The following is a 50688-nucleotide window of genomic DNA, read 5'->3' as shown; positions in this document are numbered from 1 at the left end:
GTGCCGGGCGGTAGCGTGACCAGAGTAAAAGCACGGTAAAACGCGCTCGTCAAGCGGCTGCCCGGACCGTCTGGGCGATCCTTTTCGGACTTTCCCGCCCACCGGCCCTCCATGGCTCCGGAAGCCCCGTGACCGGCCCTATGCTCTACACGTCTGTAGAGCACGGGAGCCTCCCTCGGCGTTCCCGCGCTCCCCCGTACCCCTCGTACGCATGTAAGGGAGTGGACGCCGCCATGGTGTTCAAACGACTGCTCGGCTCGCTCGGCGTGGGCGGCCCAACCGTCGACACCGTCCTCACCACCGGGGCGACCGCTCCCGGCGGCCCCCTGTCCGGCCAGGTCCATCTCAAGGGCGGCAGCGCCGACTTCGACATCGACCACATCACGCTGGAACTCGTCGCGCAGGTGGAGGCCGAGCACGAGGACGGCGAGGAGGAGCGCGTCGTGGCCTTCGAGCGCTTCACCGTCGGCGGTGGCTTCCGGCTGGCCGAAGGCGAACAGCTCAGCGTGCCGTTCACGGTCACGCTGCCGTGGGAGACGCCGATCACCGAGCTGTACGGGCAGAGCCTGGGCATCGTGCTCGGCGTGCACACGGAGTTGTCGGTCGCCGGAGCCAAGGACAAGGGGGATCTCGACCGGCTCCTGGTGAGCCCGCTGCCGGTGCAGGAGGCGATCCTCGAAGCGTTCGGACAGCTCGGCTTCGGCTTCCGGTCCGCGGATCTGGAGTACGGCCGTATCGGCGGCACCGGCCAGCAACTCCCCTTCTACCAGGAGATCGAGCTGACCCCGCCGCCGCAGTACGCGCACGCGGTCAACGAGATCGAGGTGACCTTCCTCGCCACCGCGGGCGGCATGGAGGTGGTCCTGGAGGCCGACAGGCGCGGCGGGCTGTTCTCCGACGGGCACGACGCACTCAACCGGTTCATGGTCGCGCACGACGGAATCCACCACCAGGACTGGCGGGCGCTCGTCGAGGGCTGGCTCCAGCAGTTGATCGAGCACCGGTCGGCCTACGCGGCGGGCTCCTCGTACGGGCACGGCGATCCGTACGCCGGACAGCACGGGCACGGGCACGGCCACCACGATGACCAGCATCACGGCGGCGGTCACCGCTCCGGACCGGGCCTGGGAACAGCGGTCGCGGTGGGCGCGGCCGGGCTCGCGGTCGGCGTCGTCGGGGGCATGGTCGCCGCCGAAGTCGTGGACGAGGCAGGGGACTTCTTCGAGGGCGACAACGACGAGGACGGCGATGACGAGGGTGGTGACGACTGATGTTCGGGATCAGCGAGATCGCGATCCTTCTGATCGTGGTGATAGTTCTCCTGGGTGCCAAGCGCCTCCCCGATCTGGCCCGTTCCGCCGGGAAGTCGGCCCGCATCCTCAAGGCCGAGGCGAAGGCGATGAAGGAGACGAAGGAGAACGAGGGTGAGGCGGGGGCGCCCCGGGTCGTCCGCGGCGAGACCGTCGGCCGGCAGGACGCCGTGGACCCGAGGCCGGACGCGGGGCAGCAGCCCCAGGGCCGCGCATAGGACGCAGCCCGACCGGAGCCCGATCCGCGCTCCCTCTCCCGAGTGCGGATCGGGCTCCGGGCTCCGCCGGGGCCCGTGCGCCTTCGGACCCGCACGCCTCCCCGGACCACGTAAGCCTGCGAACCCGTTCCGGTGAGCGCTGTTCAGCGGTCAGGGCCCCCAGCCGAGCTGCCACAGGCGCAGGGTGCCGTCCGAGCTCCCCGACAGGAGGAACCGGTCGTCGGGGGTCAGCGCGATGCCCCGGGCGTCCTCGGTGTGACCGTCCAGGGTCCGTACACAACGCCCCGTCGACGTCTCCCGGATCCGGATGCGGCCGTCGTCCTCGCCCGAGACGGCGAACCGCCCGTCCGAGGTCAGCCGGACCGCCAGGACCTCGCCGGACCGGTCCTCCGGGTCCTCCAGCGACGCGGGATCCCGTACGTCCTCGAAACCCCGGACGAACTCGCCCGTGACGGCGTCGATCAGCCACAGCGTGTGACCCCGGTGGTCGCCGCCCACGAGCACGCGACGGCCGTCCGCGCTCAGGCACACGGAGTCCACCCACGAGTCCGGGTGCGGGAAGACGGCACACGTGCCGCCGTCCAGGTCCCAGACCCGGATCTCCCCGTCCGCCCCGGCCGACACGGCCCGCCGCGCATCCGGGGCGAGCCACACCGCGTTCGGCCAGACCGCGTGCCCCCGCAATGTCCGTACGCATGCTCCGTCGGTGAGGTCCCACATCCGCAGGGCACGGTCCATGCAGATGCCCAGCGCGAATCGGCCGTCGGCGCCGACGACGACCGCTCCCCGGTCGCTGCTCGCGCCGGTGCTCCGATCGTGGTGCGGGCCCCTGCTCAAGGGGTGCAGGTTCTGCGGGTTACGGGTGTCGAACCGGCTCACCCAGCCCGTCATGGTGGCTCGGAGGATCTTGCCGCCGCCGCTCGCCACCACTTTCCGCCCATCGGTCCAGAGGCCCGAGCAGCCCGCGCCGTCGACTCCCAACTCCCGCAGGAGGGTGCCGGTGGTGAGGTCCCACAGCCGTGCCGGACCCGATCCCCCGCCGGACAGGCCGAACCGTGCGTCGGGAGAGATCGCGACCAGGCCTGCGGGGAGGACCTCCGGCAATGTCCGCAGCAGCGTCGCTTCGCACGGTCCGTCCGGTCCCGGTGCGCGCGCCGCCCGTGACGCCGATTGCTGTCCGTCCACGATCCCCACCCCGTCACGTCCGGCCGAACGGTCGCGGCCAAGTGTGCCCGAAGCGGCCGGCACACGGGGTCCGGCGGGGTCTACGCCCAGGGGCGGTGGACTGCGGCGGACCGCCTATGCCTTGAGGTCGGCGGCGATCGGCCGGTGGTCGCTGGCGGTGGCGGGGAGGGTCCAGGCATCGGTGGGGGTGACGCCCCGGGTGAGGATGTGGTCGATCCGGGCGATCGGGAAGGCCGCGGGCCAGCTGAATCCGAAGCCGGTCCCGGTCTCGTCCGCGACCGACGTCAGCCGGGACGTCAGCGGCGCGAGGGCGCGGTCGGTGGTGGCTCCGTTGAGGTCGCCCAGCAGGAGGACCTTCTTCTGCCGCTCCTGGTCGACCGCCCGGTCGAGAGCGGCGAGCGTCTCGTCGCGGCGCGCGACGGCGAAGCCGGACGCGCCGACCCGGACCGAGGGCAGATGGACCACGTATACGGCGAGGGGACCGTTCGGCCCCCGGACCTGGGCGCGCAGCGAGCGGCTCCAGCCGGGATCGATGGTGACGCGCCGGGACTCGGTGATGGGGTAGCGGCTCCACAGGGCGACGGTCCCGATGTGCACGCGGTGGGTGAGCCGACGGTCCAGCACCTTCCGGTAGGCGGGCAGGGCCTCGTCGGTCACTTCTTCCAGGGCCACGAGGTCGGGGTCGGCGGCCAGCAGCGTACGGGCGGTGGCGGCGGGGTCGGAGTTGGCGGCGTTGACGTTGTGGGTGACCACGGTCAGGTTCGGCTCGGTATCGCTCCGTCCGCCGACGTACAGGGACGCGAACATGGCGGACCAGACGGCGCCGAGCAGCAGGGTGGCGACGACGGCCGGCACCGACCTGCGCAACAGTGCGGCCAGGAGCAGCGCGGGTACGGCCAGGCCGGTCCAGGGCAGCACGGTTTCGAGCAGGCTGCCGAGGTTGCCCGGCGAGTTGGGCACGAGCGAGTGACAGACCATCACCAGCCCGGTCACCACGGCGACGGCGCTCAGGATCCGGTCCCGGCCCCACCCCTGGCCGAATCTGCCGAACCGGCTGATCGGGCCGGACAGACGGCCCAGCCGACCGGGCGGCCGTCCACCCGGGGCCGGTACTCCCACCACAGGAACGGAATCGGACGAAGCAGGACAGGCGGGAGAGGGATCGGAGGAGACAGGGTCGAAGGAGTCAGGGGCGGACGGGAGAGGACCGGACGGGAAAGGATCGGGGGGCGAGGAGGCAGGGTCGGAGAATCCGCCTCCGATGTACACATCCGGGTAGGGGTCCTCGCGCAGATCGGCCATGACATGTCCTTCGGAAGAGGGCTCGGACTCACGGGGGCTGAGCACGGTGCCGGTCAGCCGGCCGCGTTGCTCAGGGGCGCCGGGCAGGTACCACCGGGGCGGGTCAGGAGCTCGAAGTGCCACATCTCGTTGTTGTAGACCTGGCACAGGCCGTAGTCGGAGCCGTTGCGGATGAGCCAGTCGTCGGCATCGGTGGGGCCGATGTCGACCGCCTTCCCGGAGACGTGCGTCGACTTCTGCGGCGTGTTCACGAACTGCCTCGCCTTCTCGGCGCTCCCGTACTTCTCGATGCCCTCGTCCAGCAGGCGCTGCTGGTGTTCCTTGCTGCGCCATCCCGAGGTGACCCGGAATTCGATGCCGTCGTCGCGGGCGTCCCGGGCCGCCTGCTGCACTGCCTTCAGCAATCGTTTGTCCAGCCGGGCGATGGCCGGGTACCGGGTGTCGAAGGGGGTGAACCGACGGCCGTCCGGGGTGCCGCTCTCGTCGGCGCCCTCCGGGGTGGCCTCGGCGGTCGCCGCACCGCCGCCCGGCGGCCGGCCCGCCGTCGCGTCGGCGTGCGCGGCCGGTTCGCTCCGGGTCGTCAGGCCCCATGCCGCCGTCAACGCCACCACCAGGACCGCGCCCACTCCTGCCGCTGTCCGGCCGGGCAGGCGGCGCGCTGCCGTGGCGGACCGGCTCTCGGCGGGGTTGTCGTGCATGGTGGCCTCCGGGCATCTCGTACAGCGCGGCGGGTGCCGCGGACCGATGCCCTCAGTGAACGGTGGGCCGTGTTGCCGGACCGTTTCGATTTCCCGATACGTTTTCGATATGCCCGGACCGCTCAAATGGGGACGGTCATCCCGGACCGCTCGAACAGGGGCGGCCGGACGGACCGGCGACCTGCCGGGTGAGGCACAGAGCAGGAGAGGCCGTATGCGGGTGCTGATTGTCGAGGACGAGCTGTATCTCGCCGAGGCCGTGCAGGCGGGTCTGAGGCTCGAAGCCATCGCCTCCGACATCGCCGGGGACGGCGACACCGCCCTGGAACGCCTCGATGTGAACGAGTACGACGTCGTCGTGCTCGACCGCGACATCCCCGGCACGCACGGCGACGACGTGTGCCGGGCGATCGTCGAGCGGCGGCTCGGCTGCCGTGTGCTCATGCTGACCGCGGCGGGCCTCCTGGACGAGAAGGTCGCGGGGTTCGAGATCGGCGCCGACGACTATCTGACGAAGCCCTTCGACCTGAAGGAGCTGGTCGTACGGCTGCGCTCGCTGGCCCGCCGCCCCAAGGACAGCACGCCTCCGGTCATCGAGTGCGCCGGAATCCGGCTGGACCCGTTCCGGCGTGAGGTCTTCCGCGACGGGAGATACGTGGCGCTCACCAGGAAACAGTTCGCCGTGCTGGAAGTCCTGATGACCGCGCGCGGCGGTGTCGTCAGCGCGGAGACGCTGCTGGAGCGGGCCTGGGACGAGAACGCCGACCCGTTCACCAACGCGGTCCGCATCACCATGTCCACGCTCCGCAAACGCCTCGGTGAACCGTCGGCCATCCACACCGTGCCCGGTGTCGGCTACCGTCTCGGCGAGCCGGCCGGGGACGACCGGTGAACCGCCGGCCTGCACCGTCCGGTCGGCCGCGGCGGCTGACCGCCCGGATGAAGCTCACCCTCACGTACGCCCTGTTCGTCGTCGTCGCCGGGGCGCTCAGCCTGATCGTGGTCTACCTGGCCATGCGCTTCGTGCCGTACTACCCGCTGGCGGACGTGAACCCGCAGGCCGCGGCCATCGCCACCCGCCCGGACATCCTCCGGGCCCTGGCCAAGGCGTCCGGCATCGCTCTGCTGTTCCTGGCGCTGGTCGGGCTCGGCGCCGGCTGGCTCATCGCGGGCCGCGTCCTGCGCCCCCTTCAGGACATCACCCGGGCCGCCCGCCGGGCCGCCCACGGCTCCCTGGACCACCGAATCGGGCTCACCGGTCCGCGCGACGAGTTCACCGAGCTCTCCGACACCTTCGACGACATGCTCGGCCGCCTCCAGCGGTCCTTCGACGCCCAGCAGCGCTTCGCCGCCAACGCCTCGCACGAACTGCGCACACCGCTCGCCGTCAGCCGCACCATGCTCGACGTGGCCGTCGCCGACCCCGACGGCCAGGACTACCGCCGACTCGTCTCCCGGCTCCGCGAGACCAACCAGCGCGGCATCGACATCACCGACGCCCTGCTGCGGCTCTCCGCCCTCGAACACACCCCGCCCGCCATGGAGCACCTGGACCTCGCCGACACCGCCCGAGCAGCCGTCGAGGCCGTCCGCGAGGAAGCCGGGGCACGGGACATCACGCTCTGCGCCGACATCCGTGCGGCCCCGGTCACCGGCAACGGCGTACTGCTGCGCCAGCTGACCCTGAACCTGCTCCACAACGCCGTACGGCACAACCTGCCCACCGGCGGCACGCTCTCCCTGACCACCGGCCCCGACCCTGCCCGGCCCGGCCGCGCCCTCCTGACCGTCACCAACACCGGACCGCGGCTGGACGACACGGTCGACCGCCTCACCGAGCCGTTCCTGCGCGGCAGCGGGCGCCTGGCCGAACAGGACTCCACCCGCCGCGGCCACGGCCTCGGCCTGGCGATCGTCGCCAGCATCGTCCGCGCCCACCACGCGGACCTGACCCTCACCGCCAACCCGGGCGGCGGGCTCACCGTCCGCACGTCCCTGCCCGGCGCCCCGGGAGGCAGCACGGGAACCGACGGAAGCCAAGCGTCCGTCTGAAGAGGCCCGGTGGCCGGCGCCTACGCACACCGTGTCCGGCGTGTCGCCGATGACGAACACCCGGCACCGGTCGGAGCCTGAAGGCATGACCGACCCGACTCAGGACCCCCGCTTCCTGCAGGACCCGTACCCGGCCTATGCGGTCATGCGGTCCAAGTGCCCGGTGCAGGCCGTCCCCACCGGCTCCGGTGGACACACCGGCTACCTCGTCACCGGCTAGGCGGAGGCCAGGGAAGCCCTCGGCGACGCCCGGCTCTCGAAGGACACCGCCGCCTTCTTCGCGGACAAGGGGTCACGACGTCGTCTGCACCCCGCGGTGGCACACACCATGCTGGCCAGCGACCCTCCCCGGCACACCCGGCTGCGCAAGCTGGTGACCAAGGCGTTCACGACAGGAGCCGTCGCGGAGCTCCGTCCGTTCATCACCCGCGTCACCGACGGGCTGCTGGACCGGTGGCCCGTCGGTGAGCGCTTCGACTTCGTGGCCGGCCTGGCGATTCCACTGCCCGTCATCGTGATCTGCGAGCTGCTGGGAGTACCGGAGGACGACCGGCCCGACGTCCGGCGCTGGTCCGGAGAGCTGTTCTCGGCCGGGAGGCCCGACTTCATCGATACGGCCTCGCATGCCATGGCCGACTACATGACGGGCCTCATCGCCGCCAAGCGCCTGCACCCCGGCGGCTCTCTCCTCGACCGGCTCATCGCGGCTCGCGACGGCGACGACGACTGCCTGAGCGAGGACGAACTGGTCTCTCTGGCCGTGCTGTTGCTCGTCGCCGGACACGAGACCACCACCCACTTCCTCTCCAACGCCCTCCTGGCGCTGCTCCGGCACCCCGACGGGCTGAACCGCCTTCGGGAGAACCCGGACGAGATCCCGGCCGCGCTGGACGAACTGCTCCGCTTCGATTCCCCCGTGAGTACGGCCACCTTCCGGTTCACCACGGAGGCCGTCACACTCGGCGGTACCGACATCCCCGCCGGCGTCCCGGTGCTGATCGGCCTCGGAGCCGCCAACCGCGACCCGGAACAATTCCCGTCACCCGACCGACTCGACCTGGACCGGGACACCACCGCCCATCTCGGCTTCGGCCACGGCATCCACCGCTGCGTCGGCGCTCCCCTGGCCAAGGCCGAGGCCGAGATCGCCCTGCGGGCGGTCCTGGACCGGTTTCCCGCGATCCGGCTCGCCGTACCGCCCGGCCAACTGGCATGGCATCGCACGCGACTTGTCCGCGGTCCGGAGTCGCTGCCGCTCTTCACCTAGGCCTCTCGTTTGGATCATGCCGGGCCGGCCCGGCATCGAGGCTGCGTAGCCGCTCATGACAGGCGGGCATTAGGGTGCGATGAGAGGTATGTGCGCGTCCGTCCCATGCCGGAGCGACAGGCTCCGGGTCCGAGCCGCGCACTGGAAGGGAACGAAGCCGTGCATGGCGAGTACAAGGTGCCCGGCGGCAAGCTTGTCGTCGTGGATCTGGATGTCGAACAAGGCGCACTGCGCAACGTGCGCGTCGCCGGGGACTTCTTCCTGGAGCCCGACGAGGCGATCCTCGCGATCAACAGCGCCCTGGAGGGTGCCCCGTCCTCGACGGACACCGCGGGTCTGGCGGCGCGGATCACGGCGGGGCTGCCGGAGTCGACCGTCATGCTCGGGCTGACCGCGGAGGGCGTCGGCATCGCCGTCCGGCGAGCGCTGGCCCGTGCGACCGAGTGGAGCGACTACGACTGGCAGTTGGTGCATACGGAGCCACAGGCCCCGGCACTGCACATGGCACTGGACGAGGTCCTCACCGCCGAGGTGGCCGCCGGGCGGCGGGCGCCCACGTTGCGGGTCTGGGAATGGGCCTCGCCCGCTGTGATCATCGGCAGCTTCCAGTCGCTGCGCAATGAGGTGGATCCCGAAGGGGCGGCGAAGCACGGAGTGTCCGTGGTACGCCGCATTTCCGGTGGTGGGGCCATGTTCGTGGAGCCCCTGAGCACCATCACGTACTCCCTGTCCGTGCCGGAGTCGCTGGTCTCCGGCCTCTCCTTCGCCGACAGCTACGCCTACCTCGACGACTGGGTGCTGGGCGCCCTCGGCGACATGGGCATCAAGGCCTGGTACCAGCCCCTCAACGACATCGCCACCGATGCCGGGAAGATCGCCGGCGCCGCTCAGAAGCGGATCGTCGGCGCCGACGGTGGCCCTGGGGCCGTCCTGCATCACGTGACGATGTCGTACGACATCGACGCGGACAAGATGCTGGAGGTGCTGCGGATCAGCAAGGAGAAGCTCTCCGACAAGGGCACCAAGAGCGCCAAGAAGCGCGTCGACCCGCTCCGTCGCCAGACCGGCCTCGCCCGGGAGCAGGTGATCGAGAACATGATCGCCTCCTTCCGCAACCGCTACGGGCTGACCACCGGCGAAGTCACGGCGCAGGAGATGACCCGGGCCGAGGAACTGGTGCGGACGAAGTTCGGTACGGAGGAATGGACCGCTCGGGTGCCGTGAGGACGGTCGCGGGCGGGTATCAGCTTCCCGTCGCGGGAGGTTCCTGCCGGGGCAGTTCCTGTTCGGTCCAGATGATCTTGCCCTCGGCGGTGTAGCGGGTGCCCCAGCGGCGGGTGAGCTGGGCGACGAGGAAGAGGCCGCGGCCGCCCTCGTCCGTGGTGCGGGCGTGCCTGAGCCGTGGCGAGGTGCTGCTGGTGTCGGAGACCTCGCAGATCAGCACGGACTGGCGCAGCAGCCGGATCCGGATCGGCCCGCTGGCGTAGCGCACCGCGTTGGTGACCAGCTCGCTGACGATCAGCTCGGTCGTCATCTCCAGGTCTTCCAGGCCCCAGGCGCTCAGCTGGCGGGCGGTCCGGGCCCGGACTCCGGCGACGGCGGCCGGGTCGGCGGCCACCTCCCACGAGGCGACGTGGTCGGGGCTCAGCTCATGGGTACGGGCGAGCAGCAGGGCCACGTCGTCGGGCTGGGGCACCGGGACCAGCTGATCCACGACCGTTGCGCACAGGGCGTCGAGCGGGAGGCCGCGCTGTGCCAGGGCGCCGCCGAGGCGGGACATGCCGAGATCGGGGTCCTGGTCACGGCCCTCGATCAGGCCGTTGGTGTAGAGGCCGATCAGGCTCCCCTCGGGCAGTTCGGTCTCCGCCGTCTCGAACGGCAGGCCGCCCAGGCCGAGCGGCGGTCCCGCGGGCAGTTCGAGGAAGGTGACCCGGCCGTCCGGGGCGACGACGACGGGCGGCGGGTGGCCGGCGCGGGCCATGGTGCAGCGCTGGGTGACCGGGTCGTAGACGGCGTACAGGCAGGTGGCGCCGAGTACGGGGGTGCCCTGCTCCCCGCCCTCGGGTTCCTCGTCGCTGAGGCGGAGCACGAGGTCGTCGAGGTGGGCGAGGAGTTCGTCGGGCGGCAGGTCCATGTCGGCGAGGGTGTGCACCGCGGTGCGGAGCCGGCCCATGGTGGCCGCGGCGGCGATGCCGTGGCCGACCACGTCGCCGACGACGAGGGCGACCCGGGCGCCGGACAGCGGGATCACGTCGAACCAGTCGCCGCCGACACCGTCCTTGGCGTCCGCCGGGAGGTAGGAGGAGGCCACGTCCAGCGCCATTCCGCCGGGCAGTGTGTGCGGGAGCAGGCTGCGCTGGAGGGTCAGCGCGGCGGTGTGCTCATGGGTGTAGCGGCGGGCGTTGTCCACGCACACGGCGGCCCGCGCCACCATCTCGCGGGCCGGAAGCACGTCGTCCGGTTCGAACGGGGCGGGGTTCTGCGACCGGATGAAGGTGGTCAGACCGAGCACCGTGTCGCGGGCCCGCATGGGTACGGCGATCAGGGAGTGGAGTCCGTACTCGCGGATGCTCGCCGCCCTGGCGGGCTGTTCGACCGCCCATACGTTGTTGTCGGGGTCGAGGGCCGGGATGAGGAGGGGTTCGCCGTCGATGAGGAACCGCATGTCGTGGGGCGGGGGTACGAAGTCCACCGGTTCCCCGATCCGGCGGACCGCCTCCGGGCAGCCCTCGCGCACCGAACTCATCCCGGCCCGGCGCATCTGCGGCCGGGTGGCGGCGAGGGTGGCGCCGGACCTGGTCAGCTCGGCGCCGGACAGCCCCGTGCCCAGCGGCCACGGACCGGGCGCACCGGCGCTGGCGACCGGTTCCAGCAGGTCGACGATCACGAAGTCGGCGAACCGCGGCACCGCGAAGTCGGCCAGTTCCTGTGCCGTGCGCATCACGTCCAGGGTGGAGCCGATGCTGGCTCCGGCGTCGTTGACCAGGGCCAGGCGCTGCTGGGCGTTCCACCGGTCGGTGACGTCCAGGACCATGTAGCACAGGCCCGTGACGCCGCCGTCACTGTCGGTCAGCGGCAGGTACGAGGTGGAGTAGGCGCGCTTGCGGCGCGGATCGGCCCAGGTCCAGCCCAGGTATTCGTAGTCGATGACGGGAATCCCGGTGTCCAGCACTCCGCGCATCAGCGTCTCGATGGCCTCGGTCTCCAGCCCCGGCAGCACCTCGCTCAGCCGGTGGCCCACCCGATGCTCGCGCGGGACGCCGCCGAAGCGTTCCAGGGTGTCGTTCATCCAGACGTAGCGCAGGTCCGGGCTCATCACCGCCATGCCGATCGGCGACCCGGTCAGGAAGGCGTCCAGCACGGACTGCCCGACCGTCCACTCGGGCCGCCGTTCGCGACCGGATACCAGGAAGCACTCCCGGCCGTCCAGGTGAAAGGAGGCCGAGACCCTCAGGTCCGCCTCGATCCGGCTGCCGTCACGCCGCCGCACGTCCGCGACGCCCCGCCACCCCACCCCCGCCCGGCAGCGCTCGGCGATCGCCGCCACCCGTACCGGGTCCTCGGGCGTGGCGAGCAGGAAGCCCGCCGGCCGCCCGACCACCTCTGCGGCCCGATACCCCAGCAACTCCTGTGCGCTGTGCGTCCAGCCGACGACCGCTCCGCTGCCGGCGACCACCACGGTCGCGTCGTTCGCCGTGTCGTAGGAGTGCCGGGGAGTGCTGGGCCTCGAAGGTTCGGCTCCGGGCGCCGACTGCGGACCTGCACATGCCATACCGGACACCACCTATCCACTCCCTGCCCATGATCCCGCCTCCCGCGCTCGGGTGCGAGCGACAACGGGGCAGGACACGGCCCCGGGCGTGGGGACCGGACGAGGGATCAGCGCCCGGCCCCCGGCACGGACCGGGCGGACGGGGCCGGGGGCCGGTGCTCGTACCAGCGGCGGTCGGCCTCCAGCTGGGCGGCGAGGGAGATCAGCCGTTCCTCGCTGCGGGACGGGCCGAGCAGCTGCGCCCCGACGGGCAGCCCGTCGCCGGTGAACCCGGCCGGTACGTTGATGCCGGGCCAGCCCAGTACGTTCCAGGGCCAGGCGTACGGGCAGGCCTCGGTCATCGCGAGATCGGTGCGCCAGGCGCTCAGTCCGTCGAAGCGGCCGATCGGGGGCGGCGGCAGGGCGGTCGTCGGGGTGAGCAGCACGTCGTACCCGGCGCCGGTCCGGGACGGGCGGAAGAACCCGCCGATCCTGCGGTGCTGACGCACCTCGCGCTCCCTGGCCGCCCGTACCACCCGGCCGCCGAGCCGGGTGCCGGTGCGCAGTGCGCTGCGGGTGCGCGGGTCGAGGAGTGCGGGGTCGGGGTGGCGGGCGGCGAGTTCGGCGATCCCGGCGGTGGCCCGGGGGACGAAGCCGAGGCCGATCAGTCCGTAGTGGGGTCTGGCTTCCTGCACGTCGTGGCCCAGTCGGGCGAGGGCCTCGGCCAGTGCGAGGACGGCCCGTCGCACATCGGGGTGGGGCGCGGAGCCCGTGAGGGTGAGCGGGGGGCGCCAGGCGAGGGCGATGCGCAGCCGGCCCGGGTCGCGGCGGGCGGCGGCCGCGGCGGCGACGGGCGGCGGCCGGTGCTGGTCCTCGGGGTGGGAGCCGGCGACCGCGTCGAGCAGCAGTGCGGCGTCGGCGACGGTCCTGGCGAGCGGTCCGTTGACGGTCAGGCCCTGGAAGGCGTCGGTGTGCGGGTGGCCGGAGATCCGGCCGCGCTGGGGCTTGATGCCGACGAGATGGGTCCAGGCCGCCGGGATGCGTACGGACCCCGCCCCGTCGGAGCCGAGCGCGGCGGGCACCAGACCGGCCGCGACGGCCGCCGCGGAGCCGCCGGAGGAGCCGCCGGGGGTGTGACCGGTGTGCCACGGGTTGCGGGTGGCGCCGAAGGCGGGGCCCTCGGTGAACGGCCACTGGCCCAGTTCGCAGGAGTTGGTCTTCCCTACGATCACGGCCCCGGCCGCCCGCAGCCGGCGGACCGCCTCGCTGTCCGCGGTCGCGGCGGGCAGATCGCCGTCGCAGCCGAAGTAGGTCGGCATCCCGGCGACGTCCGTGTCGTCCTTGACGGCGACCGGTACGCCGAGCAGGGGCAGCCGCTCCCCGGCCGCGAGCCGGCGGTCGGCCTCGGCGGCCTCGGCGAGCGCGGCCTCGGCACGCAGGTGCCGGAAGGCGTTGAGGGTGCTCTGGCTCGCTTCGATGCGGCGCAGTGCGGCGGTCACCTGCCCGACCGAGGTGGTGCGGCCCTCGGCCAGCTCCCGTGCGCTGTCGGCGAGTCCCGTGGGGCCGGCCGGTCCGGTGGTTTCCACCGCTTCCGTTGAGGACATGGGCTGACCGCCTTCCTCGTGTCGGACGACACCGCGCGGAGGCTGTGCGCAGCGCGCCTGTTGCACCCGAACGAACTTACCGGAGGGTAACGACGAATGAGCGGTCCGCTCAACCGTTCGGTGGAAAGTGGCCGAGGTGCGTCCCGGGCGCGTCCGGGAGGGTCTTCGGTCGCCGTCCGGGGACTGTCAGTGCCGCTTGCTACGTTCTGTGACGGAAGCGGACCGTGAAAAGTACTGGTGGAGGGCGCGTGGAAGCGGAGTTCGAGGGCGAGTTCGAGACGCATCTGACGGTGCGCCTCGAACCTCGCGCCGATGGCGGTACGGGCGATGCCCGGGAGGCCGGCCGACTGGGCCGCTGGGCGGAGCGCAGGGGCATGAAGCTCACCCATATCCTCCTGGACCGCGGTGCCACGCCCGACCAGCCCATGCTGACCGAGCGGGGCCGGGGTTCGCTCTCCGGGCAGCGGGCCGCCGCCGTGCTCCGGTCGGCCGAGCTGCGCGCGGCGGGCTTCCCCGTCGTACGCGTGAAGATCGAGGCCGCCCCGTGGAACGAGGACATACCGGGGACGGCCGACGAGGCCGCCGCACTCTCTCCCGGCTGCCACTTCGAGCATCACGTCAAGCTGCTGCTGACCGGTGAGCCGCAGCTCGCCGTCGCACGAGCGGTGGCCGAGCGGCACGGTGCGCGTCTGTCGCGCAATGCCCGCCGCACCACCGGCCCCGGGAGCCACGAACGGTTCGTCACGCAGCGCTGCTACGCGGTGGGCCGTCCGGAGGCGAGGGCCGAGCTCGACGCGCTGCTGGGCGGGCTGGCCACGGCCGGACTCGAAGTGCTGGAGGCCGAGGAGGAGTTCGTGGTGCACGACGACCGTCCGGCGGTGGACGCGGGCTGGCTGGACGAGCCGGCCGGGGTCTCCCGGTGAGCGCGGACGACCGGCCCGTCCCCGGCGAACCGGCGTACGACGACCCCTCGCTCGCGCCGCGGTGGCGGGCCGCCCGGCGTGCCGTCCAGGACCATCTGCTGCACGTGATCGCCGGGTCGGCCTGGGGCGACGGTCTGGTCCTGCGCGGCAGTGTCCCGCTCCAGGCCTGGGTGGGCGCCGCCGCGCGGGAGCCGGGCGATCTGGACTGGATCGTGGTGGAGCCGCCGGCCGACGGCTTCGTCGACGGCCTCGACCCCTACCCGTACGTCGACGGGGCAGCGACCGTGCAGCAGTGGCCGGAGGCCGCGCACGGCGCGGCCGCTCCCGAGCTGCTGACCGACGGCGAGTGCCACGACACCGGCGGCGCCCGGCCGGTGCTCGCCCCGGAGGGGCTGCGCTGGATGGAGGCCGAGGAGATGGATCCGCCGTCCTCCCCCGCCGAGGAGGTCGTGGCCGCCCTGGCGGCCGGTCCGCCGCTGCCCGAGGGCATTCGTATCGATCCGCTCCGGGTGAAGTCGGACGGGACGTGGACGTACCGGGAGTACGAGACCCCCGGGGTGCGTGTCGTCGTCCCCTGGGAGGCCGACGGGCTGCCGCCGGGCGAGGTGCGGATGGACTTCGCCCAGGACGAGCGGCTCCCGCAGGCCCCGGGCTGGACGGCCTGCCCGCGCGGTGACGGCGGGCCCCCGACGCCGGTCCGCACCGCGGGCCCGGGGCTCTCGCTCGCCTGGAAGCTGCTGTGGCTCGCCGAGGACCAGGAGGCGGAGGGCCGGTCGGGGGCCAAGGACCTGTACGACGCGGTGCTGCTCGCGGAGCACCCCGCGACCCGTCTGTCGCCGCGCCTGCTGCGCACCGTGCTGGGCCCGCACGCGCCGGACTTCACGCCCGAGACGGTACTGGACTGGTTGGTGGACTGGTCCGCGTTCCATGCCGCGCACCCGTGGGTGGACGGCGGCCCGGACCGGCTCCGGGAGCGGCTGGCCGCCGCCCTGCCCCCACTGCTGGAACGGAGCGCTCCGTGACCGGCCGGACCGGCCGCCCGTACTGAGCGGCCGGTCCGGCCGACGCGGATACGCTCCGGCCGGCGTGCGGAGACGCTCCGGCCGGCGTGCGGAGACGCTCCGGCCGGCCCGCACGGCACAAGCGGCTACGGCTGGACGGTGATCTCGCCGATCCCGGTGCCGATGCCGGCGCAGTGCGCGGTGGACTGGCCGGACTGCCCGGGGTTGAGGGTGACGTGCTCGCCGTCCACGTCCGGGGACCAGCCGCAGACCAGGTGCACCCAGAAGGTCTGCGTCGTGCTGCCGTCGTTGCGGCACAGCGCGAAGCCCGTGTAGTCGTCGATCTCGTGCTTTCCGGTGTCGCAGGACAGGCCGGGCGGCGTCGCCACGGCCGGCACCGCGGTCGCGGCGGTCGCGGGAACCGCGAGCGCGGTGGCCGCCCCCACCACGACGACGCCCCTGAGCACGGCCCTGGACACACTCCCCATCGACAGCTTCATGTCTCCCTGTTCCTCCTCGTTGATGGCGAACTCGGTGCGCCGACAACCGTCCCCAGCACCCCGTGACCCAAAACGAGGCAAAACATCACACTGTGTATGCACCATGGTGGGCTGCTCCGCCGCGCGACCCCATCCGCCCCGGCGTACGCTCGGAAGAATCGGATGGCACCTGAACAGGCCCTACGGGTACTACCAGGGAGGCGACGTGACCGGTCGACACAGCGGCACACGCCGGGCCGCCTGCGCGGCGGCCGTCGTGCTGGGGGTCACCGGCGGCAGCGTCCTGGGCGGCGGTGCGGCACGGGCGGACGACGGCATCGACAAGCTCTCCGCGCAGCAGATCGCGGACCGCTCCCGGGACGCCCTGCTGAGCGCCCGTTCGCTGCACCTGAGCGCCCGCGGCGAATTCGGCGACAACAGCCCGCCGATGGCTCTGGAGCTCACCCTGGACCGGGACGGCAACTGCACCGGATCGGTGGATCTGGGCAAGAGCCAGGGGTCCGTCCGGATCGTGAAGCGCGGCGACGACATCTGGGTCAAGCCGGATGCGAACTTCTGGAAGAACCAGGTCCCGGGCGGCGGTTCGGCCTTCGCCGCGATCCTGAACGGGCGCTACATGAAGGGCTCGGCCGACGACCCGAGGCTGCGCGCTCTGGCGAACGGCTGCGATCTGGACACGTTCCGCAAGCTGGTCGGCGACAACGCCGACAACGACCGGGGGACGCTGAACAAGGGTCGCAGGACGACGCTCGACGGGGCTCCGGTGGTGCCGCTGACCAGGATGCGGGACGGCCGGACGCTGACGACGGACGTCGCGGCCACCGGCAAGCCGTACCCCCTGAGGATCACGGTCCAGGGCGCCGGGGCGGACGCGGTCGTGGGCTTCTCGGCCTTCGACAAGCCGGTGCCCACGACCACGCCGCCGCCGGACCAGACGTACGACATCAGCGCCCTGCTGGGCCGTACGTCCGCGCCGGTGTGACGCCGGACCGGCCGCTGAGCAGCACGTACAGCACCAGCGACGAGGCGAGCCCGACCGCCCAGCCGTAGTCCGCGAGCGGTTTCAGGAACGGAATCAGCCCGCCGGCCGGGAACGGGCCCGCCCCGGGCGCGGAGTGGGAGCCCCCGATCGCGAGGACGCCGCCGACGGTGAACGCCGCGACCGCCCGCCAGTTCCAGCCGTTCGTGTACCAGTAGCGGCCGCCGGGGCGGTAGAGGTCCGCGAGGTCGAGCACGGTGCGGCGGACGATCCAGTAGTCGGCGATCAGGATGCCCGCGACCGTTCCGAGCAGTCCGCCGACCAGTCCGAGCCAGGTGAAGATGTACAGCTCGGGCGTCTCGGTGAGCTTCCACGGCATGATGACGACGCCGACGACACCCGTGATCAGTGCGCCGGTACGGAAGTTGATGAACCGGGGCGCGAGATTCGCCAGGTCGTACGCGGGTGACACGACGTTGGCCGCGATGTTCACGGAGACCGTCGCGACCAGCACCGTGACCAGGGCGTAGAGCAGTCCGAAGACGTTGTCGGTCCGGGCCACGAGCTGGACCGGATCCCAGATGGCCTCCCCGTACACCGCCTGCGATCCGGAGGTGACCAGGACCGAGAGCAGGGCGAAGAGCGTCATCGTGGTCGGCAGGCCGAGCGACTGGCCCCGGATCTGGGCGCGTTGTCCGGCCCCGAAGCGGGTGAAGTCGGGGATGTTCAGCGAGAGGGTGGCCCAGAAGGCGATCATGCCCATCAGCGAGGGGAAGAAGACCGGCCAGAACTCCTTGCCCCAGCCGAGCTTCGAGGGCTGGTCGAGCAGCGGGCCGAAGCCGCCCGCCTTGACGGCGACCCAGACCAGCAGCACGACGGCGCCGACGATGACGAACGGCGCCGCCCAGTTCTCGAACCGGCGCAGGGCGTCCATACCCCGGTAGATGATGGCAAGTTCGAGCGCCCAGAAGAGGATGAAGCAGAGCCAGAGCGTCCACGGCTGGCCGCCGATCTCGGACGCCTTCGCCCAGCCGCCGAAGATCTTCCCCAGCAGGGTGAAGATGCCGACGCCGCCGATCCAGGTCTGGATGCCGAACCAGGCACAGGCCACCGCGGCCCGGATCAGCGCGGGCAGGTTGGCGCCGCGCAGCCCGAAGGAGGCACGGGCCAGCACCGGGAAGGGGATGCCGTACTTGGGTCCGGCGTGCCCGGTGAGCAGCATGGGTCCGAGCACGATCAGGTTGGCCAGCGCGATGGTGAACACGGCCTGTTTCCAGTCCATGCCGAGGGCCACCAGGCCGGAGGCGAGCAGCCAGGACGGAATGTTGTGGGCCATGCCCACCCAGAGCGCGGTGAAGTTGTACGTCGTCCAGCGGCGGCGTTCCAGGGGAACGGGCAACAGGTCCTCGTTGACGAACCGGTTGTCGGTGGGAACGGCGCCGGGGGCGAGCTCGATGCGGCCCGAGGCGTCGGGTATCGGACCCTGCGGTGGAACGGGTGGGACGGGTGGGACGGTCGATGTCATGGCGGCTGGACCCTTCGCTCGGGAACGGTGCCGTGCGGGGCGGGGCGAACAGCGGGAGCGCGGTGCGGGGACGGGGGTGCGGACAGCCGTGGGGAGATGTGCGGGACAGGGGCGGGTCAGTCGGACAGAGCGGGGATGATCCGCGCACCGTAGGCGTCGATCGTCGCCTCGCGCGCGTCGTGCATGTTGTAGAGCGCGAACTGGTCGACGCCCAGGTCCCGCAGGGTCCGCAGCTTCTCGATGTGCGCCTCGGCGGGGCCCAGCAGGCAGAACCGGTCGACGATCCCGTCCGGCACGAAGGTGGTGTCGGGGTTTCCGGCCCGGCCGTGGTGGCTGTAGTCGTAGCCGGACCGCCCGGCGATGTACTCGGTCAGGGCCTCGGGGACGAGCCCGGAGTGCGCGCCGTACCGGGAGACGAGGTCCGCGACGTGGTTGCCGACCATGCCGCCGAACCAGCGGCACTGCTCGCGGGCGTGGTCGAGATCGTCGCCGACATAGGCGGGAGCGGCGACGCAGATGGTCACGGAGTCGGGGTCGCGGCCCGCCTCGGCCGCCGCGTCCCGTACCGCCCTGATCATCCACTCGGTGAGGAACGGGTCCGCGAGCTGGAGGATGAAGCCGTCGGCCTTCTGTCCGGCCAGCGCGAGCGCCTTCGGGCCGTACGCGCCCATCCAGACGGGCAGCCTGCCGTCCTTCACCCAGGGGATCTGGACCGGCTGCCCGTCGACGGTGGCCTCCCGGCCCTCGGCGAGGTCGCGGATGACATCGATGGCCTCGCCGAGCCGGGCCAGGGTGTTGGGCCTGCGGCCTGCGACGCGCATCGCCGAGTCGCCCCGGCCGATGCCGCAGACGGTGCGGTTGCCGAACATGTCGTTGAGGGTGGCGAAGGTGGAGGCGGTCACCTCCCAGGTGCGAGTGCCGGGATTGGTCACCATGGGGCCGACGACGAGGTGTTCGGTGTGTTCGAGGATCTGGCTGTAGATGACGAACGGTTCCTGCCAGAGCACCGTCGAGTCGAAGGTCCAGCCGTAGCGGAAGCCGTTGCGTTCGGCGCGGCGCATCAGGCCGACGACGGCCGAGGCGGGCGGATCGGTCTGGAGGACGAGTCCGAAGTCCATGACGGGTGCTCCTAGTCCAGGTACTGACAGGTGGCTCGCGGGGTGTACATGCCGTGTCCGGCCCGGCCGGTGTACTTCCTTGCGTCGATGACGACCTCACCGCGCGAGAGGACCGTCTCGACCTGTCCGGTGATCCGCCTCCCCTCGTACGCCGAGTAGTCGACGTTCATGTGGTGGGTCTCGGCGGAGATGGTCTGTTCGGCCGCCGGGTCGTAGATGACGACGTCGGCGTCGGCGCCCGGGGCGATGGTGCCCTTCTTCGGGTAGAGGCCGAACATCCGGGCCGGGGAGGCGCAGGCGATCTCGATCCAGCGGCGGCGCGAGATGTGACCGTCCACGACCGCCTGGTGGAGGAGGTCCATCCGGTTCTCCACGCCGGGCATTCCGTTGGGGATCTTCGAGAAGTCGCCGCGGCCCATCTCCTTCTGGCCCGAGAAGCAGAAGGGGCAGTGGTCGGTGGAGACGACCTGGAGTTCGTTGTTCCTGAGCCCCCGCCAGAGCGCCTCCTGGTGCTCCCTGGGCCGCAGCGGGGTGGAGCAGACGTACTTGGCGCCCTCGAAGTCCGGCTCGGCGAGGTTGTCGGTGGAGAGGAAGAGGTACTGCGGGCAGGTCTCGCCGAAGACCGGAAGTCCCTTGTGGCGGGCGGCGGCGACCTCGGCGACCGCCTCGTCCGCGGAGACGTGCACGATGTACAGCGGGGATCCGGCGACGCGGGCGAGCTGTACGGCGCGGTGGGTGGCCTCGGCCTCCAGCGCCACCTTGCGCACGTCGCCGTGGTAACGCGGGTCGGTGCGGCCCTCGGCGAGGGCCTGTTCGACGAGTACGTCGATGGCGATGCCGTTCTCCGCGTGCATCATGATCAGGCCGCCGTTGTGGGAGGCCCGTTGCATGGCGCGCAGGATCTGGCCGTCGTCGCTGTAGAAGACGCCGGGATAGGCCATGAACAGCTTGAAGGAGGTGACCCCCTCCGACACCAGCAGGTCCATCTCCTTGAGCGAGGACTCGTTCACGTCGGAGAGGATCATGTGGAAGGCGTAGTCGATGGCACAGTTGCCGTCGGCCTTCGCGTACCAGGCGTCGAGACCCTCGCGCACCGCGCGGCCCACGGACTGGATGGCGAAGTCGACGATCGTGGTGGTGCCGCCCCAGGCGGCCGCCCGGGTGCCGGTCTCGAAGGTGTCGGCGGCGTAGGTGCCGCCGAACGGCATCTCCATGTGCGTGTGCGCGTCGACACCGCCCGGGATGACGTATTTGCCGGTGGCGTCGATCCTCCGGTCGGCGCTCCAGCTCTCGGCCGCGTCGCTGTCGTGCGCCGCGAGGGCCACGATGCGGCCGCCCTCGATGAGTACGTCGGCATGCAGTTCGTCGGACGCGGTGATGACGAGACCACCGTGGATGACGGTGCGGCTCATGTACCCCTCCTCACTCGTGGCGGAATGGGTCTACGCACGTAGACAAGGTGCGTGATGAAGAACGTAGAAGTGGGTTACCCACTGTGGCAATACCGCTGCCGCTAACCGCTGAAGACGTTTCTGTTTCACCGGCCCGGCACTCCACCGGCCCACAGCCGCGGCGATGACCATGACCATCATTGGATAACGGAACGATTACAGGTCTGGTCCAAATGTTGAGTGCGGTTCATGCGCCCGTCCCATACGCGGCGTGGTCCGATCACCACCGGCGGCGAACCTCGGACACATCACCGGACACCCCCGTTGCCCGGTGTCCAACGACCGATCCCGGAGGATCACGTGTCCCTGTCGCGCTCCGCGCGTACGGTGCTGGCCGCCGCCACCGTCGCCGCCGTCGCACTGCCGCTCGCCACCACCGCCGCCCACGCCCAGGGGTCCAAGGCCCCGGCCGCCGCCCCGTACGCCGGTCTGCCGTCCGGCACCAAGCAGGCGAAGACCCTGGTCATCGGCGTCGACGGCGCCACCTTCGACGCCTTCTCGCGCGCCGACGTACCGAACCTCAGGCAGCTGATGGCCAAGGGCCTGACCGCCCGGAGCAACCTGTACGCCGACCCGATGGCCCCGACCGTCTCCGGCGCCGGCTGGTCGTCCATCGCCACCGGCGTCTGGCCCGACAAGCACAACGTGAAGGACAACAACTTCACGGCCCCGAACTACGGCGAGTACCCGGACTACGCGACCCGGCTGGAGACCGCCGATCCGGCCACCTCCACGCTGGTCGTCGGCACCTGGAGCCCGATCCCCCAGATCGTCTTCGGCGCGAAGACCGATCTGCGGATCGCGGGCGGCAACGACGAGGGCACCACGGCCAAGGCCGCCGACCTCCTCGCACACGGCAACCCCGACTCCACCTTCGTCCACCTCGACGAGGTCGACGGCGCCGGCCACAGCGGCGGCTCCGCCGGCGACGCCTACCTCAAGGCCCTGAACACCGCCGACGGCCAGATCGGCCGCCTGCTCGACGCGGTGACCTCACGGCCGACGTACGCGAAGGAGGACTGGCTCGTCGTCGTCACCGCCGACCACGGCCACACCCCCACCGGCGGGCACGGCGGCAACTCCCCGCTGGAGCGTGGCACGTTCGTGATCGCCCAGGGCAAGGGCATCCGGCCCGGCTCGGTGCGCGACGACGTCAAGATCACCGACATCGCGCCCACGGTGCTGCGCCACGAGGGCGTCGCCACCGACCCCGCCTGGAACCTCGACGGCACCTCCCTCGCCGAGCCGAAGCCGGACGCCTTCGACGCGCTGCGCCCCTCGCTGCGCACGCCCGTCGACGAGACCCGGCTCCCGGCCGACGCCAAGGGGTGGACGAACACCGCGCCCGATGGCTGGTCGATCGACAACTCGAAGATGCCGGCCGGTGGCGTCACCGAGTGGCGCGGCTGGTCCTTCGCCACGGACGAGTTCTGGACCAACGCCGAACGCGGCCAGGGCCGCGAGACGAACGTCCGCGCCCGCAATGTGTTCGCGGTCGCCGACTCCGACGAGTGGGACGACAAGGCGCACGGTGCCGGACAGTTCGACTCCACCCTGGTCAGCCCCGCGTACGAGCTGAACGGCGCGGCGAAGGCGACCGTCTCGTACGCGACGAACTACCGGGTCGACGGTCCGCAGACCGGCGATGTCCACGTCTCGTACGACGGCGGCGCCCCGCAGCTCGTCAAGTCCTACCGGGCCGACAGCAACACCGTCGAGCATCTTGAGCTGGCCGTTCCGCAGGGTGCCAAGACGGCCCGGCTGAGCTTCCGCTACACCGGTACCAACAGCGCGTTCTGGACCGTCGACCAGGTCGCCTTCGGGCAGCCCACCCCGCCGTCGGAGCTCGCGGTCGCCTCGCTGAAGGCCGGCACCGTGCTCCTGGGCAGGCCCGGCTCCGAGTCCGCCTGGAAGGTCACCGCGACCGGTGTGGTGAGGACCGCGCAGGGCAGGCCGGTGAAGGGCGCGAAGGTCACGGCCGAGCTGACGGCCGGCGGCAAGGTGCACAAGCTGACCGGCACCACGAAGAAGGACGGCTCGGTGCGCCTGCGCACCACGGTGCCCCGGGGCATCGCCGGAGCCACGCTGACCGTCACCGATGTGCGCTACAAGCACCTCGCGTACTACGGCGAGCTCGACCCGGTCCGCTCGCTGGACCTCACCCGCCCCACCGGCCACCGGGGCTGACCGACCGGACGGGCCCCGCAGCCGCCTCGCGGCCGGGGCCCGTCCACCGCTCGACCCGCCGGACCCGGCCCACCGGACCGGGCCCGGCGGACTCAGGCCGCCGGGCTCAGTCCACCGGGCTCAGGCCACCGACCGCAGGGCCTCGGCCAGGATCTCCGCCCCTTCCTCCGCCTCCGGGATGGTCAGCGAGAGCGGTGGTGCGATCCGCAGCACGCTGGTGTTGTGGCCGCCGCCTTTGCCGATGAGCAGACCGCCCTCGCGGGCCGCTTCGAGCACGGCCGCGGCCGCCTCCGGGTTCGCCTCGTCGGTGCCGGGCCTCACCAGCTCGATGCCGATCATCAGGCCCCGGCCGCGCACCTCCCGCACACAACTCGAACCCGCGCCGATCGCCCGCAGCCGCTCGATCAGCAGACCGCCGACGCGCCGGGCGTTGCCCTGCAGATCGTGTTCGAGGAGATAGGAGAGGTTGGCGAGACCGGCGGCCATGGTGACCGGGGAACCGCCGAACGTCGAAATGGAGTTGGCGTCCAGGCAGTTCATGACCTCGGCCCGGGCCACGACACCGCCGATCGACATGCCGTTGCCGATGCCCTTGGCGAAGGTGAGGATGTCCGGCGGGCCGTTCTCGCCGTGCGCCTGCCAGCCCCAGAAGTGCTCACCGGTCCTGCCCCAGCCGGTCTGCACCTCGTCGGAGATCCACAGGACGCCATGCCGGTCCAGGACCCGGCGGAACGCCGCGTACAGCCCGTCGGGCGGCGAGGTGAATCCCCCGACGCCCTGGATGGGTTCGGCGATCAGGGCGGCCGGTGCCCGGGTGTGCCCGAGCAGGTCCTCCAGATCGGCGACGCAGGCCTTGATGAACTCCGCGTCGCCGAGGTGCTCGTACGGTCCCCGGGTGCGGACGCCGCCGTGCACGTACAGCGTCTGCAACGGCGACAGGCTGGTCGGTGACCAGGCGTTGTTGCCGGTGATGCCGACGGCGGAGAACGACCTGCCGTGGTAGCTGTTGCGCATCGCGAGGACCTGGTTGGAGCCTCGGTACGTGGTGGCGAGCAGCAGCGCCGTGTCATTGGCCTCGGTGCCGGAGGTGGTGAAGAAGACCCTGGCGTCCGGGATGCCGGAGAGCGTGGCGACGCGTTCGGCCAGTTCCACCATCGGCCGGTTGAGGTAGAGCGTGGACGAGTGGATGATCCGGCCGGCCTGCTCGGCGACCGCCTTGGTCACCTCGGGCAGGGCGTGGGCGGTCATGGTGGTGAGGATGCCGCCGAAGAAGTCGAGGTAGCGCCTGCCGTCGGCGTCCCAGACATGGCGGCCCTCGCCGTGGGTGATCTCCAGGGGGCGCTTGTAGTAGAGCGCCAGCCAGTCGGGGCTGACGGCGAGATGCCGGTGGTGCAGGCTGCTCACGGCTCCACCAGTCCTTCGTACGCGTCGGGGCGGCGGTCCCGGTAGAACGCCCACTGCTGCCTGACCTCGTCGATGAGGCCGAAGTCGAGGTCGCGGACGACGAGTTCCTCCTCCTTGTCGGAGGCGACCTCACCGACGAACTGGCCGCGCGGGTCGACGAAGTAACTGGTTCCGTAGAAGTCGTTGTCGCCGTACTCCTCCTGGCCGACGCGGTTGATCGCGGCGACGAAGTACTCGTTGGCGACGGCGGAGGCGGGCTGTTCCAGCTGCCAGAGGTAGCTGGAGAGGCCGCGTGAGGTGGCGGACGGGTTGTAGACCAACTGAGCACCGTTGAGGCCGAGTTGACGCCACCCCTCGGGGAAGTGCCGGTCGTAGCAGATGTATACGCCGACCTTGCCGACGGCGGTGTCGAAGACCGGCCAGCCGACGTTCCCCGGCTTGAAGTAGTACTTCTCCCAGAACCCCTTGACCTGCGGGATGTGGTGCTTGCGGTACTTGCCGAGATAGGAGCCGTCGGCATCGATCACGGCGGCGGTGTTGTAGTAGAAGCCGGACTGCTCGACCTCGAAGACCGGCACGACGATCACCATGCCGGCCTCGCGGGCGAGTTCCTGCATCCGGCGGACGGTCGGCCCGTCCGGGACGGGCTCGGCCCAGCGGTAGTGCTCGGGTTCCTGCACCTGACAGAAGTAGGGGGCGTTGAACACCTCCTGGAAGCCGATGATCTTCGCGCCCTGACGGGCGGCCTCGCGGGCATGCTCCTCATGCTTGGCGATCATGGATTCGGTGTCGCCGGTCCAGGTCGCCTGGACGAGTGCGGCGCGTACGACTTGGGACAAGAGCTGCTCCTTCGACGCGGCGTCAGAGAGCCTCAACGCGTTTCTACGCCCGTAGACACGTGCGTAGAGGAGAACGTAAGCCCCGTCACACAGCGGGGCAAGACCATCGCCGTGAACCGGCTGAGTCGATCATGTTTCACACCCGTGCGGTCCACATGCCCGGCCGGTCGGGCGCCCCTGCGACCGGACCGCGGTCAGCCGGTGTGCGAAGCCGGGGCGGGAGGCGTGATCCGTCATGCCGGGGACCAGAACACGCGGCCCCGGCAACCGGTCGGCCCGCCCGGCGCCGACTCCCGGCCCATCGGCCTTCGGCGCCGCTTTGTATTCTCGGCAGAGGCCCCCGATCAGAGCGGCACCTGCGAGAGGAAACACCATGACCACCGAGCTGAGCCCCGACGCCCTGTCCGGGCTCCTCGACCGGGCCCGTCAGGACTACCAGGACCTGGCGGGACTCGGACTCTCGCTCGACCTCACCCGGGGCAAGCCGGCCCCCGAGCAGCTGGACCTCTCCGAGGACCTGCTGAGCCTGCCGGGCGGACGGCACACCTCCGCCGGTGGCGTGGACGTACGCAACTACGGCGGTCTCCAGGGGCTGCCCGAACTCCGGGAGATCTTCGCCGGGGTGCTCCAGGTGCCGGCCGGCCAGCTGCTCGCGGCCGGGAACTCCAGCCTTGAGCTGATGCACGACTGCCTGGTGCACGCCCTGCTCAGCGTGGTGCCGGGCGCCGAGTCGCGCTGGGTGGACCAGGAGCGGATCGCCTTCCTGTGTCCGGTGCCCGGTTACGACCGGCACTTCGCGCTCTGCGAGCGGTTCGGGATCGACATGATCCCGGTGCCGATGACCGCCGACGGCCCGGACATGGAGACCGTGGAGCGGCTCGTCGCCGAGGACCCGGCGATCAAGGGCATCTGGTGCGTCCCGAAGTACAGCAACCCGGACGGCGTCTGCTACAGCGACGCGACCGTGGCCCGGCTCGCCGCGATGAGCACCGCCGCCCCCGACTTCCGGATCTTCTGGGACAACGCCTACGCCGCCCACCACCTCACCGACGAGCCCGTCGAGATCGCCGATCTGCTCGGTGCCTGCGCCGAGGCCGGCAACCCGGACCGGGCGTTCGTGTTCGGCTCCACGTCGAAGATCACCGCGGCGGGTGCGGGCGTCGCGTTCTTCGGCTCCTCGCCCGCGAACCTCCAGTGGCTGCTCGGCAACAACGCCAAGCGTTCGATCGGCCCGGACAAGGTGAACCAGCTGCGGCACGTCATGTTCCTGCGGGACGCCGACGGGGTGCGGGCCCACATGGAGCGCCAGCGCGCCCTGCTCCAGCCCAAGTTCGAGGTGGTGGCCCGGATCCTGGACGCCGAGCTCGGCGGCACCGGTCTCGCGACCTGGACCTCGCCCAAGGGCGGGTACTTCGTCACCCTGGAGGTGCCGGACGGCTGCGCCAAGGAGGTCGTACGCCGGGCCGCCGAGGCGGGCATCGTGCTGACCCCGGCCGGCGCCACCCACCCGTACGGCGACGACCCGCGCGACGCGGTCATCCGGATCGCGCCCAGCTACCCGGGGCTCGCGGAGCTGGAGCAGGCGATCGCGGGGCTCGCCGTCTGCGTCAGGCTCGTGGGGTACGAGCAGCGGGCCCGCTAGTACCGGGAGGAGCGCCGGCCTCCCGTCAACTCCCTTCCGATTCTTTCCCGTTCGAGTGATATGAGGTTTCTGGCGAGGATCCCGGAGCGGCCTGGGCAGTGTCCAGGGGACCGATTCCGGAAGGGGATGTGGTGGGACTGTCACGCGAGTTCGGGCGCGCCATCAGCGAGGGGCCGACACCGGCCGACGTCGCGGGCGCGCCCGCTCTGCCCTGTCCGAGCGGCTGGTCCGCGCTGGCGTTCTCCGAGGAGCTGAGGCCGGGCACCGTCCTCACCCGCCCCCTGGCGGGCGAGGACGTGGTGCTGTACCGGCTCGGGACGGGGGCGGTCCGCGCCATCCGTCCCTACTGCCCGCATCTGGGGGCGCATCTCGGGCTGGCCAAGGTGGAGGGGGACGATCTCGTCTGCCCGTTCCACTTCTTCGCGTTCGGCCCGGACGGCGCGTGTGTCCGTACCGGATACGACACGAAGCCGCCGAGGTCGCCGTTGTCTCAGCTGCCGGTCCTGGAGGTCAACGGCGCGGTGTTCGTGTGGCGGCACCACGACGGCCGGGCTCCGGACTGGACGATCCCGGCCTGGCACGAGATCGGTCACCGGCCCGCCCGCAGCGCCGCCTGGGAGCTGGCGGGCAATGTCCAGGAAGTCATCGAGAACTCGGTGGACCTCGGCCATTTCGCCACCCTGCACGGCTGGGCCAGGGCCGAGATCGGCGGGCCGGTGGTCTACGACGACGCCTCGTTCCATGTCTCCATGCGGGCCCACGAGTCGGCGCCGCTCCTGGGCGACTTCGTCGTCGATGTAGAGGTGGACGGGTACGGGCTCGGCTGCCTGCACGCCGATGTGCACACGGCCCGGCTGGGCCTGCGGATGTGCACGATGGTGATGCCGACGGCGATCGCGCCCAACCGGATGCAGTTCCGGCAGCGCAATCGCATCGCCTTCGCCGAGCCGTCCCGGCTGCCGGGCCCGCTCGCCCGTGCGGTGAGCCGGACCGCGGCCAGGGTGCTGGACCGCGCCGTCTTCCGGTCCAGCTGCGAGTTCACCGCCGCGGACTTCCCGATCTGGAATCACAAGCAGTACCAGCAGCCACCGCGGCTCGCTCCCGGCGACGGCCCGATCGGCCCGTTCCGCCGCTGGGCCCGGCGGTTCTACCCACCGTCCCCGGAGTAGCCGGCCCGGGGGCGCCCGCTCAGGGTGCCCCCGCGATGCCCGCCACCCGCAGGGCGTGGGCGACATCCCGCTCCCTGGCCGGTGAGACGGCGCGGGCCGCGGCCAGCAGTGGTGGTACGAGACGGTGCGGATCGCCCGCCGCGACCTTCGCCGCGTCCTGCGGAGTCCGTACGCGGACGAAGGCGCCCAGCAGCGCCCGCGCCTGCGGCCCCTGGCCGGCCCGGTCCAGGGCCACCACCGCGGCGGCGATCTCCCCGGCGGGCCTGGCCACGCCCTGGCGCAGCAGTTGCCCGCAGTCGTCTGGGCGCCCTGCGGCGTGCAGCGCTCCGGCAGCGGAGGCAAGTCGGGCGGGCGGCAACGAGGACACCTCCCACAGCAGGGTCGCCCAGTCGGCGTCGAGGCCGGCCCGGTGCAGCTCGACGGCGAGCGCCGGCAGCCATTCCGCGGGCCAGCCGGCCGCCTCGCAGAGCACGACGTGCGCCTCACCGCTGCTGCCGACGGCCCGCAGCCGGACCAGCCGCTCGACGGCCCGTACGGCGGCCCGGTGGGCCTCCGGGGCCGGGGCGGCGGCACGGATGGCGGACCCGGCGGAGGTGTCGTCGCCGGGCGGGGCGGCGGCGAAGCGGGCACCGCGCGGTGCGGCGGCAGTGGTGGGCGGAAGGGGCAGGACGGGGGCGGGCAGGACGGCCGCCTCGTCGGCCTCGTCCATGTCGAGGCCCGCGAACCTGGCACCTCGCGGCCTGCGGCGCCCTGGGGCGGGCGGCCCGGAAGCGGAGGGCGGGGCCTGCGGGACACGCTCCGGGCCGGCTTCCACCGCACGCTCCGGGCCGGCTTCCACCGCACGCTCCGGGCCGGCTTCCGCCGCACGCTCCGGGCCTGCTTCCGCCGCACGCTCCGGGCCTGCTTCCGCCGCACGCTCCGGGCCTGCTTTCGCGACGCCCTTCGGGCCTGCTTCCGGTCCGGCCTCCCCGGCCCGATCCGGCACCTCCGCCGCCCACTCCGGCACCCCCGGCGCCTCCAGCGCCCCCGGCACCCCTGGCACCTCCCGCTCCCTCTGCGCCCCCGGCACCACCCGCTCCCCCGGCACCTCCGGCACCTCCGTACGGAACCAGCCGTCCGGCACCGCCGCCGCGGCGAGTCGTTCGCGCAGTTCCGAGCAGCGTGCCGTGGCCCGTACATGGTCGTCCCTGGCCCAGGCGGCCGCCTCCGCGTCCGGGGGCGTCGTGCCGCCCGCACCGGCGGCCCGGAGCCGTCGGGCCGCGCGCGCCTGCTCCCCGCGCATCAGCTCCAGTCGCTCGACGAGCACCTGCCGCCCGCCCGGGCGGCGGTCGTGGGCGGCCACCGAGGAGGAGTACAGCCCGGCGGCCCGTACCGACTCGCGCTGTGCGAACGCCGTACCGCGCAGAGCCGCCAGATCGCCGAGCAGTGACTCCATCACGTCCCAGGGCGGAATCTCGACGCCGTCGAGGCAGGCGCGCATCCCGGCAGGATCACGTCGGAGGAAGAGCCCGTACCAGCCGCTCCCGGGGTCCAGCAGTGTCACGAGATCCCGTATGTACTGCGTGAACTCCCGTACTTCCCAAGCATCTTGACGCTCCGTCATCTCTGCCCTCGCCGACGTCGACCGGAGCCTCCAGTCCGCAGGCATTCGACATCAGCCGTGTTACGGCACGGCTACGCAGGCTTTTCGACCATGCTGCGGCCGAGGCGCGGCCACGCGCACCACAGGGCCCGCCGCTACCCCGCCAGCGGCACCGCGTCCGGTTCCGGGGCCGAGCGGGCGAGGATCTCGTCCATCGACAGTCCCAGCGCCCCGGCCAGCGCGGCGACCGTGAAGAAGGCGGGGGTGGGGGCGCGTCCGGTCTCGATCTTGCGCAGCGTCTCGGCGGAGATTCCGGCGCTCGCCGCGATCTCGACCATGCTGCGTCCGCCGCGCGCCTCACGCAGCAGCGCGCCGAGGCGTTCGCCGCGACGGCGCTCTTCCGGGGTCAGGGGCGTTCGTACCATGCCGTCATTCTAATACCGCTGAGACCGGTATAGTAATTGGCATGGTGAAGCTCAAGACAGACACATCCATCGAAGCCATGCGCGAGACCGGCCGAGTCGTGGCACAGCTCCTGACCGCCGCACGGGAAGCGGCCGCGGTCGGCGTCTCCCTGCGCGAACTGGACGAGGTGGCCCGCGGCGTACTGCGTGACGCGGGCGCCGGGTCGCCGTTCCTGAACTACCGGCCGCATTTCGCACCCACCCCCTTCCCCGCCGCGATCTGCGCGTCGGTCAACGACGCGATCGTGCACGGCATCCCGACCGACCAGCGGCTGCGCGACGGCGATCTGGTCAGCATCGACGCGGGCGCCACACTGGGCGGCTGGGCCGGTGACTCGGCGATCAGCTTCACCGTCGGGCGCGCCCGGCCCGACGACACCCGGCTCGTCGAGACGGCCTTCGCGGCACTGGAGGCGGGCATCGCGGCGGCGGTCGTCGGCAATCGGATCGGCGACATAGCGCATGCGATCGGCACGGTCTGCCGCGGCGCGGGATACGGCATCCCGGAGGGGTTCGGAGGGCACGGCATCGGCCGGTCGATGCACGAGGACCCGGCCGTCCCCAACGAGGGACGACCGGGTCGCGGCATGCTGTTGCGGCACGGGATGGTGCTGGCGATCGAGCCGATGCTGATCGGCGGCGGCAAGGACGACTTCTACCCGGACCAGGACGGCTGGACACTGCGCACGTCCGACGGCAGCCGGGCCGCGCACGCCGAGCACACCGTGGCGATCACCGACGACGGCCCGCGCATCCTGACCGCGTTGTGACCGCCCCCGAACGCGGCAGGGCGGCGGAGCCGCCAACCGCCTCGGGATGACTGCTAGTTGTTCTGGATGAACTGCTTGGCGAGGGCGTCGCCCGCGGTGACGGCGGCACTGTGGCTCTCGATCGGCGACACCTTGGAGTTCTTGAACAGGATGTAGGTGACGCCGGATTCCGCGCCGCCGGTCTCCGGGTCCGGGTCCATGCCGAGGGCCTTGGCGGTGGCGTACGAAGCCTCGCCGATGATCTTGTTGGGGCCGGTGTCACCGACGACCGCGTACTCGACCTTGTTGTCGTAGATGACGGCGACGACGCCACCGCCCTTGATGCCGGCATCGCTGTAGTTCCAGATGCTGCTGGTGCTCGGCACGACGACGTACGGCAGCTTCTCGGCGTTCAGCGGCTTTCCGGCGGAGGTCTCGAAGGCCGTGCCGTTCTGGAACCAGGGGTCGGTGTCCTCGTTGCAGGCGGCGGTGATCTCGCCGTCGCAGTCGACGTCCATGTCGGCCTTCCAGAACACGGCTCCATTCTTGCCGCAGACCGGAACGGTCGCTGAGGTCTCCTCGTCCGTACGGTACTTGCCGTTGGAGATCTGCGAACACGAAGTGACCTTCGCCAGCAGATCGGCCGCGCTGACGGACCCTTCCTTGAGGTTCGCGCCCCGGGCCGGTCCGGCGTGGGCGGCCGGGCTCAGGGTGACGGTCGCGAGCAGGGCGGCGCCGGAGGCGGCAGCGAGGGCGAGCGTTCGGGTACGCACAGTGGGGGTGCCCTTCCAATAGGAAACTTTCCTTACCGACGCGCACAACATGGCCCCGGGCAGATACCTCCGTCAAGACCGCGGGGGCTGGTTCCCGGTGAATTCTCACCAGGAACCAGCCCCGCATGGAACGTTATTGACGCACCGTCACCAGTTGTGGTTGTCGGCCGCCCACCGTCACGGGCGTCCGCTCGGCCGCACGACCATTGCCGAGCCGCCGCCCCGGCGCACCTTCTCCGCTGCTGCCAGCCACCGACCGTCCGGCAGCCGCTGCACACCCGTCGCCGCCCCGATCTCCGGGTTTAGCTTGAAGACGTGCCCCAGCGACTCCAGTTCCGCCCGGACCGGGCTGTTCCACAACCCCGGTTCGATCTCCGTCGTCGCGGAGTTGCGCTGACTGGCGCGCGGTGCCGCGATGGCATCGACCAGCGGAAGCCCCCGGTCGACGGTGCCGATGAGCGACTGGAGCACGGTCGTGATGATCGTGGCACCACCGGGCGACCCCAGCGCCAGCACCGGCTCGCCGTGCTTCAGCACGATCGTCGGCGAGATGGACGAGCGCGGGCGCTTGCCCGGACCGGGCAGATTCGGGTCGTGGACGGCGGGGCTGGCCGGCGCGAACGAGAAGTCCGTCAGCTCGTTGTTGAGCAGGAAGCCACGCCCCGGCACGGTGATCCCACTGCCGCCGGTCTGCTCGATCGTCAGGGTGTACGCGACGACATTGCCCCACTTGTCGGCCGCGGTCAGATGGGTGGTGTTCTCCCCCTCGTACGTCGTCGGGGCAGCCGTTCCACCGCCGCGGCAGTCGGCCGGGTGCCTCGGGTCGCCCGGCGCGAGCGGGCTGGTCAGCACCCCGTCGTCCTTGATCAGGCACTCCCGCGCGTCGGCGAACCGCTGGCTCAGCAGCTCCCGCGTCGGCACGTCCTCGAACGCCGGGTCACCCACCCAGCGTCCGCGGTCCGCGAAGGCGATCCGGCTGGCCTCGATGTAACGGTGCAGATACCGCGCCTCGCTCGCCTTCGAAAGGTCGGTGGACTCAAGGATGTTGAGCGCCTCGCCGATGCTGGTGCCGCCGGACGAGGAGGGGGCCATGCCGTACACGTCGAGGCCTCGGTAGCCGGTCCTCGTCGGTGCCTGCCGCAGCGCCCGGTAGGACCGCAGGTCCTTCGCGGTGAGGTCACCGGGCCGCACCACCCGGGTGGACCCCGGGTCGACGGGCGGGTTGCGGACGGTCCGTACGACGTCTGCGGCCAGTTCGCCCCGGTACAGCTCGTCGACGCCCTTGCGGCCCACCTGTTCGTAGGTGCGCGCCAGGTCGGGGTTCTTGAACACCGAGCCGACGACCGGGAGTTGGCCGCCGGGCAGGAACAGCTTCCGGGTCGCCGGGAAGTCGGCGAACCTGGCCTGGTTGCCCTCGGTCTGCGAACGGAACGTACTGTCGACGACGAAGCCGTCCCTGGCGAGCCGCTCGGCCGGCTTCAGCACCTGCCGCAGCGACTTGCTGCCCCAGGTGTCGAGCGCGGTGTCCCAGGTGGCCGGGGTGCCCGGGGTGCCCACGGCCAGTCCACTGGTGACGGCCTCGTCGAAGGCGAGCGGCTTGCCGTTCTCCAGGAACAGCGAGGAGTCCGCGCTGCGCGGCGCGGTCTCCCGGCCGTCGATCGTCTCCACGGTGTGTCTCTTGGCGTCGTAGTAGACGAAGTAGCCGCCCCCGCCCAGGCCCGCCGAGTAGGGCTCGGTCACACCGAGCGCCGCCGCGGTCGCCACCGCGGCGTCCACCGCGTTGCCGCCCTTGCGGAGCACCTCGATACCGGCGGCCGAGGCGTCCGCGTCGACACTGGCGACCGCCCCTCCGTAGCCCACCGAGACGGGCGACTTGGGCGGTTGCGCCGACGGTGGCGCGGACGAGGACGGGGCCGCTGCCCCGATGGTGACGACAGCGGCAAGAACAGCCGACAACGACACATTCCGCGCGACGGAACGTCTCATGCGCACCTCCAGTGCTGGATCGTCAGCGCAGAGTAACGCCGCGCCGCCCACCCCGTCAGGTCCGTCGTGAAGCCGAGGCCGAAAGCCCGCCGGCATGCCCGCCCACATGCCCGCCGGTGGCTGACGACGCACGCGATGCCGTGCCGGACGTGACAGCCGCCGGTATCAGCCCTTCGGGCCGGATCGCCCGCGCTCAGGGCCTTGCCGTCAGGAGGCGAGCAGGTCGGCGAGCTCTGTTCGTGAGCTGATGCCCAGCTTGGGAAACGCGCGGTAGAGGTGGTGTCCCACGGTGCGCGGGCTCAGGAACAGTCGGGTGGCGATCTCACGGTTGGTGGCACCGGTGGCTGCGATCCGGACGACCTCGCGTTCCTGCGAACTCAGGCGACTGATCGGTGAGTCGACGGCATCGGCCGGGTGGGAGGTCTCGCCGGCGGCCTGTAGTTCCGTGGCCGCCCGGCGGGCCCACGGCTGTGCGCCCAGCCTGTCGAAAAGCTCCCTCGCGGTACGCAGATGGCCGCGGGCGTCGAGCTTGCGGCGGCCCCGGCGCAGCCACTCGCCGTAGAGCAGTTCGGTGCGGGCCCGCTCGAAGTCACCGCCCCCGTTGTGCAGATCGAGGGCCGATGTGTAGTGCTCCTCGGCCGACGTGTCCGGACCGGTCAGGGCGGCGCAGCGGTGGGCCTGTGCCGTGAAGTGGGGTTGCCGGAGGTCGTCCGCCCAGCTCATGAGCTGTTTCGCGGGTTCCCTCGCCCGCTCCGGATGGCCCGCGCGAACGGCGGCCTCGATCAGATCGGGCATCAGGTGCCGGGCCAGGATGGGGTGACCCACTGCGTGCCGGGCCGCCTCCAGGTGTTCCAGCGCGTCCTGAGCACGTCCGAGGCCGAGGTCCAGCAGCCCCAGCGCCCACGACGCGTCCGCGGTGCCCCGTCCGACGTCGCGGGGGCGGGTGTATTCCAGTGCCTGGCCGGCCAGTTCGCGGGTGGGTTCCTCCTCCCCGCGGACGGCCGCGAGCACCGCGAGCAGGGCACGCAGGTGGGCGGCCCGGTGGTCCAGGTCGTAGGCCTCCGCGAGCCGGAGCGCTTCGGCGGCGTGCGCGTGCGCGTCCTCGTGCCGGCCCAGCGCCAGCTCCGCCTGGGCGAGCAGATGCAGTGTGGTGGGCAGCCATCCGCCGATGCCCTGCTCGCGGCAGTGGGTGACCGCCGCGGTGGCCAGCCCGTAGGCGTTCTCGTGGGCGGCGACCAGGTGGCAGTAGATCCCGGCCATCAGCCGGTCCATCAGACCGCTCCCGTCGAGACGGGCGGCCTCGACGTGCTCGTCCAGCGTCCGGAGTGCGCCGGAAATGTCGCCGGCGAGCAGCTTCGCGGGCGTGGCCACCACGGGCAGGCCGGGGGTGCGCACGGCGATCTCCATCATGAGGGCCGCGTCGCCGGCCGAGAAGGCCGCGTGGATGGCGTCGGTCAGCAGGGGGGCGAGTTTGTCGGGGCGGCTGGCGGAAACCGTTTCGGTGCATTCGGCCAGCAGGCGGGCGGCCTGCCCGGGGCTGCCGTAGCCCAGCTCGACCACCGAGCGTGCGCGGGCGAAGTCCGCCGCCATGCCCGGGTCCGGGAGAGGCAGCGGCACCTGGTCGGTGAGGGCACGGCAGCGTTCGTCCTGGCCGGCTTCGCTCGCCTTCTGCGCGGCGTTGATCAGGCGGCGGGCGCGTCTCGAAGTGTCCGCGGTGAGGTGAGCGGCACGCTCGTACGCGGCGGACGCGGATGCCATGGCCTGCCGGCTGCCCGCCCACTCGGCGACCCGCTCCAGCTCACCGGCGACCCGCTCGTCCGGGCCGGTCGCCGCGGCGGCCAGGTGCCAGGCGCGCCGGTGCGCGTGCGCGGGACCGTCCAGGACCGCGACCAGTGCCTGATGAGCCGTCAGCCGCCAGGCCAGTGGGGCGCATTGATAGGCGGCGAACCGAATGAGGGGATGCCGAAAGCGCAGCCTCTGCGCGGAGACGAGGACCAGCTCCGCGCGCTCGGCCGGCTCCAGATCGCCGACCTCCCCGCCGAGCCCGGCCGCGGCGGCCAGCACCGTGGGCAGGTCCCCGGTGTCGTCCGCGGCGGCCACCGTGAGCATGCGCCGAGTGGCGTCGGGGAGGCGGCGGATCTGCTCGGCGAAGGCTTCCTGCAGTCGATTCGGTGGCGCCGACCGCGCGTCCGGCAGGGTCAGCGGTCCGAGCTGCCCGGCCCGTTGAGCCGGGGTCAGGGCGGCTGCCAGTTCCTGCAGCGCCAGTGGGTTGCCCTGGGCCTGATCGATGATCCACTCGGTGACCGGGGGTGCGAGGCCGGGCAGCATCGACGCCGCCGACTGCCGGTCGACGCCAGTGACGGACACATGGGGCAGGGCCTTCGCTCCGCTCACCGAGGAGGTCTCGCGCGTGGCGAGGAGCATGACGACACCTTCGGCCCGCAGCCGCCGGGCGGCGAAGACCAGCGCGTCCACGGAAGGCCGGTCGAGCCACTGCAAGTCGTCGACCACACACAACAGGGGCTGTCCGGCGGCCGCTTCGGAGAGCAGCGACAGCGTCGCGAGCCCGATGGTCAGGCGGTCCCGCACGGACTCGTCGCTCAGGCCGAAGACCGCCCGCAGGGCCCCGGCCTGCGGTGGCGGCAGCAGATCGAGCCGGTCCAGCACCGGCAGAAGCAGCTGATGGAGCCCGCCGAAGGCCAGCTCCATCTCCGACTCGATGCCCTCGACCCGCAGCACACTCACGCCTTCGGCGTGGGCGACCGCGTAGTCGAGGAGGGTGGTCTTGCCGATGCCGGCCTCTCCGTGCAGGAGCAGGCAGTTGCTCTCCCCGCGACGGGCGTCGGCGAGCATCCGACGGATATGACACTGCTCTTTCGCACGTCCCTGCACCACGCGTTCCCCCAGCCCCCGTCCCCGGCCGCGACCGGGTGTCATGATCGTCACTATACGTGGACAAGGTACTGAAAAGGCCTGGTCAGGACAGGCCCGATAGCGTCCCGGTCATGACGTGGATCCTACTGAGTGAACACCCGGAGGAGATATCCCGCGGGGCTGTCCTCCAGCTCCCGGTCCGGTGGCCGTACGAGGAGACCGTCGAGTTCATGCTCGCGGAGCTGTCACCGGGTTCGGACGGCCGGATGGGTCTCATCGTGACCACCGGCTACAAGGCCGGGCTGTGGGTGGTGTCCCTGCCGGACGAGGCGTTCGTGGCGGAGCGGCCATGGGCACTGTCGGCAGCATGGCTGCGCGACAACTGGACGGCCAGGATCTACTCGGAGACGGACCCCGAGAAGATCCTGGTCCGCACCGGCTGCTCCCCGTCACAACAGCACGGCTGATCGCGGACGGCCGGCAGCCCCGGTCGGCAGGACCCGGCCCCCTCCGCTCGGTGGACCGGTGGTGAGCCGGAACAGGTCCCACGGCTCGTCCGGCGCCGGCCGCTCGACGATCCCCACCACGACCGACCGCCCGTCGAGCCGGCCGGGACGACGTCTCAGGCCGATTCGAGCAGCGGCCGGACCTCGACCGTCTCGGAGGTACGGAGGGCCTTGGCCAGTTCCACGGCCTCCTCACGATCGGCGACGTCGATCACGAACCAACCGCCGAGGGTCTCCTCGCCGGGGTGCGCCGGCCCTCCGGTCACGGTGGGCGCCCCGTCGGTGGTCTTGCGCACGGTCACCGCGGCCGCCTGCTCGGTGTCCAGGGCATCGCCACCGACCAGTTTCCCCGCCGCCGCGATCTGCCCGATCCACTCTTCGTATGCCGCTCGGTGGGTGTCCCGGTCGGTCTGGATCCTCTTGCGCGACTCGTCCGTCTCGAAGATCACGAGTGCGTACTTCATGGGGGTTCTCTCCTCGTTCTGTGTGTCGTTCAGAAGTGCTGTCGCCCAGGCCTTCTCGGCGAGGTGCGCCCGGGCGCCCGGACCGGGTCAGCCGCCCGGCCCTCGGGTGATGCGGGTGAGCGCGCCGATCTCCAGTGCCGCCCATACGGCGCCGTCCGGGCCGGCGCAGATGCCGTGAGGTTCCGAGCCGGCGGTCGGCAGGTCGTGCACGGTGATCGCCCCGTCGGGGGTGATGGAGCCGACGCGGTTGGCGGCCCACTCGGTGAACCACAGCGTCCCGGTGCTGTCGGGTGTGATGGCATGCGGCCGGGACGTACGGTCGGGCAGTGGGAACTCGGTGATCCGGCCGTCGGTGGTGATGCGCCCGATCTGCCCGGCGCCGATCTCCACGAACCAGAGCGCCCCGTCGTGGCCGGCCGCGATGCCCACCGGGGCGGCGGAGCCGGTCGGCAGGGTGTGCAGGGTGACGGCTCCGTCCATGCCGATCCGCCCGATCCCGTTGGCCTGGTTCATGGTGAACCACATCCCGCCGTCCGGGCCCGCGGTGATCGCGGAGGGGAAGGCCCCGGTGACCGGCAGCGGAAATTCGGTGACACGGCCGTCGGTGGCGATCCGGCCGATCCGGCCGGCGGCGGTCTCGGTGAACCACAGCGCCCCGTCCGGCCCGGCGGCGATCCCGAACGGCCCGCACTCCGGCGTGGGCAGCGCGAACTCCGTTACCGCGCCGTCGAGAGCGATCCGGCCGATGCGGTGCGCCCGGTACTCGGTGAACCACAGGGCGTCGTCCGGCCCGGCGACGATGACCGTCGGCCCGCACTCCGGGTCGAGCCGGTGGGCCGAGAGCTCGTCCCCGGGCACCAGCCGCCCGATGCTTCCGCCCTGGACCATGGTGAACCACAGCGCCCCGTCCGGGCCGCCGGTGAGCGAGTACGGTCCGCTGCCGGCCTCGGCCACGGCGAACTCCTCGATGAACACAGCCATTCAGGCTCTCCCTCTCTTCCGGTGGCGCACGGTGGTCGGCCCGACGCCGCACGCGCGGCTCGCGTCCGGAGGCTTCTCGTCCGGACGGCGGTCGGTCAACTTCCGTTCCCGTCACGCCTGTTGCCGATGCTCTCGATCTCCGCCGGGGTACCGGCCATGATGGTGCGGGTGTGTTCGGTGACCAGCTCGACGGGCCAGTCCCACCACGCGGCGCGCAGAAGACGCCCGATGTCGTCGTCGGCGAAGCGCTGACGGATGAGCCGGGCCGGGTTGCCGCCCACGATCGTGTAGGGCGCCACGTCGCCGGTGACCACGGCACCGGCCGCGATGATGGCACCGTCTCCGATCCGCACGCCGGGCATCACCGTCACCCGGTGGCCGAACCAGACGTCGTTGCCGACGACCGTGTCACCACGGCTCGGCATCGCGTTGACGATGTCCAGGGTCTGCTCGGTCCACCGGCCGCCGAACATGGTAAAGGGGAACGCGGACACCCCCATCGTCGGATGCTCGGCGCCGGCCATCAGGAACCTGGTGCCCGCGGCGATGGCACAGTACTTGCCGATGATCAACCGCTCCGGCCCGTAGGCGTAGAGCACGTTGTGCTGTTCGAAGCCGGTGGGGCCGTCGGGATCGTCGTAGTAGGTGTAGTCGCCCACGACGATCTTCGGCGAGGTGATCAACGGTCTGAGGAACGCCACACGGTCATGCGCGGGCAGCGGGTGCACAGTGTTCGGATCGGGTGACAACACGGAGCCCTTCATCGATCGGAGCGGGTGGTCCTCATGCCGCCGGAGCTGAATAGATCATGCGGATCTGCGAGATCCGGTAGCCGGCGCGGCCGAAGGCCGCGGCCATCGGCGCGTTCCCGGTGTCCGTGGTGGCGGTGATCAGCTCGGTGCCCGCGTCCGCGTGGATGCGGGTGATCTCGGCGAGCAGTTCGTCCACGTACCCACGACCACGGAATTCGGGTACGACACCCAGGTAGCCGACGTTACGGGCGTACGGTGTCGCGGACGGGAGAGCGAACCCGACGACCTCCCCGTCGGCGGCGTACGCCAGCCGCCACCAGTCACGCCGGCCGGGACAACCGAGGTAGAAGTCCATCTCGGCCCGAGCGGTGGCCTCGGCGCCCTTGGCCGCCAGGCTTCGGCGGGTCTCGTCGTCCAGGCTGCCGACTGCTGTCCGCCGGAACAGCCGGAGGAACTCCTCGTCCGGCCCCGGAGCGAAGGTCAGCTCTCCCCCGGCCCGAGGGAGACCGCGATCCGGTGTCCACTCCAGGCGCAGCCGCTCCACTTCCCGCGTGAGCCCGGCCCGCACCGCGGCCCGGCCCCGCCATTCGACGGCCGCGACCGCAGCGGGGTCGTCACGCCAGCCCACGGGCAGCGTCAGGTTGTACAGCGGAGGCTTGGGCGCCCCCTGAGCGGCGAACGCCCGCAGACCGGCGGCCAGCAGCCCTGCCGCGATGTCCGCCCGGCCGTCGAGTGCCGGGTCGACGTACAGGCAGTCCAGGGCGACGGGGTGAGCGCTGTCCGCCTGCCCCCACCAAAGGGCTCGCGCCACCACCCGCCCGTCGTCCTCGGCGATCCAGGTCCACTCGGGCCGGTACATCCCCTGTCGCAACTCGTCCTGGTAGCGGTCGGCTTCTATCCAGCCCACCGGCTCGTCCACGGTCACTGCTACGACGCGCGCCAGATCGGCCTCGGTCGTGGGTCGGAACAACACGTCTTCTCCTACTGCTTGGCGTACGTGGTGACCGTCGTCCCGGTGGTGAAGACCCGGGATCCGGTCAGGGTGAAGGGGGAAGGGGCGAACGAGGTGTGGAACAGGGGGATGCCGTCGCCCAGCACCACTGGGTGGCGGTGCACGACCAGCTCGTCGATCTCCCCCAGCAATTGACCGGCCAGCACGGCACCGCCGCAGAGCCAGATGCCCATGCCCGGTGCTCGCTTCAGCGCGCGGACGAACTCCACCGGGTCGCCGGCCACGACAGCGATCCCGGGGTCGGGACACAACAGGACCGAGGAGAACACGTACTGCCGCAGGTGGGGATACGGGCTGGTCGTGCCGCTCGCTCGTGCCGCCTCGTAGGCACCGCGCCCCATGACAACCGTGTCGAACCTCTTGTTGGGCGTACCGGCGACACCCAGGAATCTGCGGACGTGATCCGGGACGGTCTCGGGGTGCTCGGCAAGAATCGCGGCCTTCAGGTCACCGTCGAATCCAGTGGAGTCGTGCTGTCCGTCCGGACCGGCGATGAAACCGTCGACACTGCAGCCGATGAAGTAGGTGAGCCGACGCATGCGGGGCCGCTTTCGATCCGTGGCTGCCAGGGACAACACGACACTAGGCAGCCGGCGTCCGGTGGGCATCGGTCGACCCGACGTAATGTGACCGGCCGCGACCGGGACCTGCCCGGGGCGGCATCGGCAGACGTGTCCACGACGGCTGTCGGGCGGCGCGCGATCAAGGAGAAGCCTCGGGGCCCCACGGCAAAGACAAAGGGCAAGGAGAACTCTCTCCCTGCCACTTTCAACGTATAGCGCGCTGGGGGGCTTGCCGCAAGGCCCGGGTCGGGGCGCAGAATCGTCGGCCGGTGCCGCAACCTGCGGAAACTCCATGGGACACGACTGCCTCGGAGGCAGAACGATGATCGAGCAGTACGTGTTGGATCTTCAGGAGGCCGACGGGACGCAGATCGCGGTCGTCGGCGGCAAGGGCGCGCAGCTGGGCGGGCTGTCGCGGATCGAGGGCATCCGTGTGCCGGGTGGCTTCTGCGTGACGACGGACGCCTTCCGGCGGATCATGGCGCAGGCGCCGTCGATCGACGAGCGGCTCGATCGGCTGGCGCGGCTGGACCCGGACGACCGGGAGGCGGTCCGCACGCTCAGCGCGGAGATCCGCCGGTTCATCGAAGGGATCGTCGTCCCGGGTGATCTCTCGGCTGCGATCACCCGCGCGCTCGCCGGGCTCGGCGAGCGGGCCGCCTACGCCGTCCGGTCCAGTGCGACGGCGGAGGACCTGCCGACGGCCTCCTTCGCCGGCCAGCAGGACACGTATCTGAACGTCGTGGGACCGGCGGCGGTCCTCCGGCACGTCAGCCGGTGCTGGGCCTCGCTGTTCACCGAGCGGGCCGTGACCTACCGGCGGCGCAACGGCATCGACCACCGTACGGTCCAGATGGCCGTGGTCGTGCAGCGGATGGTCCTCCCGCGTGCGTCCGGCGTCCTGTTCACGGCCGACCCCGTCACGGGCAACCGGAAGGTCGCCACCGTGGACGCCGGCTTCGGCCTCGGCGAAGCCCTCGTCTCCGGCCTGGCGAATCCGGACGTCTTCACGGTGCGGGACGGCGAAGTCGTCGCCAGGGCGATCGCCGCCGAACAGCGTGCCGTGCACGCCCTGCCGGGCGGCGGTACGCGGGAAGTGGCGATCGACCCGCAGCGGCAGGAGCAGCCGGCGCTGACGGATGCTCAGGCCGTGCGGCTCGTGCGGCTCGGACGGCGGATCGAGGCGCACTTCGGCTGTCCGCAGGACATCGAATGGTGCCTGGCCGACGATGGTTTCCAGATCGTGCAGAGCCGGCCGATCACCACGCTGTTTCCCGTCCCCGAGAGCGGTGACCGGGAGAATCACGTCTACCTCTCCGTGGGCCATCAGCAGATGATGACCGACCCCATGAAGCCCCTGGGGATCTCCGTGTGGCAGCTGACGGCCATGGCGCCGATGCACGAGGCCGGCGGGAGGCTGTTCGTCGACGCCACCCGGCGCCTGGCCTCGCCCGCGAGCCGCGCCGGCCTCCTGGACGTCGTGGGGAGAGGCGATCCGCTGATCAGGGACGCGCTGGAGACCGTCCTCGCCCGCGATGATTTCGTCCCGTCGCTGCCGGACGCGGGCCCCGGCCGGCCGCCGGCCGACGGTGCGCCCGCCGCGATCGCGACCGATCCGGCCGTCGTCACCGAGCTGATCGAGCGCAGCCGGGCATCCGTCGCCGCGCTGGAGCGCGACATCCGGACGAAGACCGGGCCGGAGCTGTTCGACTTCCTGCTGGAGTCCTTCGAGGAACACAGGCGGGCCCTCGTCGATCCGCTGACCTTTCGGGCGGTGATGGCGGGGATGGAGGCCACGTGGTGGCTCAACGACAAGCTGTGGGAGTGGCTGGGCGAGAAGAACGCGGCTGACACGCTGACGCTGTCCGCCCCCGGCAACGTGACGTCGGAGATGGGACTGGCGCTGCTCGACGTCGCGGACGTGATCCGCCCGCGGCCGGAGGTGGTGGCGTTCCTCCAGGATGCCCCGGACGACAGCTTCCTGGACGAGTTGGCGGGGCTCCCGGGCGGGACCGAGGCGCGCGACGCCATCGAGGCCTACCTCGACCGGTACGGCATGCGCTGCGCCGGCGAGATCGACATCACGAGGCCTCGCTGGCGCGAGCGCCCCACCACGCTCGTGCCCGCGATCCTCGACAACGTCCGGAACTTCGAGCCCGGCGGGTGTCCGGGCCGCGCAGCCCTCCGTACCGCTTCCGCGCACCTCGCGCGGGGCGACGGGCTGAGCCCCGGCCCGGGTTCAGGTCCGCCGCAGCCGCCTTCGGCCCGCCGTGAGCACGGCGCTGACCTCCCGCAGCCGGAGGGGGCGCGCCAGCAGTGCCACCGCGAGCAGCAGCACCAGGGTGCCCGCGCCCACCGCCGCGAAGTCCCCGTGGCCCGCGCAGGCCCGGGCGGCGAAGTACGCCGCCGTTCCGGCGGGCACGGTCGCGGCCGCCAGCCGGAGCTGCGCCCACAGCGTGGGCGAGCGCAGCGGTGAGGTCGCGCCGCTGCCGCGGACCCTGCGGTGCAGCACGTACGCGGTGGTGGCGAAGCCGGCGAACAGGGCGACGGAGTAGGCGCCGGCCATTCCTGTCACGGCCCAGCGGACCGGCAGCAGCAGATACGCGGCGGCCGAGAGTCCGGCGTTGAGCACCGCGATCACCAGGTTGAGGAAGAACGGTGTGCGGGTGTCGCTCATCGCGTAGAACGCCCGGGAGAGCACGTACTGCCCCGAGTAGGCGACGAGTCCGGGCGCGAACGCCATCATCATGCCCGCCATCACGGCGATGCCCGCGTCGTCCGTGCGCCCGTACCCGTACACCGCTCCCATCATCCACGGTGCCAGCGCGAACAGCAGGGCCGTCGCGGGCACCACGATCGCGGCCGAGGTGCGCAGGGCGTACGAGACGTCGCGCCGCAGGCCCGGCAGGTCGTTGTCGGCCGCCGCCCGGCTCATCCGGGGCATCAGCGCGGTGACCAGCGAGACGGTCACGATGCCGTGCGGGACCACCCACAGCTGATAGGCGTAGCTGTACGCGGTGTAGCCGGGGCCTCCCGCCAGGTCCATGTCCGCGGCGCGCTGGCCCACGGTGGTGGAGAGCCGGGTCACCACCCAGTAGGCGATCTGGTTGGTCAGCACGAGTGCGACCAGCCAGCCGGCCGCGCGCAGCGGCCGGGTGAGGCCGCTGCCCCGCCAGTCGAACCGGGGCCGCCAGCGGAACCTCGCGGCGCGCAGCGCGGGCACCAGGGCGAGCGTCTGGACGACGATCCCGGCGGTCGTGCCCCAGCCGAGCAGCCGGGCCTGCGCCTGGGTCAGCGTGCCGTCGGAGCCCGCCGCGATGCTCAGGTGGAGCCCGAACACGGCGATGATCACGATGTTGTTGAGGACCGGGGTCCACATCATCGCGCCGAACCGGCCCCGGGCGTTGAGCACTTGGCCGAGGAGGGTGAACAGTCCGTAGAAGAGGATCTGCGGCAGGCAGTAGCGGGCCAGGGCGACGGTCAGTTCCGCCTGTGGGCCGTGGTAGCCGGGGGCGTAGACCGAGACGATCCACGGGGCGGCGAGGACGGTGATGCCGGTGAGGGCGAGGAGGCCGAGGGCGCAGAGGGTGAGCAGCCGGTCGGTGTACGCGGCTCCGCCGTCGGCGTGGTTCTTCGCCGCGCGCACCAGTTCGGGGACGAAGACGGCGTTGAGGGCGCCGCCGATGAGCAGGGTGTAGAGGATGTTGGGCACGGTGTTGGCGACGTTGTACCCGTCGGCCTGGAGCCCGGTGCCGAGCGCGGCGACGATGACCGCCGAGCGTATGAAGCCGGTCGCCCGGGAGACGATGGAGCCGGCCGCCATGACGGCGCCGTTGCGCAGCACCGAACGGGGCTTGTGGTCCGCGGCCTCGGTGGTGGCCGCTTCGGTGGCGGTCACCGGCGGGCCGGTTGTGCCGGGTACCTCCGGTACCCCTGGTACAGCGTGTTGTCCGCGGCTCCGCCCACCGATGTCTCCCACTCTCCGCGCGTCTCGACGACCCGGCCGCCGGTGCCGGGCTTCCGGCGGAGGGGCGCGAAGGGGGTCGTCGGGGTCAGGGGTGGAGGGTACCGCGCGCCACGTCCGGCACCGGGTGCTCGCCGAACGGTTCGAGCCGGGGCCGAGCGGCGTATGTGACCGGACGATGACCGATCTGCTGCGTTACATGTCACACAGGGCATTTCCCGGTTTTCGGCCGTTTTGCGGAACCGCTCGCCGACTGTGCGCCTCTCTCTCGGCGAGAAGCAATGCCTTGGAGGTTTTTCCGTTGATCGCTGCACGCCGGCCCGTACGCCGCACCGCTCCGCTCGGCCGCCCGGCCCGGCTCACCCTGGTCGCCGGTAGCGCGGCGCTCGGTGTCATGCTCACCGCCTGTTCCGGTGCCGCCGCCTCGGGCTCGGAGTCGGACAAGGGCGGCGCGGCCAAGTCCTCGGAGGCCAGGATCTCGGTGAACCTGCGGGGCGGCCAGGCCGCCCCGGGGACGCCGGTGAAGGTGACGCTCGACGCCGGGAAGCTGAAGTCGGTCGCGGTGCGCGCGGACGGGGGCGAGGCGCTCACCGGCCGGATATCCGCCGACGGCAGGACCTGGACGTCGGACCGGGTGGCCGCGCCCGGCACCACGTACGGCGTCGAGGCGAAGACCACCGAGGGCGGCAGCGGCAAGGCGGGCTTCACCACCGCCGCCGCCGACAAGGTCAACAAGCTGACGCTGGCCCCCGGCAAGAACACCACGGTCGGCATCGCCCAGCCGCTGTCGGTCGTCTTCGACAACCCGGTGAAGGACAGGGCGGCGGTCGAGAAGGCCCTGAAGGTCTCCACCTCGAACAACACCGAGGGCTCCTGGGGCTGGTTGCAGGACTACTCCGGCAAGGACCGCGTCGACTGGCGGCCCAAGGAGTACTGGAAGTCCGGTACGAAGGTCACGCTCGACGCCGATCTGAACGGCATCGACTCGGGCAGGTCCGGCGGCTGGTTCGTACGCGACTACCGGACCACCTTCACGATCGGCGCCGAGCAGGTGGTCAAGGTCGACCTCGACCGCCACCGGCTCGCGCTGAAGCGGGACGGGAAGACCGTCATGGACGTGCCCATGTCGGCCGGCACCCCGGGCGGCGAGAAGGCGTCCTGGCGCGGGACCGCCGTGCTGATGTCCAAGGAGGGCACGATCAACATGCGCTCCGAGACGGTCGGTCTCGGCGACGCCTACGACAAGATGGTCGACTCGTCGATGCGGCTGACCTGGTCGGGGATGTACGCCCACGCGGCACCGTGGAACGCGGCCTACTTCGGGGTGGCCAACCACAGTTCGGGCTGCGTCGGGATGAGCGACGCCGACGCCGGCGCGCTGTACGGGCAGGTGCGGGTCGGCGACCCGTTCGAGATCACCGGCACGGACGCCAAGGGCACGGTCGCGGAGGGCAACGGGTACGGAGCGTGGAACGTGTCGTGGGCCGACTGGCGGGCTAAGAGCGCGCTGTAGCGGGAGGGACGGGGCGCCGGGCCTCACCACAGGCCCGGCAATTGTTACCCTCACGTAACTTACCGATGAGTTACCACGGGTAAGGAGCCGGGGTTACCGTCGGGTCACTTTGCCCCGCGCCCGTGAGGAGTGACCCGTGGGACGTCCGTACCCGGCTCTGCGCACCACCGCGTCCATCGGAACCGCCGCCGTCCTCTTCGCCGGAGCCGCCCTCGCCGCGGCTCCGGCGGCCGCCGCCCGGACTCCCGCCGCGCCGGTCGCGGCGTCGGCGCCGGGCCCGGAGTTCCACGACATCCCCGGCTCCGGCGGGATCACCCTCAAGGGCAATGTGTTCACGCCGGCCGGAGCGGAGCCCGGCGCCGAGCACCCGCTGATCGTGCTGCCCACCAGCTGGGGCCTGCCGCAGGTCGAATACTTCGCCCAGGCACAGCAGCTCGCCGACTCCGGCTATGTGGTGGTGAGTTACACCTCTCGGGGCTTCTGGCTCTCCGGCGGGAAGATCGAGGTCGCGGGACCGCCGGATCTCGCGGACGTCTCCTCGGTCATCGACTGGGCCCTCGCCAACACCCCCTCCGACCCGGACCGCATCGGCATGGGCGGCGTCTCCTACGGCGCGGGCATCAGCCTCCTCGCGGCCGGACACGACAAGCGGATCAAGGCCGTGGTCGCGCTCAGCGGCTGGGCCGATCTCATCGACTCGATCTACAGCGGCCGCACCCAGCACCTCCAGGCCGCCGCCCTGCTCGGCGGCTCCGGACTGCTCACCGGCCGCCCGAGCGACGAGCTGACCCGGACGCTCACCGACTTCCTGGGCTCCGACCTCGCCAAGGAAGAAGACATGATCGCCTGGGGGAAGAAGCGCTCCCCCGCCTCGTACCTCGACGAGATCAACGCCAACGGCGCCGCCGTCATGATGGGCAACGCCTGGGGCGACACGATCTTCCCGCCCAACCAGTACGCCTCGTTCTACGAGAAGCTCAGCGGCCCCAAGCGGCTGGAGTTCCGACCGGGCGACCACGCCACGGCGGAGGCCACCGGACTGCTCGGCCTGCCCAACGACACCTGGACCGACGCCCACCGCTGGTTCGACCGCTATCTCAAGGGCGAGCGCAACGGCATCGACCAGGAGCCACCGGTCCAGCTCAAGTCCCGTACGGACGGCGGCTACGAGGGCTACCCGGACTGGAAGTCGGTGGGGGCCGCCGAGGAGCGGATCGGGCTCGACGGCACCAAGCGGATCCTCGCGAACATCGACTCCGGCGCCAACGGCGGCATCGTCATGCTGTCCAACGCGCTCGACCAGTTCGTGAAGCTGCCGCCGATCGCCTCCGTCCCCCTTCTCCCCCGTGCCTTCGCGGGCGTCTGGCAGTCCGGGAAGTACGCGACACCGCAGCATGTCCGGGGCACGGCGAAGCTCCACACCACGGTGACCCCGAACGAGGAAAGCGGCACCTTCGTCGCGTATCTCTACGACGAAGGGCCGCTCGGCCTCGGAAAGCTGGTCAGCAACGCCCCCTATACCTTCCACGGGCGGACGCCGGGCCGGCCGTTCCCCGTAGACCTGGAGCTGTTCTCCACCGCCTACGACGTTCCGGCCGGTCACCGTCTCACCCTGGTGATCGACACCGTCGATCCGCTCTACATCGAGCACAACCCGACCGGATCACAGCTGACCTTCTCCTCGTCCCCGGCGGACCCGTCGTACGTGTCCGTGCCGTTGCGCGAGAAGTGATCACCGGCTGCTGCCGGGCGGGCACCGCTCCGCTGGGACCGCCTGGTGGCGGCCCCGGCTACTGCACTCCCGGCAGCAGCGTTCCTGGTTCGGCCGGTGCGATCTCCACGGCCTTCATCTTCGGATTGCGCCGTTCCCGCTTGGCCACCCAGGTCGCGAACCAGGAGAGCAGCATGCACATCCCGATGTAGATCGGCGAGATCACCATCACCACGGGGATGAAGGGAAGATCGTAGTCGAGGTTGGATGCGATGAGCTTGCCCGCGTGGAGGAATTCCTCGTAGGTGATCAGATAGCCGAGCGAGGTGTCCTTCAGCGCCACGACCAACTGGCTGATGATCGTGGGCAGCATGGCGCGTACCGCCTGCGGGGCCAGTACGAACGTGGTGACCTGCGTCTTGCGCAGCCCCAGGGCGTAGGCGGCCTCCGACTGGCCGCGCTCCACCGAGATGATCCCGGTGCGGAACACCTCGGCGAGCACCGAGCCGTTGTACAGGGTCAGGCCGGTGACCAGGGCGGGCAGCGGCTGCACCTTCAGCGCCACGAAGATGAAGAAGATCATCACCAGTACGGGCATGGCCCGGAAGAACTCCACCAGCAGCGTCGCGATCCAGCGCACGGCCCGGTGGTCGGAGAGCCGGCCGACGGCGAGGACCGCGCCGAGCAGGAGCGAGAGCACCGCGGCGTACGCGAACGCCTTGAGGGTGTTGCCCAGCCCGCGCAGCAACAGCTCCTGAATGCCCTTGTACTCGAAGGGTGTCCACTTGGCACTGGTGAACTGTCCGGTGTCGAAGAGCAGATAGACGATCCAGCCGAACAGGGCGAGGATCAGGGCCGTGGAGACGATCCCGTAGAGCAGATGGCGTTTGCGGGTCGCCGGGCCCGGGATGTCGTAGAGCGCGGTGGCGGACGGTGCGGTGCGGGTGGTCATCGGGCGACTCCCCAGCGCTTCTCCATCACGTTGAAGAGCGCACTGATGGACAGGGTGATGATGAGGTAGCCGACGGCGATCCAGATGAAGGTCCAGATGATGCTGTAGCCCAGCTCGTTGAGGGTCTTGTAGGTGCCGAGCAGCTCGGTGACGCTGAACGCCCCGGCGATCGCCGAGTTCTTGGCGAGGGCGATGAGCGTGGAGCCGACCGGCGGGATCACGGAGCGGAACGCCTGCGGCAGCACCACGGTGTTCAGCGTCTGGCCGAACGTCATGCCGAGGCTGCGGGCCGCCTCGCCCTGTCCGGTCGGCACGGTGTTGATGCCCGAGCGCAGCACCTCGCAGATGAACGCGGAGGTGTAGCAGCCGAGCGCGAGGACCGCGAAGACCTTGAAGGGCAGGACCAGTCCGAAGCGCGGCAGTCCGAGCAGGACCGCGAAGAAGAGCAGGGTCAGCGGGGTGTTGCGCAGCACCGTCACCCAGACCGTGCCGAGCACCCGCAGCGAGCCGACGGGAGACACCCGGCAGGAGGCCATGAAGAAGCCGAGGACCAGGGCCAGGATCGAGGAGTAGACGGTCAGTTCGACCGTGCCCAGGAAGCCCTTGCCGTAGAGCGAGAAATTCTCGGTGAGTACGTCCATGGTCGATGCCCGCCCTCTCAGGTAGCCGGGTAGCGGTCGATGGGCGGCGGTGTCGGCGCGGGCACTCCGGAGAGGCCGAGTGTGGCCTCGAACGCCTTCTTCCAGTTGCCGTTCTTCTCGTTGGCCTCCAGGGCGTCGTTGAGCGCGAACCGCAGCGCGTTGTCACTGCGCGGGACGCCGATGCCGTACGGCTCCTCGGAGAACGGCTTGCCCACGACCTTCATCTCCTCGGGCGCCTTGGCCGCGAAGCCCAGCAGGATGGCGTCGTCCGTGGTGACGGCGTCGACCTGATACGTCAGAAGGTTGTCGACGCAGATCGAGTACGTGTCGTAGGCGACCAGGATCGCCTTCGGGTAGTCGGCAGCGATGCGCTGGTACGGGGTGGACCCCGCGGCGGAGCAGACCGTCTTGCCGGCCAGGTCCTGCGGTCCGTTGATGTCGTTCTCGTCGGTACGGACGAGAAGTCCCTGCCCGGCCATGTAATAGGGGCCTGCGAAGCCGACGAGCTTCTTGCGCATGGCGTTGATGGTGTAGGTGCCGACGTAGTAGTCGATCTGTCCGTTCTGCAGCGCCGTCTCGCGGTTGGCGGAGGCGATCGTCTTGAAGCGGATCGTCTTCGGGTCGAAGCCGAGCGAGGCCGACATCATCTTGGCGATCTCGATGTCGAAGCCGGAGTAGATGCCGGTGGCCGGGTCCTTCTCGCCCAGGTAGGGCTGGTCCTCCTTGGCCCCGACCCGGAGGTAGCCGCGCTTCTTCGCCTTCGTCCAGGTCGGCGAGGCGGGCAGCCGGAAACCGGTGTCGACCTTGTACACCGGCAGCTGCTCGGGCTTCGGGCCCTTCACCGGCGGGCTGCCCTCCTTGCCGCACGCGGCGGCGAGCACCGCCAGCAGGAGGCCGGCGCAGGCGGCCACAACTTTTCTCGTACGCAACACGGAGCCCCCCGTCAGTGCTTGAGGATCTTGGACAGGAAGTCCTTGGCGCGGTCGCTCTCCGGAGCGGTGAAGAACGCGTCGGGAGTGCGGTCCTCGACGATGCGCCCGTCGGCCATGAAGACCACGCGGTTGGCGGCGGAGCGG

General features: G+C 71.3%; 40 protein-coding genes and 3 pseudogenes. 17 read left to right on the top strand and 26 right to left on the bottom strand.

What is annotated here, in order from left to right; translation table 11 throughout:
- Positions 1 to 233 precede the first annotated feature (233 nt).
- Both EES42_RS30305 and tatA read left to right on the top strand, forming a co-directional pair.
- Entirely contained in the window at positions 234 to 1271 is a 1038-nt protein-coding gene (locus tag EES42_RS30305) for a sporulation protein (RefSeq protein ID WP_124721456.1), read from the top strand.
- Positions 1271 to 1528 (top strand): Sec-independent protein translocase subunit TatA, encoded by a 258-nt coding sequence (gene tatA / locus EES42_RS30300; protein ID WP_124721455.1) that lies wholly within the window; start codon positions 1271 to 1273, stop codon positions 1526 to 1528. Before EES42_RS30305 ends, tatA begins: the two co-directional genes overlap by 1 nt.
- A gap of 150 nt (positions 1529 to 1678) precedes the next feature.
- On the opposite strand, the gene EES42_RS30295 is transcribed toward tatA, so the two are convergent.
- From EES42_RS30295 to EES42_RS30285, 3 genes are all read right to left on the bottom strand, one after another.
- Entirely contained in the window at positions 1679 to 2713 is a 1035-nt protein-coding gene (locus tag EES42_RS30295; RefSeq protein ID WP_124721454.1) for a WD40 repeat domain-containing protein, read from the bottom strand.
- 114 nt (positions 2714 to 2827) lie between these two features.
- Entirely contained in the window at positions 2828 to 3832 is a 1005-nt protein-coding gene (locus EES42_RS30290; RefSeq protein ID WP_241196663.1) for an endonuclease/exonuclease/phosphatase family protein, read from the bottom strand.
- 236 nt (positions 3833 to 4068) lie between these two features.
- A complete protein-coding gene (locus EES42_RS30285; RefSeq protein WP_124721452.1) occupies positions 4069 to 4713 on the bottom strand; it encodes a M15 family metallopeptidase in 645 nt (214 codons plus the stop codon).
- 214 nt (positions 4714 to 4927) lie between these two features.
- Here EES42_RS30285 and EES42_RS30280 point away from each other — a divergent pair, with 214 nt between their 5' ends.
- The 4 genes and pseudogenes from EES42_RS30280 to EES42_RS30265 all read left to right on the top strand — a co-directional run bounded on the left by EES42_RS30280 (position 4928) and on the right by EES42_RS30265 (position 9256).
- Entirely contained in the window at positions 4928 to 5605 is a 678-nt protein-coding gene (locus tag EES42_RS30280; protein WP_124721451.1) for a response regulator transcription factor, read from the top strand.
- A 47-nt stretch (positions 5606 to 5652) separates the two neighbouring features.
- Positions 5653 to 6765 carry a sensor histidine kinase gene (locus EES42_RS30275; RefSeq protein ID WP_124721450.1) on the top strand — a complete coding sequence of 371 codons (1113 nt, stop codon included), beginning with the start codon at positions 5653 to 5655 and terminating at the stop codon, positions 6763 to 6765.
- Positions 6766 to 6850: 85 nt separating this feature from the next.
- A pseudogene (locus EES42_RS30270) lies at positions 6851 to 8032 on the top strand (cytochrome P450).
- Between the two features lie 159 nt (positions 8033 to 8191).
- The gene (locus EES42_RS30265) at positions 8192 to 9256 is read left to right on the top strand and encodes a lipoate--protein ligase family protein (RefSeq protein ID WP_124721449.1); all 1065 of its coding nucleotides are present in this window, start codon (positions 8192 to 8194) and stop codon (positions 9254 to 9256) included.
- A gap of 19 nt (positions 9257 to 9275) precedes the next feature.
- Here EES42_RS30265 and EES42_RS30260 read toward each other — a convergent pair whose 3' ends face one another.
- Together EES42_RS30260 and EES42_RS30255 are read right to left on the bottom strand one after the other, a co-directional pair.
- A complete protein-coding gene (locus EES42_RS30260) occupies positions 9276 to 11804 on the bottom strand; it encodes a SpoIIE family protein phosphatase (RefSeq protein WP_124721448.1) in 2529 nt (842 codons plus the stop codon).
- Positions 11805 to 11911: 107 nt separating this feature from the next.
- Complete coding sequence (locus EES42_RS30255) at positions 11912 to 13387, bottom strand: amidase (protein ID WP_124721447.1); 1476 nt, start codon at positions 13385 to 13387, stop codon at positions 11912 to 11914.
- A gap of 248 nt (positions 13388 to 13635) precedes the next feature.
- Here EES42_RS30255 and EES42_RS30250 point away from each other — a divergent pair, with 248 nt between their 5' ends.
- Complete coding sequence (locus EES42_RS30250; protein ID WP_241196662.1) at positions 13636 to 14310, top strand: hypothetical protein; 675 nt, start codon at positions 13636 to 13638, stop codon at positions 14308 to 14310.
- The gene (locus EES42_RS30245; protein ID WP_124721446.1) at positions 14307 to 15332 is read left to right on the top strand and encodes a nucleotidyl transferase AbiEii/AbiGii toxin family protein; all 1026 of its coding nucleotides are present in this window, start codon (positions 14307 to 14309) and stop codon (positions 15330 to 15332) included. The genes EES42_RS30250 and EES42_RS30245 overlap by 4 nt, the downstream gene beginning before the upstream one ends.
- 125 nt (positions 15333 to 15457) lie before the next feature.
- Here EES42_RS30245 and EES42_RS30240 read toward each other — a convergent pair whose 3' ends face one another.
- A complete protein-coding gene (locus EES42_RS30240; protein WP_124721445.1) occupies positions 15458 to 15811 on the bottom strand; it encodes a hypothetical protein in 354 nt (117 codons plus the stop codon).
- A gap of 205 nt (positions 15812 to 16016) precedes the next feature.
- On the opposite strand from EES42_RS30240, the gene EES42_RS30235 reads away from it, so the two are divergent.
- The gene (locus EES42_RS30235) at positions 16017 to 16793 is read left to right on the top strand and encodes a hypothetical protein (protein WP_124721444.1); all 777 of its coding nucleotides are present in this window, start codon (positions 16017 to 16019) and stop codon (positions 16791 to 16793) included.
- Here EES42_RS30235 and EES42_RS30230 read toward each other — a convergent pair.
- The 3 genes from EES42_RS30230 to hydA form a co-directional block, all read right to left on the bottom strand.
- On the bottom strand, positions 16756 to 18315 hold the full coding sequence (locus EES42_RS30230; protein ID WP_124721443.1) for an NCS1 family nucleobase:cation symporter-1: 1560 nt from the start codon (positions 18313 to 18315) through the stop codon (positions 16756 to 16758). The genes EES42_RS30235 and EES42_RS30230 overlap by 38 nt on opposite strands.
- 116 nt (positions 18316 to 18431) lie before the next feature.
- A complete protein-coding gene (locus EES42_RS30225; RefSeq protein ID WP_124721442.1) occupies positions 18432 to 19433 on the bottom strand; it encodes a TIGR03842 family LLM class F420-dependent oxidoreductase in 1002 nt (333 codons plus the stop codon).
- 11 nt (positions 19434 to 19444) lie between these two features.
- Positions 19445 to 20845 carry a dihydropyrimidinase gene (gene hydA, locus EES42_RS30220; protein ID WP_124721441.1) on the bottom strand — a complete coding sequence of 467 codons (1401 nt, stop codon included), beginning with the start codon at positions 20843 to 20845 and terminating at the stop codon, positions 19445 to 19447.
- Positions 20846 to 21184: 339 nt separating this feature from the next.
- On the opposite strand from hydA, the gene EES42_RS30215 reads away from it, so the two are divergent.
- Complete coding sequence (locus EES42_RS30215; protein ID WP_241196661.1) at positions 21185 to 23071, top strand: alkaline phosphatase family protein; 1887 nt, start codon at positions 21185 to 21187, stop codon at positions 23069 to 23071.
- A 120-nt stretch (positions 23072 to 23191) separates the two neighbouring features.
- Here the strand turns inward: EES42_RS30215 and EES42_RS30210 are convergent, their stop codons facing one another.
- Both EES42_RS30210 and EES42_RS30205 read right to left on the bottom strand, forming a co-directional pair.
- Positions 23192 to 24475, bottom strand: a complete 1284-nt coding sequence (locus tag EES42_RS30210; RefSeq protein WP_124721440.1) for an aspartate aminotransferase family protein — start codon at positions 24473 to 24475, stop codon at positions 23192 to 23194.
- On the bottom strand, positions 24472 to 25314 hold the full coding sequence (locus EES42_RS30205; RefSeq protein WP_124721439.1) for a nitrilase-related carbon-nitrogen hydrolase: 843 nt from the start codon (positions 25312 to 25314) through the stop codon (positions 24472 to 24474). The genes EES42_RS30210 and EES42_RS30205 overlap by 4 nt, the downstream gene beginning before the upstream one ends.
- 373 nt (positions 25315 to 25687) lie before the next feature.
- Between EES42_RS30205 and EES42_RS30200 the strand changes: the two genes are divergently transcribed.
- Both EES42_RS30200 and EES42_RS30195 read left to right on the top strand, forming a co-directional pair.
- Positions 25688 to 26956 carry a PLP-dependent aminotransferase family protein gene (locus EES42_RS30200; protein WP_124721438.1) on the top strand — a complete coding sequence of 423 codons (1269 nt, stop codon included), beginning with the start codon at positions 25688 to 25690 and terminating at the stop codon, positions 26954 to 26956.
- Positions 26957 to 27087: 131 nt separating this feature from the next.
- Positions 27088 to 28125 carry a Rieske 2Fe-2S domain-containing protein gene (locus tag EES42_RS30195; RefSeq protein WP_124721437.1) on the top strand — a complete coding sequence of 346 codons (1038 nt, stop codon included), beginning with the start codon at positions 27088 to 27090 and terminating at the stop codon, positions 28123 to 28125.
- Positions 28126 to 28144: 19 nt separating this feature from the next.
- Here EES42_RS30195 and EES42_RS44975 read toward each other — a convergent pair whose 3' ends face one another.
- Positions 28145 to 29668 (bottom strand): hypothetical protein, encoded by a 1524-nt coding sequence (locus EES42_RS44975; protein ID WP_164495367.1) that lies wholly within the window; start codon positions 29666 to 29668, stop codon positions 28145 to 28147.
- A 194-nt stretch (positions 29669 to 29862) separates the two neighbouring features.
- A complete protein-coding gene (locus EES42_RS30185; RefSeq protein ID WP_124721436.1) occupies positions 29863 to 30132 on the bottom strand; it encodes a helix-turn-helix domain-containing protein in 270 nt (89 codons plus the stop codon).
- A gap of 41 nt (positions 30133 to 30173) precedes the next feature.
- Here EES42_RS30185 and map point away from each other — a divergent pair, with 41 nt between their 5' ends.
- Entirely contained in the window at positions 30174 to 30941 is a 768-nt protein-coding gene (gene map, locus EES42_RS30180) for a type I methionyl aminopeptidase (RefSeq protein WP_124721435.1), read from the top strand.
- A 53-nt stretch (positions 30942 to 30994) separates the two neighbouring features.
- Here map and EES42_RS30175 read toward each other — a convergent pair whose 3' ends face one another.
- The 3 genes from EES42_RS30175 to EES42_RS30165 all read right to left on the bottom strand — a co-directional run bounded on the left by EES42_RS30175 (position 30995) and on the right by EES42_RS30165 (position 36616).
- Positions 30995 to 31693, bottom strand: a complete 699-nt coding sequence (locus EES42_RS30175; protein ID WP_124721434.1) for a glycoside hydrolase family 75 protein — start codon at positions 31691 to 31693, stop codon at positions 30995 to 30997.
- 177 nt (positions 31694 to 31870) lie between these two features.
- Complete coding sequence (gene ggt, locus EES42_RS30170) at positions 31871 to 33679, bottom strand: gamma-glutamyltransferase (protein WP_124721433.1); 1809 nt, start codon at positions 33677 to 33679, stop codon at positions 31871 to 31873.
- Between the two features lie 207 nt (positions 33680 to 33886).
- Positions 33887 to 36616 (bottom strand): ATP-binding protein, encoded by a 2730-nt coding sequence (locus EES42_RS30165; RefSeq protein WP_124721432.1) that lies wholly within the window; start codon positions 36614 to 36616, stop codon positions 33887 to 33889.
- 68 nt (positions 36617 to 36684) lie between these two features.
- On the opposite strand from EES42_RS30165, the gene imm45 reads away from it, so the two are divergent.
- Complete coding sequence (imm45, locus tag EES42_RS30160) at positions 36685 to 37020, top strand: Imm45 family immunity protein (protein ID WP_124721431.1); 336 nt, start codon at positions 36685 to 36687, stop codon at positions 37018 to 37020.
- A gap of 155 nt (positions 37021 to 37175) precedes the next feature.
- Here the strand turns inward: imm45 and EES42_RS30155 are convergent, their stop codons facing one another.
- From EES42_RS30155 to EES42_RS30135, 5 genes are all read right to left on the bottom strand, one after another.
- Positions 37176 to 37523, bottom strand: coding sequence for a YciI family protein (locus tag EES42_RS30155; RefSeq protein ID WP_124721430.1), 348 nt, complete (start codon positions 37521 to 37523; stop codon positions 37176 to 37178).
- Positions 37524 to 37610: 87 nt separating this feature from the next.
- Complete coding sequence (locus EES42_RS30150) at positions 37611 to 38504, bottom strand: Vgb family protein (RefSeq protein WP_124721429.1); 894 nt, start codon at positions 38502 to 38504, stop codon at positions 37611 to 37613.
- 95 nt (positions 38505 to 38599) lie between these two features.
- The gene (locus EES42_RS30145; RefSeq protein ID WP_206433641.1) at positions 38600 to 39268 is read right to left on the bottom strand and encodes a CatB-related O-acetyltransferase; all 669 of its coding nucleotides are present in this window, start codon (positions 39266 to 39268) and stop codon (positions 38600 to 38602) included.
- 19 nt (positions 39269 to 39287) lie between these two features.
- A complete protein-coding gene (locus tag EES42_RS30140) occupies positions 39288 to 40229 on the bottom strand; it encodes a GNAT family N-acetyltransferase (protein ID WP_241196659.1) in 942 nt (313 codons plus the stop codon).
- Positions 40230 to 40237: 8 nt separating this feature from the next.
- Positions 40238 to 40807 carry a dihydrofolate reductase family protein gene (locus tag EES42_RS30135; protein WP_124721428.1) on the bottom strand — a complete coding sequence of 190 codons (570 nt, stop codon included), beginning with the start codon at positions 40805 to 40807 and terminating at the stop codon, positions 40238 to 40240.
- Between the two features lie 346 nt (positions 40808 to 41153).
- On the opposite strand from EES42_RS30135, the pseudogene rph reads away from it, so the two are divergent.
- A pseudogene (gene rph / locus EES42_RS30130) lies at positions 41154 to 42992 on the top strand (rifamycin-inactivating phosphotransferase); the annotation flags it as partial.
- Between the two features lie 78 nt (positions 42993 to 43070).
- Here the strand turns inward: rph and murJ are convergent.
- A complete protein-coding gene (murJ, locus tag EES42_RS30125) occupies positions 43071 to 44729 on the bottom strand; it encodes a murein biosynthesis integral membrane protein MurJ (RefSeq protein ID WP_241196658.1) in 1659 nt (552 codons plus the stop codon).
- Between the two features lie 367 nt (positions 44730 to 45096).
- Between murJ and EES42_RS30115 the strand changes: the two genes are divergently transcribed.
- Positions 45097 to 46308, top strand: a complete 1212-nt coding sequence (locus EES42_RS30115) for a L,D-transpeptidase (protein ID WP_206433640.1) — start codon at positions 45097 to 45099, stop codon at positions 46306 to 46308.
- Between the two features lie 136 nt (positions 46309 to 46444).
- A complete protein-coding gene (locus EES42_RS30110; RefSeq protein ID WP_124721425.1) occupies positions 46445 to 48040 on the top strand; it encodes a CocE/NonD family hydrolase in 1596 nt (531 codons plus the stop codon).
- A gap of 58 nt (positions 48041 to 48098) precedes the next feature.
- Here EES42_RS30110 and EES42_RS30105 read toward each other — a convergent pair whose 3' ends face one another.
- The 4 genes and pseudogenes from EES42_RS30105 to EES42_RS30090 all read right to left on the bottom strand — a co-directional run.
- Entirely contained in the window at positions 48099 to 48971 is an 873-nt protein-coding gene (locus tag EES42_RS30105; RefSeq protein ID WP_124721424.1) for an amino acid ABC transporter permease, read from the bottom strand.
- The gene (locus EES42_RS30100) at positions 48968 to 49612 is read right to left on the bottom strand and encodes an amino acid ABC transporter permease (protein ID WP_124721423.1); all 645 of its coding nucleotides are present in this window, start codon (positions 49610 to 49612) and stop codon (positions 48968 to 48970) included. Before EES42_RS30100 ends, EES42_RS30105 begins: the two co-directional genes overlap by 4 nt.
- A gap of 17 nt (positions 49613 to 49629) precedes the next feature.
- Positions 49630 to 50541 carry a glutamate ABC transporter substrate-binding protein gene (locus tag EES42_RS30095; RefSeq protein ID WP_124721583.1) on the bottom strand — a complete coding sequence of 304 codons (912 nt, stop codon included), beginning with the start codon at positions 50539 to 50541 and terminating at the stop codon, positions 49630 to 49632.
- Positions 50542 to 50555: 14 nt separating this feature from the next.
- A pseudogene (locus EES42_RS30090) lies at positions 50556 to 50688 on the bottom strand (amino acid ABC transporter ATP-binding protein); the annotation flags it as partial.

This window comes from Streptomyces sp. ADI95-17, from assembly GCF_003846175.1.
In the GTDB taxonomy this organism is placed as follows: Bacteria; Actinomycetota; Actinomycetes; order Streptomycetales; family Streptomycetaceae; genus Streptomyces; species Streptomyces sanglieri.
Note: the sequence above shows the minus strand (reverse complement) of the source record. Positions and strands in the feature narration are given on the sequence as shown.

Coding starts and splice junctions, on each gene's coding strand:
- EES42_RS30305 (WP_124721456.1), top strand. CDS start 234: ATGGTGTTCAAACGACTGCTCGGCTCGCTCGGCGTGGGCGGCCCAACC.
- tatA (WP_124721455.1), top strand. CDS start 1,271: ATGTTCGGGATCAGCGAGATCGCGATCCTTCTGATCGTGGTGATAGTT.
- EES42_RS30285 (WP_124721452.1), bottom strand. CDS start 4,713: ATGCACGACAACCCCGCCGAGAGCCGGTCCGCCACGGCAGCGCGCCGC.
- EES42_RS30280 (WP_124721451.1), top strand. CDS start 4,928: ATGCGGGTGCTGATTGTCGAGGACGAGCTGTATCTCGCCGAGGCCGTG.
- EES42_RS30275 (WP_124721450.1), top strand. CDS start 5,653: ATGAAGCTCACCCTCACGTACGCCCTGTTCGTCGTCGTCGCCGGGGCG.
- EES42_RS30260 (WP_124721448.1), bottom strand. CDS start 11,804: ATGGCATGTGCAGGTCCGCAGTCGGCGCCCGGAGCCGAACCTTCGAGG.
- EES42_RS30255 (WP_124721447.1), bottom strand. CDS start 13,387: ATGTCCTCAACGGAAGCGGTGGAAACCACCGGACCGGCCGGCCCCACG.
- EES42_RS30240 (WP_124721445.1), bottom strand. CDS start 15,811: ATGAAGCTGTCGATGGGGAGTGTGTCCAGGGCCGTGCTCAGGGGCGTC.
- EES42_RS30230 (WP_124721443.1), bottom strand. CDS start 18,315: ATGACATCGACCGTCCCACCCGTCCCACCCGTTCCACCGCAGGGTCCG.
- EES42_RS30225 (WP_124721442.1), bottom strand. CDS start 19,433: ATGGACTTCGGACTCGTCCTCCAGACCGATCCGCCCGCCTCGGCCGTC.
- hydA (WP_124721441.1), bottom strand. CDS start 20,845: ATGAGCCGCACCGTCATCCACGGTGGTCTCGTCATCACCGCGTCCGAC.
- EES42_RS30200 (WP_124721438.1), top strand. CDS start 25,688: ATGACCACCGAGCTGAGCCCCGACGCCCTGTCCGGGCTCCTCGACCGG.
- EES42_RS30185 (WP_124721436.1), bottom strand. CDS start 30,132: ATGGTACGAACGCCCCTGACCCCGGAAGAGCGCCGTCGCGGCGAACGC.
- map (WP_124721435.1), top strand. CDS start 30,174: ATGGTGAAGCTCAAGACAGACACATCCATCGAAGCCATGCGCGAGACC.
- ggt (WP_124721433.1), bottom strand. CDS start 33,679: ATGAGACGTTCCGTCGCGCGGAATGTGTCGTTGTCGGCTGTTCTTGCC.
- EES42_RS30165 (WP_124721432.1), bottom strand. CDS start 36,616: ATGACACCCGGTCGCGGCCGGGGACGGGGGCTGGGGGAACGCGTGGTG.
- imm45 (WP_124721431.1), top strand. CDS start 36,685: ATGACGTGGATCCTACTGAGTGAACACCCGGAGGAGATATCCCGCGGG.
- EES42_RS30155 (WP_124721430.1), bottom strand. CDS start 37,523: ATGAAGTACGCACTCGTGATCTTCGAGACGGACGAGTCGCGCAAGAGG.
- EES42_RS30150 (WP_124721429.1), bottom strand. CDS start 38,504: ATGGCTGTGTTCATCGAGGAGTTCGCCGTGGCCGAGGCCGGCAGCGGA.
- EES42_RS30145 (WP_206433641.1), bottom strand. CDS start 39,268: ATGAAGGGCTCCGTGTTGTCACCCGATCCGAACACTGTGCACCCGCTG.
- EES42_RS30135 (WP_124721428.1), bottom strand. CDS start 40,807: ATGCGTCGGCTCACCTACTTCATCGGCTGCAGTGTCGACGGTTTCATC.
- EES42_RS30105 (WP_124721424.1), bottom strand. CDS start 48,971: ATGACCACCCGCACCGCACCGTCCGCCACCGCGCTCTACGACATCCCG.
- EES42_RS30100 (WP_124721423.1), bottom strand. CDS start 49,612: ATGGACGTACTCACCGAGAATTTCTCGCTCTACGGCAAGGGCTTCCTG.